Raw genomic sequence first — 57,306 nt, 5'->3', positions numbered from 1 at the left:
CGTCCGCGCACCATGCGCGGTGATCAGACCCCGGAACCAGTCATAACTGTCCTTCGGGGTACGGGCCAGAGTGTCGTAGTCGACGCGGACCAGACCGAAACGCTGCTCGTAGCCGCGCGCCCACTCGAAGTTGTCCAGCAGGGACCACACGTAGTAGCCGCGCACGTCGACACCGGCCGCGACGGCGTCGGCGACGGCGGCGAGGTGGCCCGCCAGGTAGGCGATCCGTTCGGTGTCGTGGACGCGGCCGTCCGGGGTGAGGCTGTCGGCCTCGGCGGAGCCGTTCTCGGTGATCCAGAGCGGCGGGAGCTGCGGGTAGCGGGCGTCCAGGCCGACGAGCAGCTCGGTGAACGCGGACGGGACGACGGGCCAGCCCATGGTGGTGAGCCGGGTGCCGTACGGGTTCGACTCGGCGACGCCGATGTCCGTGGCGGTGCGCAGCCCGGGTTCGGCCTCGCGGTGCGGGGCGGCCTCGACGGTGATCGGCCGGTAGAAGTTGATGCCGACGAAGTCCAGTGGCGCGCCGATCAGTTGCAGGTCTCGCTGCTGCCGCCAGGGGCCGTCGGCCAGGCCTTCCCAGGTCTCGGCCTCGTGCGCGGGGTAGCGCCCGGCGAACAGCGGCTCGGTCCAGACCTCGTTGTGCAGGACTTCTGCCCGGCGCAGGGCGGCGAGGTCCTCGGGCCGGTCGGAGGCGGCGTGCAGGCGGTCGAGGTTGAGCGTGATGCCGACCTCCCTGGCACCGGCGGCCCGTAGCTCCCGGACGGCCAGTCCGTGACCGACCAGCAGGTGGTGGGCGGCCGCCAGGGCCCCACGGCCCTCCCGGGCGCCGGGCGCGTGCCGGCCCTCGGCGTAGCCGACGAAGGCCGAGCAGAACGGCTCGTTGAGGGTGATCCAGCGCTCGATCCGGTCCCCGAAGCGGTCGGCGGCGACGTTCGCGTACTCGGCGAAGGCCTCGGCCGTCTCGCGGACCCGCCAGCCGCCGCGGTCCTCCAGGGCCTGTGGCAGGTCCCAGTGGTAGAGCGTGGCGGCGGGTGCGATGCCGGCGGCCAGCAGTTCGTCGATCAGCCGGTCGTAGAAGTCCAGGCCCTTCGCGTTGACCGGCCCGCTGCCCTTCGGCAGCAGACGCGGCCAGGAGATCGAGAAGCGGTAGCCGTCGACGCCGAGCCCGCGGAGCAGGGCGACGTCCTCGGGGTAGCGGTGGTAGTGGTCGCAGGCGGTGTCGCCGGTGGCGCCGCCGAGGGTACGGCCCGGGGTGTGGCTGAAGGTGTCCCAGATGGACGGGCCCCGGCCGTCCTCGTCGTGGGCGCCCTCGATCTGGTAGGCGGCGGTGGCCGCGCCGAAGCGGAAGCCCGGGGGCAGTTCCGGGAAGTCCAGGGTACTCACGTCACCTCATGGGGTCTCGGGCAGTTCGGGTAGGGGTCGCGGTGGTGCGGTCACCACGTCGGCGCCAGCCCGCGCTCGCGCAGCCAGGCCAGCTGGACGGGCGGGTTCGAGCCGCAGCCACCGACCCACTGGGTGCCCTCGCCCACGCCCCGGTCCGGAGTGTCGTGGCCCTGTTGCGGACGCCGGCACGGAACTCGCTTGGGATCCCCATCGGGTGGGCTGGGCTCGGCGGTCACAAGTCGAAGCGCCTCGACGCTGACACGATCCGTACGGACCTGTCAACTACCCTGGAAAACAAAGGATTCTGCTTTTGTCCAGCCTCTTGCCCAACTGGTGACGCGTCGTTAGTCTCGCCAAAACATTCAAGCGCTTCGACGCTTCGGCGAGGAGGGGCCGCAGCACTATGCGATCCGGGTGGAACCGCAGGATCAGCGATCCCCGCGGCATCGCCGCAGGGACTGCGCGGCCGACGTCGGCGCGCTCTGCCGTCACCGCCGTCACCGCGCTCTCCCACACGGTCGGCCACCGGATGGCGGTGACGGTCCTCATCCTGGTACCACTGGTGACCGTGTACCCGTTCATACAGAAGCACCGGCGTCCGCACCGGCGCGATCAGGGGCTGAGCAGTCCGCACCGGGCCCCGCGGGCCCCACGCACCGGAGCAGTCCCTCCCCGGGCCTCCTCCACCGTACGAACGGGAACACACCTCACCCGAACCGACACGAAGGAACCACAACGATGGTGACACTCGCCGATGTGGCCAGGCACGCCGGCGTCTCGTCCAGCACGGTCAGCTACGCCCTCAGCGGCAAGCGCCGGATCTCCGACGAGACCAGGCTCCGCATCGAGCAGGCCGTCACCGACCTCGGCTACCACCCCAACGCGGGTGCCCGCGCCCTCGCCGGCAAACGCTCCCACATCATCGCCCTGGTCGTGCCGCTCAACCCCGAAGTACACGTGCCCACGATGATGGAGATCGCCATCGCCGCCACGGTCGCCGCCCGCGAACACGGCTACGACGTCCTGCTGCTCACCAACGACGAAGGCACCCAAGGCGTCCGCCGGGTCGCCGCCACCGGACTCGCCGACGGCGTCATCCTCATGGACGTCCGCCTCGACGACGACCGCATCCCCGTCCTACGGGCCCAGGGCATCCCCGCCGCGCTCATCGGCCTGCCCGACGACCCCACCGGACTCTCCTGCGTCGACCACGACTTCGCCACCGCCGGCGCCCTGTGCGCCGACCACCTCGCCGACCTCGGCCACCACGACATCGCCTTCATCGGCTACAGCAACACCGTCTACCGACGCCACGCCGGCTACGCCCAGCGCACCCTCGACGGCTTCCGCACCCACGCCGAACGACGCGGCCTGCGCTTCCTCCACCGACCCTGCGAGGGCACCTACGAGAGCACCGCCGGCACCCTCGCCCGCATCCTCGCCGACCGCCCCGACACCACCGCCTTCGTCGTCCAGAACGAAACCGCGATCGGCCCCCTCCTCAGCCTCCTGCGCGCCAACGGACGGACCGTACCCGAAGACGCCTCCGTCATCGCCATCTGCCCCGATCCGATGGCCGAACAACACTCCCCCCGCCTCACCTCCGTCACCAGCCCCCGAAAAGACCTCGGACAGATCGCCGTCGACCAGGTCATGGCACGAATCACCGCCACCGCCACCGGCAACGAACCCGAAGACCAACTCCACCTCATGGCACCAGAACTGATCATCCGCGAAAGCACCGCACCGGCCCCACAACGCAGTTGACAGCCGCAATCTCCCCCGGCGCCCCGGGGGGGTACGGGGCCTCGTCACGCACTGAACACCGAGGGGGCGGTGGGCCCACCGGGCCCACCGCCCCCTCACCTGCCGTCCGCTGCTCGGTGGCTCGGCTACTCGGCTACTCCGCCGAGAAGCAGTACACCGTCATCGAACGGAACTCCTCCCCCGGGCGCAGGACGGTGGAGGGGTACTCGGGGCGGTTGGGCGAGTCCGGGAAGTGCTGGGTCTCCAGCGCCACGCCCGCGTACGCCTGGTACGGGCGGCCGGACGGGCCGCTCAGCGTGCCGTCGAAGTGGTTGCCGGTGTAGACCTGCAGCCCCGGTTCCGTCGTCAGGCACTCGACCCGCCGACCACTGGCCGGATGGCTCAGGGCGGCGACCCGCCGGAACCCGTTCCCGTCCAGCACCCAGTTGTGGTCGAAGCCGGCTCCGGCCCGGCGGATCTGGTGGTCCCCGTCGACGACGCGGTCCCCGATCCGGCGGGCCTCGCGCAGGTCGAAGGGCGTGCCCAGGACGCCCGCGACGGGCCCGATCGGGATCAGCTCGGCATCCACCGGGAGGTAGCCGCCGGCTTCGACGCGCAGCAGGTGGTCGAGCACCGTGCCGCTGCCCTCACCGGCCAGGTTGAAGTAGGTGTGGTTGGTGAGGTTGACCACCGTCGGCGCGTCCGTGGTCGCCCGGTAGCCGATCCACAGCCGGCCGGCCGGGTCGAGCAGGTACGTCACCTCGGCGGTGAGCGCCCCCGGGAACCCCTGGTCGCCGTCGGGGCTGCGCAGACGCAGTCGCACTCCGGCCCGTCGGCCCTCCCGGACGGGCACGCCGTCCCAGAGCCGGGTGGCGAAGCCGTCCCGTCCGCCGTGCAGGGTGTGGCCGGTCGACTGGGTGGTGAGCCGGTGCACCGTACCGTCCAGCGGCAGCGCTCCGTCGGCGATCCGGTTGGCGTAGCGGCCGACCGTCGCACCGAAGTACGCGCCCTCCCCGAGCAGGTCATCCACCCGCTCGCAGCCGAGGACGACGTTCGCCCGCCGACCGTCCCGGTCCGGCACGTGCAGGGCCTGGAGGCGGGCGCCCAGGTTGAGTACCTCCGCCCGCACGCCCGCCGGCGAGCCGATGGTCCAGCGGGTGACGGACCGCCCGTCCGGCAGGGTCGCGGCGACTCCCTGGGAGACCGTCAGGTCACCCGGGGACACGAGTGCGTCGTTCGGCACGGGATTGCTCCGTTTCTTCCCGGGACTGCGGGAAAGCGGCGACGCCCGCCCGTGCGGGCGGGCGTCGGACGTCCGGTGGTGCGGGTGTGGTGCGGATGGCGCTCGTCGTGGGGCTCAGAACCCCTGGGCCAGACGGTGGTAGGCCTGGTTCCAGCGCAGTTCCTTGGTGAACCGGCGGATGGTGGTGTCGTCGTCGATCACCAGCAGCTCCACGGCGAGCATCTCGGCGAGGTCCTCCAGTTCCTCGGCGCCGACCGCGCTGGAGAGCACGGTGTGGTGCGGTGCACCGGCAGTCAGCCAGGCTTCGGTGGAGGTGCGCAGGTCCGGGCGCGGCTTCCAGACCGCGCGGGCGACCGGCAGGTGGGGCAGCGGCTCCGGCGGCGCCACGACGTCCACCTCGTTGGCGACCAGCCGGAACCGGTCGCCGAGGTCCGCGAGGCCGACCACGACCGCCGGGCCGGGCTCGGCGTCGAAGACCAGGCGGACCGGGTCCTCACGCCCTCCGATGGACAGCGGGTGGATCTCGCAGGACGGGGTGCCGGCGGCGATGCTCGGGCAGACCTCCAGCATGTGCGCGCCGAGGATCAGCTCACGGCCGGACTCCAGGTGGTAGGTGTAGTCCTCCATGAAGGAGGTGCCGCCGGCGAGGCCCGCGGAGGTCACCTTGAGGGTGCGCAGCAGGGTGGAGGTCTTCCAGTCGCCCTCGCCGCCGAAGCCGTAGCCGTCGGCCATCAGCCGCTGCACCGCGAGGCCGGGGAGCTGGCGGAGCCCGCCGAGGTCCTCGAAGTTGGTGGTGAAGGCCTTGAAGCCGCCCTGCTCCAGGAAGCCGCGCAGACCGAGCTCGATCCGGGCCGCGTAGCGCAGCGACTCGTGCTGCTCCCCACCGGCCCGAAGCGCCTGGGCGAGACGGTAGCTGTCCTCGTACTCCTTGACCAACGCGGTGACGTCGTTCTCGTCCGCGGCGTCCACGGCCGCGACGAGGTCGTTGACGCCGTAGGTGTTGACGGAGACGCCGAAGCGGAGCTGGGCCTCGACCTTGTCGCCCTCGGTGACGGCGACATCGCGCATGTTGTCGCCGAAGCGGGCGAGCCTGAGGCTGCGCAGCTCGGCGCGGCCGGCGGCGGCGCGGGCCCAGGCGCCGACCCGGGCGGAGACGGCGGGGTCGGTGACGTGCCCGGCGACGGTCTTGCGCGGCACGCCGAGGCGGGACTGGATGAAGCCGAACTCGCGGTCGCCGTGGGCGGCCTGGTTCAGGTTCATGAAGTCCATGTCGATGGACTGCCAGGGCAGGTCGACGTTGGCCTGGGTGTGCAGGTGGAGCAGCGGCTTCTGCAGGGCGTCGAGCCCCGCGATCCACATCTTCGCCGGGGAGAAGGTGTGCATCCAGGCGATCAGGCCGATGCAGTCGTCCGCGGAGTTGGCCTCCAGGCAGATCCGGCGGATGGCGCCCGCGTCCGTCAGGACGGGCTTCCAGACCACCTCGACCGGCACTGCCGACGCGCGGTTCAGGGCTTCGGCGATCTGCTGGGACTGCTCCGCGACCTGGCGCAGCGTGTCCTCGCCGTAGAGCCCTTGGCTGCCGGTCAGGAACCAGACCTGGCGGCCTTCGAGTGGCTTGGTCATGGGTGGGCTCCTTACCGGGCCTGAGGCTGGCCGTAGACGTTCTGGTAGCGGAAGTTGAGGCTGTCGATGTCCGCCTGGGCGATCGGCAGGGGCTCGCCGAGCTGGCGGGAGAGGTGGACGGTGCGGGCCACGTCCTCGCACATCACGGCGGCCTTCACGGCGGCCTTGGCGTCCTTGCCGATGGTGAAGACGCCGTGGTTCTGCATCAGCACGGCGGGCGAGCGGTGGCCCTTGAGGGTGTCCACGATGCCGCGGCCGATCGAGTCGTCGCCGATCAGGGCGAACGGACCGACCGGGATCTCCGCGCCGAACTCGTCGGCCATCGCGGTGAGGACGCAGGGCACGGCCTCGCCGCGCGCCGCCCAGGCGCAGGCGAAGGTGGAGTGGGTGTGGACCACTCCACCGACCTCGGGCAGGTGGCGGTAGACGTAGGCGTGCGCGGCGGTGTCGGAGGACGGGGCGTGCTCGCCCTCGACCACGTTGCCGTCCAGGTCGCAGAGGATCATGTTCTCCGGCGACAGGTCGTCGTAGGAGACGCCGCTGGGCTTGATGACCAGCAGGTCCTCGCCGGGGACGCGGGCGGACACGTTTCCGGCGGTCCAGACCACCAGGTTGTAGCGGACCAGTTCGCCGTGGAGGTCGCTGACCTGGCGGCGGATGAGGTCGATGGTCGCGTTCACAGGTCCTCGCTCGGTGTGGTGAGGGCGGCGTTGCGGATGTCGCGCAGGCGGTGCAGCAGCTTGTCGGCGCCCAGGCCGAAGTGGTCGTGCAGGGCCCGGTATTCGGCGAAGAGGCGGTCGTAGGCGTCGGCGTCTGCCGGATCGGGCCGGTAGGCGTCCTTCTGCACCCGGCCCATCGCGGCGGACGCGGTCCGGACGTCCGGGTAGGCCCCGGCGGCGACGGCGGCGTGGATCGCCGAGCCGAGCGCCGGGCCCTGCTCCGAGTCGGCGACCGAGACCGGGCGGCGCAGTACGTCGGCGTAGATCTGCATCAGCAGGGCGTTCTTCTTGAGGCCGCCGGTGACGATGAACTCGGTGACCGGGACGCCGCCCTGCTCCAGGGCCTCGACGATGACCCGGGTGCCGAAGGCGGTGGCCTCCAGCAGCGCCCGGTAGACCTCCTCGGGGCGGGTGGCCAGGGTGAGCCCGACGATCACTCCGGAGAGGTGGTGGTCGACCAGGGTGGAGCGGTTGCCGTTCATCCAGTCGAGCGCCACCAGGCCGTGTCCGCCGACGGGCTGGGCGGCGGCCTTGCGGGTGAGCAGCCGGTGCAGGTCCTCACCGTTCGCCTCCGCCTCGGCCAGGTAGTCGGCGGGCACGCCCTGGCGCAGCCACCAGGCGAAGATGTCGCCGACGGCACTCTGGCCGGCCTCGTAGCCGTAGGAGCCGGTGACGATGCCGTCCTGGACCACGCCGCAGATGCCGGGGACGTCGGCGAGGGTCGCGCCGTTGACCACGTGGCAGGTGGAGGTGCCCATGATGGCGAGGAGTTGGCCGTCGTCGACGGCCCGGGCGGCCGGGGCTGCCACGTGGGCGTCGACGTTGCCGGCCGCGACGGCGGTGCCCTCCGGCAGGCCGGTCCACTCCGCGGCCTGCGCGGTGAGCGTGCCGACCCGGGTGCCCAGCGGGGAGAGCGGGTGCTCCAGGCGGGTGCGGGCGAAGTCGGCGAAGTCCGGGTGGAGCGCGGCGAGGTAGTCCTCGGTCGGGTAACTCCCGTCCTGGTGGATGCCCTTGTAACCGGCGGTGCAGGTGTTGCGGCTCTCGGTGCCGGTCAGCTGCCAGACGATCCAGTCGGCGGCCTCGATCCAGCGCTCGCAGGCGCCGTAGACGGCGGGGTCCTCCTCCAGCACCTGCAGCGCCTTGGCGTACTGCCACTCGGCGGAGATCCGGCCGCCGTAACGGGAGATCCACTTCTCACCGCGGGCGTGGGCCAGTCCGTTGATGCGGTCGGCCTGGGGCTGCGCGGCGTGGTGCTTCCAGAGCTTGGGCCAGGCGTGCGGGCGGGCGGCCCACTGCGGCGTCTCGGCCAGCGGGGTGCCGTCGGCGAGCGCTGGAAGGACGGTGCAGGCGGTGAAGTCGGTCGCGATGCCGACGACCCGGGCGGGGTCGACGCCGGCGTCGGCGAGCGCGGCCGGGACGGCGATGCGCAGCACCTCGCGCCAGTCCGCCGGGTGCTGCAGCGCCCAGTCGGGCGGGAGCGGGCGGCCGGTGCCGGGCAGTTCGTGCTCGATGACGGCGTGCGGGTAGTCGTGGACGACGGTGCCCATCTCCTCACCATCCCGGACCCGGACCACCACCGCGCGGCCGGACAGGGTGCCGAAGTCGACGCCGACGACGTACTGGTCGGAGTCGTGGGCGGCAGGGGTCACTGTCACGTGGTCATCCTTCGTACGGGAAGCCTGGGTTGTGGGCTGTCGCCGGTGCGGTCCTCGACCGGGGCAGGGCGAGCCGCACCGACGACAGTCTCCGTTCCGCCGCCCCACCCTCGAGAGGCAGCGGAACGCGAAGCCGTCGGCCGGGCTCACGGAAGCGGGATGCAGTGGCCCGGCCGACGGAGTGGAAGGAGCGCTGTTGTTAACGCTCACAGAGATTGTTAGCGCTAACAAACTGCATGTCAAGGGAGGTGGACAGGACGGAGCCGAAGAGCCGGACAGGCACTGGCCGGCCGGTACCCGCCTGGTGCACGCGGCTACCGGCCACCGGCGCACCGGGCTCAACGACGGGCGGACGGCCCCACGCTGCGCCGCAGCACCAGTTCCGGGGAGACCTGCACCTGGGCCGGAGGGGATGCGGCACCCTCCAGCTCTCCGACGAGCAGCTCCAAGGCCCGTCTGCCGAGCTCGCCGAAGTCCTGCCGCACCGTGGTCAGCGGCGGGGTGAAGTAGGCGGCCTCCGGAATGTCGTCGAAGCCGATCACGCTGATCTCCTGCGGGACGTGCCGACCTGCCTCGTGGAAGGCCCGCAGCAGGCCGAGAGCCATGTGGTCGTTGGCACAGAAGACGGCAGTGACGTCGCGCAGCCGGGCGATCCGAAGCCCCGCCTGGTAGCCCGAGCGGGCGCTCCAGTCGCCCCGCTCCACCTCCGGCACGGGGGCCCCGGCCGCCTGCAGCGCGAGGCGCCAGCCCTCCTCCCGGTCCTGGCTCTCCAGCCAGTTGGCCGGCCCCGCCAGGTGGTGCACGGTGCGGTGGCCCAGGTCCAGCAGGTACCCGGTCGCCTCTCCCGCACCGTAGCGATTGCCCACCGAGACCATGGGCACCCGGGTCTGGTCGCCCGAACCGACCGCGACCAGCGGCACCGAGCTGGAGAGCCGGGACACCGCGCTGACCGCGGAGGTCTGCGGCGCGATCACCACGACGCCCTCCACCCCTTGGTCACGCAGCCGGTCGACGGCTTCCTGGACCGAACGGCCGTCCAGGGAGCGCAGACTGGTCACGCTCACGAAGTACCCGGCGCTGCGCGCGGCCCGCTCGATGCCGTCCAGCATCGAGGCAGGGCCGTAGAGGGTCGAGTCGAAGCTGACCACCCCGAGGGTCTGCGACCGACGGGTCACCAGGGCCCGGGCGGCGGAGTTGGGCCGGTAGTCCAGTTCCCGTATCGCGGCCAGCACCCGGTCCCGGGTGTCGGGCCGCACGTGCGGAGCCCCGTTGAGCACCCGGGACACCGTCTGGTGGGAGACACCCGCCAGTTTCGCCACGTCCGCCATCACGGGCTGGCGCTGTTCCGCCCCGGTGCTGTCGGTTCCCACTCGTCGTCCCCTCCTAGGCTGTGGACCACAGTACGCGACCAGGTCCAGGCCAATCCGTCACCCTCGGTTCAACCGTGGTTTCTCTTCATACCAGTCCCTCAGGGCGCTGACATGTGCCAATACCGCCAAGTTAACGCTCACGCCTCATCCGCGGGGGTACTTGCCCGCTTCGTCCTCCCGCTCCCGGTCGGCGACCGCATCCGGCGAGCGGTCCGGTACGCAGCGCATCCGGATCACCGGCGCGGTTCGAGGAGGACCGGGTTGGTGAGGGCCGCCACGGCGCCTTCGGCGTCACGGACCTCGGCACGGGCGAAGAGCGCCTGCGCCGCTTCCGCCGCCCCGACCCGCCACTCGACGGTGTCCGCGCCGGTGCGGGGCGGTGCGGCCCCGCGCACCCGGCCCTTCGCGGCGTGCAGGCTCACCGTGCCGACGGGCACGCCCTGCGGCTCGGCCCGTACGACGGCGCCCGACTCGTCGCCGACCGTCAGCGCTTCACCGATCCCGAACGGATGCTCCGCCACGCACAGCCCACCGCCCCCGCGGACCTCCGCCGGCCGCCGGTCGATCGCGCCGTCCGCGGCGCCGTAGCGCCAGTCGACCACCTGCCCCGGCCGGAGCCCGAGGGCGAGCCAGCGCCCGTCCCGACTGGTCACCTCCTGACCCGGTACCACCAGCAGGTCGCGATCCGCTCCCTGCTTCCGACCAGCCTGCAGACAGCGGGAGTTGTGCTCGGGTGACGACGATGGAGTCGAGCCCCGCCCCGCGTGCGGCGGCCAGCAGCTGTTGCGGCGTCAGCTCCCCTCCGTTCGAGGCGGCGGAGTGCGCGTGGCAGTCACCCTGGTACCAGCCCGTTCCCTCGTTCATGGCCGTCCCGGCAGCCTAAGGGCGTGTCGTTCGGATCACGCCTGGCGAACGTGATCCGAAAGACACGCCCTGGGCCCCGGCTCCGCGTGCTCGCGGAACCGGGGCCGGACCCGGGGCCGACCCGGGTGAGCGCTACCCGAGGGCCCACTTCTGGTTGTCGCCGCCCCAGCAGCTCCACAGCTGGACGGGTGTGGCGTCGGCGGTGAGCGCCCCCGCGACGTCCAGGCAGCGGCCGGACTGGACGCCGGTGACGCTGCCGTCGGAGTCGACCTGCCACTGCTGGTTGGCCCCGCCGTTGCACGGCCAGGTCACCACCTTGGTGCCGTCGGCCGTCCCGCCGCCGTACGCGTCCAGGCACAGCGTGCTGCCGGAGATGTCCACGGTGAGCTGTCCACCGGCGGTGCGGGTCCAGGTCTGGTTCGCCGCGCCGGAGCAGCTGTAGATCTGCGCCTGCACCCCCGGCGTGGTGGAGGCGCCCGGGACGTCCAGGCACTTGCCCGAACCGGTGCCCCGCAGCGCCCCCGTGCCGACCGCCGGGGAGTTGGCGTACCCGGCGGCGACGACGTTGGCCTGGACGGCGTTCTCGGTGGCCTCCGAGGGGTAGCCGGAGGTCATCACGCCTTCGTAGAAGGTGCCGCGGGCGCCCTTGCTGTTGTCACCGCCGATGCCGAGGATGATCGCTCCCTCCTTGTGCATCGGGTTGTAGCCCGAGGCGTTCGGGCGCGGCCCGGAATAGAAGGTCGACAGCCCGCCGGACTGGGCGTCGCCGGCGCGGATCGCCCACTGGTTCGGCGCGCCCTTGACCATGGCCGTCAGGTAACGGTGGTTCACCGTCGGGTCGTTGGCGTTGTAGCGGGTGTCGGCCCCGGAGAACAGGCCGTTCTCCAGGTCGGCCATCACCCAGGGGCCCGGCCCGGAGCCGTAGCCCCAGACCTTGATGTTGCCGAAGTAGATCGCCTCCATGTGGCCGTTGCCGGTGTCGTTGCTGCTGGTCTCGGCGTTGCCGTAGTCGAAGCAGCAGCCGCCGTTGTAGTGGGTGCCGTCGAGGATCGCGTACATCCCCTCGGGCTGGTCCCCGGTGGCGACGCCCGAGGTGTGGTTGTTGCGGTAGCCGGTGCCCGGTGCGACGTACACGCCGTAGGCCCGGTGGCCGTTCAGCGTGGTGGGCGCCAGGGTCGCGTTCGCGAGGTTGTCCGGGCCGGGCGCGGCCCCGCCCCCGGGTGCCTGGGTGAGGTGGTTGTCCCGCCCGCTCTGGTCGTAGATCACGGTGATCACGCAGGTGGTGCCCGCGCAGAAGGCGTCCTGTGCGGCGGCGTCGGCATAGCCGCCGGCGCTCAGCGGTTTGATGTCCCGGAGCGCCTGGTCCGACGCGCGCCGGACTTGGTACAGCGCCCCGCTGTAACTGCCGTAGAGCGCACGGGTGGTGCTGTGCGCGGCCACGCAGGGCGTGCCGCCGGCCGCGTAGAGGTCGCACGGCCCCTGGGTGGCGGCCTGGGCCGCACCGCTCGTCGCGGTGGCGCCGGCGAGGGCGCCGACGAGGACGGCCAGCGCCGCCCCGGCCCGGGCGAGGCTGCGCAGCGCGCCGCGCCTCCGGGTCGTCCCGCTGTTTTCACTCATGGTGTCTCCCTGCTCATGGTCGAGCGCGGCCAAGGGGAATGTGAGCGCTAACAATCCGCCCCGCGACAGCTTCCGACCGGGGCGGGTGGTCGAGGTTCCTGGCCGGTGACAGTGCCCGCCCCGACCGTGTCCCGTCAAGACCTTCGACACACCACGCCCGACATCGAACCCGGGGAGGCGCCGATCCGGAACGGAAACCTCGATCCTCCGCCACTTCTCCACCGCTGCAAGGAGGTTGGCGATGATCAAGGCGAGCTCTCACACTCCGACACCGGTCGCGACCGCACTCGGATGACGGTCCGTCACGGTCTTCGTCCGCCTCCGCGGGTACCGCGGAGCCCCGCCGCACCCGCAGCTGCGGGACCAGGGGGAACCGGGCTCGCGACAGTGGGGGCACGACGGGCAGCCGCCGTCCGGCGAACGCTCGCGCCGGGCCCCGACCCGCGAGCCCCCACCCGGCGAACACCCCGCGCGACGGACCGACCACCGGCTCCCCCATCGGGCACCCGTCCGGTCCGCGCCGCCGATGCTGGGGGTGCTTGACATGCGCCCGCGCCGTCATCGCGCCGTCCACGGGTCCGGCCGCCCCCACGAGAGGGAGACCCGATGCGCTCCGGCGCCACGCGGCACTCGCCGCCCGCCCCCGGCCGTCGCCGGGCCGGCCGCCACCGTCGCACCGGTCGGCGCGAGCACCGGCAAGGCCGCCGCCCGGACCGCAGCCGCCGAGTACAGCCCGGCCGAGTCCGACGGCTCCGGCGGCTCGTCCATCGCGGGCAGCCCGGTGCAGGACGTCACCCCCGACGGCTCCGGCGGCTGTGCCTCCGATCGAGCCGCGTGCCTCCAGCCCGTCGGCCCGACCCTCGACGCCTACGGGCCCGACTCCGGCCGGCGGCGCCCCCGGACCGACAGGTGCCCGCTCCCCGATCGCCGACGGGGGACGACGCCGCGCATTCCCATCCATGATGACCACTCGATGTGCACCTCACGTTCACTCAGCACCTCCCTGGGCACCTCCCGGCCGAGGGGGCGCGCACCTGCGGAGCGGTCGTTGACGGATCGCGATCCAACGGTGATCTAACCCCCCTTGACGCCATCGTTGTTAGCGTTAACACTTCATGTCACGCCAGGCCAGAGCTACCACCACCCCGACGCACCACAGCGTGAAGGACCGCTCCGGTCGGCGCCGCTCGACCGCTCCCAGTCGCCCAGTCAGGGGTGCGCTGCTCCGGTCGCGGACCATCACCATGGAGGAAACACGTGCGGAAGCTTTCAGCGGGTCTCGTCGCGGCCGGCCTGACGCTCTCGTTGGCGGCCTGCGGCCAGAGCTCCAACGGAGTCGGCGACGGGGCCGCCAAGGGTGACGCCAAGGGCGGACTCATCGGCATCGCGATGCCGACCAAGTCGTCGGCACGCTGGATCGACGACGGCAACAACATGGTCAAGCAGTTCCAGGCCAAGGGCTACAAGACCGACCTGCAGTACGGCGACAACGTGGTGGAGAACCAGGTCTCCCAGGTGGAGAACATGATCACCAAGGGCGCCAAGCTGCTGGTGATCGCCGCCATCGACGGCTCCTCCCTCACCAACGTGCTGCAGAAGGCCGCCGACGCGCACATTCCGGTGATCTCGTACGACCGGCTGATCCGGGGCACCCAGAACGTCGACTACTACGCGACCTTCGACAACTACAAGGTCGGTGTCCTCCAGGGCGGGTACATCGCCGACAAGCTCGGTCTCAAGGACGGCAAGGGCCCGTTCAACATCGAGCTCTTCGCCGGCTCGCCGGACGACAACAACGCGACCTTCTTCTTCAACGGTGCGATGAGCGTCCTCAAGCCGTACATCGACCAGAAGAAGCTGGTCGTGCAGAGCGGCCAGACCGACTTCAACCAGGTCGCCACGCTGCGCTGGGACGGCGGCCTCGCCCAGTCCCGGATGGACAACCTGCTCAGCAAGGCCTACACCGGAGCCCACGTCGACGCCGTGCTCTCGCCGTACGACGGCATCTCGATCGGCATCCTCTCCTCGCTCAAGGGCGTCGGCTACGGCACCGCCAAGTCCCTGCCCGTCGTCACGGGCCAGGACGCCGAGCTGGCCTCGGTGAAGTCGATCATCGCGGGCGAGCAGACCCAGACCGTCTACAAGGACACCCGCCAGCTCGCCAAGGTCGCCGTGCAGATGGGCGACGCGCTGCTGACCGGCGGGAAGCCCGAGGTCAACGACACCACCCAGTACAACAACGGCGCGAAGGTCGTTCCGGCCGAGCTGCTCCAGCCGGTCAGCGTCGACAAGGACAACTACCAGAAGGTCCTGGTCGACAGCGGCCAGTACACCGCGGACCAGCTCAAGTAGCCGGTGGGGCCCGTTCGACGGGCCCCACGCCGAACCGGCGGTGCGGCGGCGCCCGGGCAGAACCCCCAGGCGCCCCATGGATCCCCACCGCACCGCCCCGAACGATACGGACGCACAAGCATGGCTGGACCCGTTCTCGAAATGCGGTCGATCAGCAAATCGTTCCCCGGTGTCAAGGCACTCTCCGAGGTCAACCTGACCGTGGCCGCCGGCGAGGTGCACGCCATCTGCGGTGAGAACGGCGCCGGCAAGTCCACCCTGATGAAGGTGCTCAGCGGGGTCTACCCGCACGGCGGGTACGAGGGCGAGATCCTCTTCGAGGGCGAGCCCTGCCGCTTCAAGGACATCCGCGCCAGTGAGCAGCGCGGCATCGTCATCATCCACCAGGAACTGGCCCTGGTGCCGTACCTGTCCATCGCCGAGAACGTCTTCCTGGGCAACGAGCACGCCACCCGGGGCATCATCAGCTGGCATCGGACGCTCACCCACGCCGCCGAGCTCCTGCGGCAGGTCGGTCTGGCGGAGAGCCCGCACACCCGGATCGCCGACCTCGGCGTGGGCAAGCAGCAACTGGTCGAGATCGCCAAGGCCTTGGCCAAGAAGGTCAAGCTGCTCATCCTGGACGAGCCGACCGCCGCGCTGAACGACGAGGACAGCCGCAAGCTCCTCGACCTGATCCTGGAGCTCAAGGCGCAGGGCATCTCCTGCATCATCATCTCGCACAAGCTGAACGAGATCGCCCGGGTCGCCGACGCCGTCACCATCCTGCGCGACGGGCAGACCATCGAGACCATCGCGATCGGCCCGGAGGGCATCTCCGAGGACCGGATCATCCGCGGCATGGTCGGCCGGGACCTGGAGCACCGCTACCCCGAGCGCACCCCGGACATCGGCGAGGTCGCCTTCGAGGTCGAGGACTGGACCGTCCGGCACCCGATCGACCAGCAGCGCACCGTGGTGGACGGCGCCTCCCTGAACGTGCGGCGCGGCGAGATCGTCGGCGTCGCCGGCCTGATGGGCGCCGGCCGCACGGAGCTCGCGATGAGCGTCTTCGGCCGCTCGTACGGGCGTTGGGGCGGCGGGCGGGTGCTGCTGCACGGCGAGGAGATCCGCACCCGGACGGTGCCGGAGGCGATCGGGCACGGCATCGCGTACGTCACCGAGGACCGCAAGCACTTCGGCCTCAACCTGATCGACGACATCAGCCGGAACATCTCGCTGAGCGCGCTCGGCAAGGTCGCCCGGTACGGCCGGGTCGACCGGCACGAGGAGAGCAAGGTCGCCGAATCGTTCCGGCAGACCATGAACATCAAGGCCCCGACGGTGTTCACCCGGACCGGCACGCTCAGCGGCGGCAACCAGCAGAAGGTCGTCCTCAGCAAGTGGATCTTCGCCGAGCCGGAGGTGCTGATCCTCGACGAGCCCACCCGGGGCATCGACATCGGCGCCAAGGCGGAGATCTACACCGTCATCGCCGAACTGGCCGCCCAGGGCAAGGCCGTGCTCGTCATCTCGTCCGAACTCCCCGAACTCCTGGGCCTGTGCGACCGGATCTACACCATGGCCGAAGGCCGGATCACCGGCGAGGTCGCCCGTGCCGACGCCACCCAGGAATCCCTCATGCGGCTCATGACCATGAGCGCCGCATCCAGCAACGAGCAGGTGTGAGGCATGGCCCAGACCGAGATCATCCCGGACTCCGCCCCGAACGGGCCCGAGCCCGCCCCGAGCCCGTCCATCGGTGCCGCCCTGGCCAGCGCGCTGCGCGGCAACGTACGCCAGTACGGCATGCTGGTCGCCCTCGCGCTGATCGTGCTGCTGTTCCAGGTCTGGACCGACGGCATCCTGCTCCAGCCGCTCAACATCACCAACCTGATCCAGCAGAACGGTTACATCCTCATCCTGGCGATCGGGATGATGATCGTCATCATCGCCGGGCACATCGACCTGTCGGTCGGCTCACTGGCCGCCTTCGTCGGAGCCGCCGCCGCGGTGATGATGGTCGAGCACCACATATCGTGGCCCGTGGCGATGCTCATCGCGCTGGTGATCGGCGCGCTCGCCGGCGCCTGGCAGGGCTTCTGGATCGCCTACCTCGGCATCCCGTCGTTCATCGTCACCCTGGCAGGCATGCTGCTGTTCCGCGGCGGCACCCAGATCGTGCTGCAGGGCCAGTCGGTGGCGCCGTTCCCCAAGGGCTTCCAGAGCATCAGCAGCGGCTTCCTCCCCGAGGTCGGCCCGCACACCAACTACCACAACCTCACCCTGCTGCTCGGTCTCGCGGTGCTGGCCGTGGCGGTCGTCCAGGAGCTGCGCGGCCGGCGGCAGACCGCCTCGTACGGGCTGGAGGTGCTCCCGCTCGGGCTGTTCCTGGCCAAGCTCGCCGTGATCACGGCGGCCGTGCTGGTGTTCACCCTGCTGCTGGCCAGCTACCACGGCGTGCCGATCGTCCTGCTGATCCTCGGCGCCCTGCTGGTCGGCTTCGGCTACCTGATGCGCAACTCGATCATCGGCCGGCACACCTACGCCATCGGTGGCAACGAGGCCGCGGCCAAGCTGTCCGGGGTGAAGAGCAAGCGGGTCGTCTTCCTCGCCTTCGTCAACATGGGCGTGCTCGCGGCGCTCGCCGGGCTGGTCTTCGCGGCGCGGCTCAACGCCGGCACCCCGCAGGCCGGCATCAACTTCGAGTTGGAGGCGATCGCCGCCGCCTTCATCGGCGGTGCCTCCGCCAGCGGCGGTGTCGGCACCGTCATGGGCGCGATCATCGGCGGCCTGGTGCTCGGCGTGCTGAACAACGGCATGTCGCTGGTCGGTGTCGGCACCGACTACCAGCAGGTGATCAAGGGACTGGTGCTGCTCGCAGCCGTCGGGTTCGACGTCTACAACAAGCGCAAGGCCGGTTCCTGACCCTGGCCGGGGGCTCGTAGGCCGCAGGGCGGGCGCGGTGTTCTCCACACCGCGCCCGCCCTGCCACGTGTCCGTGACCTGGCAGGAATTCGGCAGGAAACTGCGAGCACCTCATCGACTCCTGCGCCGGGCCGGCCACCCCGCTGTCGGCCGCCGCTCCCGGACTGCGCATCCCCGCCACCAGCCGCCACACCCGACGGCCTGCCGCGCCACCGGCTGCCGATGGCCGTCCGGGCGCACGACCGGGAGAGGGGTGCCCCTCGGGAGAGAGGCACCCCTCAGCGGGCGATTCCGGGGTCAGTGAGCCAGCAGCACCAGGACGAGCACGACCAGGGCCGGCACGGTCTGCACGAAGAGGATCTTCCGGGAGGAGGTCACGGCGCCGAAGATGCCGGCGACGGCCACGCAGGAGGCGAAGAAGACCCGCACCTGGAAGCCGACCGGGTCGGAGGCGAACGCGCCCCAGAGCAGACCGGCCGCCAGGAAGCCGTTGTACAGGCCCTGGTTGGCGGCCATCGCCTTGGTCGAGACCGCGAACTGCTCGGTGGTCCCGAAGGAGGCCCGGGCCCGGGGAGTGGTCCAGAGGAACATCTCCAGGACCAGGATGTAGACGTGCAGGAGGGCCAGCGCGACAACCGCAATCACGGCAACTGTGGACATAGCGGGCATAGTACGCGTAGGAGTGGGCGCGATCAGGTGCATGTGATGCGTGGACCGGCATTTTGTTCAGGCCCCTGCGCAACCGTCAAGCCCGGACGCGGTCCGAAGAATTCCCGACCGCGCGGCAACCTCTTCCGCACCGGCGGCAACTGACGGGTGACACCGAGGGTGGAACGCCCACGGCGCCCCGAAAAAAACCTGCACCGGAACGGCAACCTTTCCGTCTCCGGCGACCACTGGTCAGCGCAACGTCGAACCGACCCACCGAAACGGACCGGAATGAAGGCAACGAGGCACGCCGCCCCACAGTGGAACCGCGGGCGTCGGCTGATCCTGGGCATACCCTTGGCGCTGGTGGCGATCGGCGTGCTGGCCCTCCTGGCCTTCGCACTGCTGCCGGGCAGCGGGGGCGGCGGCGCCTCCGCCGAGCCGGCCGCCGCTTCCGGGACCGCCACCCGGCCCAGCACCCAGCCCGACGCCCCGGCCGGGGATCCCACGCCCGCGACGGCACCGCCGTCGGCCGCCACCCCTCCGCCCTCGGCCACCGCGACCCCCTCACCGTCGGCCACCACCTCCACGCCGAAGCCGTCGGGCCCCCCCGCCTCCCCGCCCCCCTCGGCCGCCACCGGCAGTGCCCGCAGCGCCCCGGCCCCGGCGTCCCCGGCCACGGCGTCCCTGGCCGGGCGGATCAAGCCCGGGACGGGCTACCAGGGCGTCGCGACCTCCTACGACGCCGCCGACGGCAACGGCGCCTGCTCGTTCGGGCCCTCCGACGACATGATGGTCGCGGCGATGAACTTCACCGACTACGAGAGGTCCAGGGCGTGCGGGGCGTCCGTGCTGGTCCGCGCCGCCAACGGGGCGAGCGTCACGGTGCGGATCGTCAACGAGTGCCCGCTGCCCTGCGCACCCGGGCAGCTCGACCTGAGCCACCAGGCCTTCGGCAAGCTCGCGGACCTCTCGGTGGGCCGCCTTCCGATCACCTGGAGCCTGCTGAGCCCGGGCACGGCGCCCGGCACGATGTCGATCCGGTACAAGCCCGGGTCCTCGCAGTGGTGGTGCGGGATCCAGGTGATCGGGCACCGGAACCCGGTGGCGGCTCTGGAGGTCCAGGCCGGAGGCAGCTGGCGGCAGCTGACCCGCACCGACTACAACTACTTCCTCTCCCCCGACGGCAGCGGATGCGGCGGATCGCTCAGGGTCACCGACATCTACGGGGAGCAACTGACCGTTGACGGGATCGCGGTGAAACCGGACGTCGTCCAGCCGACCCGCGTCCAGTTCGCCCGGCATTGACCACGCTGCTCGCCCGGCGGCGGGTGGTCGCCGGCCGGGGCGACCACCAGCCCGCCCCGGAGGAGGGCGCTGCTAGGCTCATGCCGCTTGTTAACGATCACATTGCAGGGAGAGGGCGATCAGGGGGCATGCTCCTCGATGATGCGTTCAATGATGCGTCCGTGGAGTTCCACGACTTCTTCGAACGCCACTACGCCGAACTCGCCCGTCTCGCCCACCTCTTGACCGGCGAGACGGACGCGGCCGACGACATCGCCGCAGACGCGCTGATCGCGCTGTGGCAACGCTGGGACCGGCTCCGCGCTGCCGAACACCCGCTGGCCTACGCCCGCGGGGTGGTCGCCAACATGGCCCGGGCCCGGATCCGCAGCGCGATCCGCGAGCGGCGGCGCGTCCTGCTGTTCTGGTCCCGCAGCCCGGAGAAGACCTCAGGACCCGATGTCGCGGCCGTGCTCGACGTCCGCGAAGCGCTCGACCGGCTACCGTTCCGCAAACGGGCCTGTGTGGTGCTGCGCCACGCCTTCGACCTGTCGGAGAAGGACACCGCGGCGGCGCTCGGCATATCGGTCGGTACGGTGAAGAGTCAGACCTCGAAGGGAATGGCCGAGTTGCAACGCGCCCTCGGTGCAGAAGCCGTCGGCGAACTGGTGGCAGGAAGGAGGAACCGGTGAACGAGCACATCACCCAGCAGCTGCGCGAAGCCGCCGAGGCTTACCGACCCGACCGTGCGAGGATGCTGGCCCGCGTCCAGCGCGGCGCGGCCGGTCCAGCACCCCGTCACCGCACGCGCTCGGGCCTGAGGTCATGGCCCAAGGCCGCGATCGCCGGCCTGGCCGCCGCCGGCATCCTGGCCACCGGCGGTCTCGCCGTGGCGGGAATCGCCCAGGCTCCGCCGCCGTCGGAACCCACCACCGCTCCGGCCGCCCCCTCCCCCACGGCCACACCGACGCCGACCCGGTCGGCGCCCCCGGTCACCACCGCCCCGGCACCGGTCCCCGCCCCTGCCACCGCCGCCCCGACCAGCCCGCATCCGACCCCGTCGGCCGGCAGCCGGGCCCAGAACGGGTCGCTCTGGTCGGAGGGATCGATCGACCCGCACAGCACTGTCTACTGGGGCCAGGACAACCTCCTCCTCAGGACCACCCAGCCGCTCACCTCGCTCACCGTGGAACTGCGCGTCGCCCAGACCGGCGGCGTCCGGGACACCGGCAACTGGCGGACCCTGCCGGTCGACGACTTCACCGTCACCGTCCAGGAGTCCGGCGGCGCCCTGGTCTACCGCTGGGTCCTCAAGCCGGGCCGCACGGTACCGGCGGGAGAGCACGAGTTCGCGAGCCAGTACAACCACGCCACCGGCGTGCGCGCGGCCGGCGGCGACGGCTACCGCGTCGAGGCCCAGTCGACGGGCGGCACCGCGTCCGTCTGGGGAGGCTTCACCCCGGCCCGGTGAGGGGCCGGCCCGGAGAGGCCGGCCCGCCATCACGGGCCCGTCCTCGAACTCCCTCTTGCGGGGCTGGAGTTCGAAGACGGGCCCGCACGGCAACCCGCCACCCCGGACACGACCAGGGCGCCCGCTCGTCGGAGCGGGCGCCCTGAACCTTTGCGGGCCGTCGGATCAGGCGCCGACCAGCGCCTTCTCGTCGACCGGGGATCCCGGAGCCGCCGGGGCGGCCTCCCTCCGCATCCCCTTGAGCAGGACCACCACCGCCGTGGTGACCACCGTGCCCGCCACGACCGCGAGCAGGTAGAGGAACGGACTGCCGATCAGCGGCAGCACCCAGATCCCGCCGTGCGGGGCGCGCAGGGTGGAGCCGAAGGCCATCACCAGGCCACCGGCCGTCATGCTGCCGACGATGTTCGCCGGGATGACCCGCAGCGGGTCCGCCGCCGCGAACGGGATCGCGCCCTCGGTGATGAACGAGGCGCCGAGCACCCAGGCCGCCTTGCCGTTCTCCCGCTCCTCAGGGGTGAACAGCCTGCGCCGGACGACGGTGGCCAGGGCCATGCCCAGCGGCGGGGTCATGCCGGCGGCCATCACCGCGGCCATCACCTTGAGGCTGCCGGCGTCCGGGGTGGCGCCCGCGGTGGTGAGCGCACCGGCCGCGAAGGTGTAGGCGACCTTGTTGAGCGGACCGCCCATGTCGAAGGCCATCATCGCGCCGAGCAGCACGCCGAGCAGGATCGCGTTGGAGCCGGAGAGGCCGTTCAGCCAGTCCGTCAGGCCGCTCATCGCCGAGGCGATCGGCGAGCCGACCAGCACGAACATCAGGAAGCCGACCGCCGCCACCGACAGCAGCGGGATCACAACCACCGGCATGATGCCGCGGACCGCCTTCGGCACGTTCCAGCGGATCATCCACAGCACCAGGAAGCCCGCGGCCAGGCCCGAGACGATGCCGCCGAGGAAGCCCGCACCGACCGCCACCGAGATGGCACCGCCCGCGATGCCGGCCGCCAGTGCCGCCCGGTCCGCGATCGCCCAGGCGATGTACCCGGAGAGGATCGGGACCAGGAAGCCGAAGGAGGCCTTGCCGGTCTGGAACAGCATCGCCGCCCAGCTGTGCGAGGAGGTCCAGTCGAAGTGGCCCAGCACGGACGGCGCGGAGGCGATCCGGTACCCGCCGATGGCGAAGGCGAGGGCGATCAGCAGACCGCCCGCCGCGACGAACGGGATCATGTAACTGACGCCCGTCATCAGGTACTTGCGCAGTCGCTGGGCCCAGTGCTCGCCCGTCGGCGCGCTCGCCGCGGTGACCGGGGCGGCACTCGATCCGGTGCCGGCCTCGGCGACCAACCCGGCCGCCTGCGCGATCAGGTCGTCGGCGCGGTTGACGCCGGCCTTCACGCCCACATCGACGGTCGGCTTGCCGACGAACCGGGCACGGTCCCGGACCTCGACGTCATGGGCGAAGATCACCGCGTCGGCGGCCGCGATCACCTCGGGGGCCAGCACCGTCACCCCGGCCGACCCCTGGGTCTCGACCTGGATGTGGACGCCCGCCCGGGCGGCGGCCAGTTCGAGGGCCTTGGCGGCCATGTAGGTGTGGGCGATGCCGGTCGGGCAGGAGGTCACCGCGACCAGCCGCAGCCCGCCTTCGGCGACGTCCGCCTCCGAAGCGGTGGCCGTCTCCGAAGCAGCGGCCGGGTCCGGCTCAGGAGCGGCAGCCGCCACGGGAGCGGCCGCCGGTGCCTCCTCCCCGTTGACCAGGGCCGCGACCGCGGCCGGGCTCTCGGCCTCGCGCAGCGCGCCGGTGAACGCGGGGTCCATCAGCCGTCCGGCCAGCGCGGCGAGGATCTGCAGGTGGGTGTCGTCCGCACCGGCCGGTGCCGCGATCATGAAGATCAGGTCGGCGGGCCGGCCGTCCGGGGCGTCGAAGTCCACGCCCCTGGTCCTGCGGCCGAAGGCCAGGCTCGGCCGGGTCACGTGGGGTGATCTGCAGTGCGGGATGCCGATCCCGTCCCCCATCCCGGTCGGCGCCTGGGCCTCGCGGGCGGCCACGTCGGCGAGGAAGCCGTCGAGGTCGGTCACCCGGCCCTCGGCGACCAGCCGTTGGGCGAGGGAGCGCAGAGCCTCGCTCTTGTCCGCGGGGGCGAGGTGGAGATCAACGAGTGCGGGTGTGATCAGTCCGCTGGTGTCGCTCATCGTGTCGATCCTTCGACTGGTGCCTGACAGTGTTCCCTTGCCCCCGGGATTGGTCGCCGTTCCGTCCCACACGGTCGGGCGGGGTGCCTCCGGCAGGAGGCCGTTCTCAACCGCGCAGCGGTCGTTCGAGCGGGATGTCCGCCGTCACGACCACGGCGGCCGGGTCCAGATCGGCCGGGGTCGGCATGACGCTCCCCGGCAGTTGTACGGCGGCGGCGCCGTGCGCCAGGGCCGCCGCCAGTGCCTCGGGGCCGGTGCCACCGGCTCCGAGGAAGCCCGCGAGCGAGGCGTCGCCCGCTCCCACGTCGCTGCGGACGGCGGCGACCGGTGCGCTGCCGTACCAGCTGCCCTCCTCGGCGATCAGCAGCATCCCGTCCGCACCGAGGCTGGCCAGGACCTGCTGGGCGCCGCGCTCGCGCAGTTCCCCGGCCGCGTACACGGCGTCGCCGACGGTGGCGACCGGGCGGCCCACGGCCTCGGCGAGTTCCTCCCGGTTGGGCTTGACCACGTCGGGGCGGGCCGAGAGCGCGGCGAGCAGGGCGGGGCCGGAGGTGTCCAGGGCGATCCGGGCGCCGCCCGAGTGCACCTGGGCGACCAACTCCGCGTACCAGCCGGGCCGGAGGCCGCGCGGCAGGCTGCCGCAGCAGGCCAGCCAGTCGACGCCGCCGCTGGTGCCCCGGCCGGTCTGCTGGGTGTCGCGGACCAGGGCCAGCAGCGCGGCCGACTCGGCGGCGCTGAGCTCGGGGCCCACCGCGTTGATCTTGGTGAGGCCGCCGCCGTCCTCGGCGATCGAGACGTTGATCCGGGTGTCGCCGGCGATGGTGACCGCCGCGACGTCGATGCCCTGGCGGCGCAGCAGGTCGGAGAGCAGTCCGCCGGAGAGGCCGCCCAGCGGCAGCACGGCGGTGGTGCGGTGGCCCGCGGCGGTGAGCGCGCGGGAGACGTTGACGCCCTTGCCGCCGGGGTCGAGCCGGTCGTGCTCGGCTCGGTTGACCTCGCCCGGTGTGAGCGTTGCCAGCTCGTAGGTGCGGTCGAGGCTGGGGTTGGGGGTGATGGTGACGATCATGCGCGGATGACTTCCGGTCCGTGGTTCTCGATCTGGGCGGCCTCCTCGTCGGTCAGTCCGGTGTCCGTGACCAGGACGTCGACCTGGTCCAGCGAGCCGAACCGGGCGAAGTGGCGGGCGCCGTACTTGGAGGAGTCGGCCACCAGGACGACGCGTCGCGCACCGGCGAGCATGGCCCGCTTGACGGCGGCCTCGGCGAGGTCCGGTGTCGACAGCCCGCCCTCCGGGGAGAAGCCGTTGGTGGCGACCACCGCGACGTCCGCGTGGATGTCGGCCAGGTCGCGCAGCGCCCAGGCGTCGACGGCCGCCTGGGTGCGGTGGCGCAGCCGGCCGCCGACGAGGTGGAGGGCGAGCGAGGGGTGGTCGGCCAGCCGGGCCGCGACCGGGAGGGCGTTGGTGACGACGGTGAGGGCGCAGTCCAGGGGCAGCAGTCCGGCCAGTCGGGAGACGGTCGTCCCGGCGTCCAGGATCACGCTGCCCTCGTCGGGCAGCAGGGCCAGCGCCGCCTTGGCGATGCGCTCCTTCTCGGCCGCGGCCCGGGAGTCCCGTTCGGCCAGGCCGGGTTCCAGGTGCAGGGCGCCGACGGGCAGTGCGCCGCCGTGCACCCGGTGCAGCAGGCCGGCCTTGTCCAAGGCGCTCAGGTCACGCCGGATGGTCTCCTGGGTGACGCCGAAGTCCTCGGCCAGCGTCGGCACGTCCACCCGGCCCTGTTCCTGGGCGAGGTGGAGGATCTGTTGCTGCCGTTCGGGTGCGTACATGTGGGAATGGGTCCGTTTCATGTCCGTTTACGCCTGGTGAAGCCCGACCATACGCGCTTCGGACGGAAATGCAAGAGGCTGCTCCGCCTCCCGTCCAGTCCTCGCCCACTGCTCGCCCAGTTCTCGTCCACTCCGTGGGCAGATGCCCGAATGTGTTGACATCCCCGCACGATCGGGCGTAGAACCAACCGAAACAACGCCTTAACGGGCGTGAAACCACAGACTGCCTGGTCCCCGCGACCGCCCCCGTACCGCGCGGGCCAGGCACCCACCACGGTGGCCCGCGCCGCACCCTCCGCGCGGGCCACCGTGCCCCACCCTCCCGCCGACCCGGCTCCCACCGGGGTCGGCGCTCGACTCGACTCCCCCTCCGATCCCTCTCCCTCAAGGACTCCCATGCACTCGACCCAGGTCACCGTCGGCTCCAGCAGCGGTCTGCACGCCCGCCCCGCCTCGCTGTTCGTCCAGGCCGCCGCCGCCCGACAGCCGGTCAAGGTCACCGTCGGCCGCCCGGGCCAGGCCCCGGTCGACGCCCGGAGCCTGCTGTCCGTCCTCGCCCTGGCCGCCCGCTCCGGCGAGGTCCTGGAGCTCACCGCCTCCGGCGACGGCGCCGAGGACGCGCTCCAGGCACTCGCCCAGCTGCTCGCCTCCGACCTCGACGCAGCGGCATGACCGTCCCGATCCGCGGGATCGGTGTCGGCACCGGCTGCGCGGCGGGCCCGGTCGCCCGGATGGCTCCCGCGGCCCCGCTGCCCGCACCGAGGGCGGTCCTCGACCCGGCGGCCGAGGCCACCGCGGTCCGAGCCGCCCTCGGCGCGGTCGTCACCGACCTGGAGGAGCGCGCCGCCCGGGCGAGCGGCACCGGCGCCGAGGTGCTCGCGGCCCAGGCCATGATGGCCGCCGACCCGGTCCTCGCCGACCGGGCCGCCGAACTCGCCGAACAGGGCACCGACGGCGCCCACGCGCTCGGCGCCGCCTTCGACGGCTTCCGCGCCGTCCTGGCCGCCGCCGGCGGCTACTTCGCGGAACGCGCCCCCGACCTGGACGACCTGCGCGACCGCGCGGTGGCCCGCCTGCTCGGCCTGCCCGCGCCCGGCCTGCCCGACCCCGGGCACCCGTACGTCCTGGTCGCCGACGACCTGGCACCGGCCGACACCGCGCTGCTCGACCCCGAACGGGTGCTGGCCCTGGTCACCGTCCGCGGCGGACCGACCAGCCACACGGCCATCCTCGCCAAGGCGCTCGGCGTGCCCGCCGTGGTCGGCTGTGCCGACGCCGTGGGGTTGGCGGACGGCCGTCATGTCCTGGTGCACGGCGCGGACGGCGTGGTCGAGCCCGACCCGAGTCCGGAAGCCGTCGAGCGGGCCGCCACGCGCGAGCGCCGGCACCGCGAGCGGCTGGCCGGATTCCGGGGGCCGGGCCGGACGGCGGACGGCCACCCGGTCGCGCTGCTGGTCAACCTCGGCGCGCCGCACGAGCTGGCCGGCGCGGCCGCCGTCGACGCCGAGGGGGTGGGCCTGTTCCGTACCGAGTTCCTCTTCCTGGACCGCGCCGAGGCGCCGGGCCGCGCCGAGCAGGCCGCCGCCTACCGGCAGGTCTTCGCGGCCTTCGCCGGCCGCCGGGTGGTCGTCCGCACCCTGGACGCGGGTGCGGACAAACCGCTGCCCTTCGCCACCTCCGCCGACGAGGAGAACCCCGCCCTGGGCGTCCGCGGTCTGCGGACGGCCGCCCGCGATCCGCACCTGCTGGAGACCCAGCTCGCCGCGATCGCCGAGGCCGCGCGGGACAGCAGCGCGCAGGTCTGGGTGATGGCCCCGATGGTGTCGATCCCGCGCGAGGCCGCCGAGTTCGCCGCCCGGGTCCGCGCGCACGGCCTGCCGACGGCCGGCGCGATGATCGAGGTCCCGGCGGCCGCCCTGCGGACCGACCGGCTGGCCGGGTCCTGCGACTTCTTCAGCGTGGGCACCAACGACCTGGCCCAGTACGCCTTCGCGGCCGACCGGACGCTCGGCGCCCTCGCCGAGCTGCTCGACCCGTGGCAGCCCGCGCTGCTCGAACTGGTCGCCACCGCCGCCGCCTCGGCGGCCGAGCACGGCCGTCCGATCGGCGTCTGCGGCGAGGCCGCCGCCGACCCGGCACTCGCCCTGGTCCTGGTCGGCCTCGGGATCACCAGCCTGTCCGCCGCGCCCGCCGCGCTCCCCGAGCTGCGGGCGGCGTTGGCCGCCCACTCCCTCGCGCAGTGCCGTGAACTCGCCGAGCTGGCGCTGCTCGCGGACGATGCCGACACCGCGCGTGGCAGGGTCCGGTCGGCGATGTCCGGACGCTGAACCGCTGCTGCTCGGCGCCGGGTGGGAGCGCACCCGGCGCCGAGTGGAGAGCGGAGGACCTGCGGATTCGCACTTGTTAACGCTCACACCGCAAACGGTTCACCGGTCGCCCGCATTCCGCCCCGCCAGTTCATGGACCGTCACCAGTCGGCCGAACTGATTCACGGACCGTTCACGACAAACCGGAACTCGACCCCGCCCGCAGCCGTCAGAATTGACAACGGTTCAACAAATCCCCCAGACAGTCCCATGGGCGGGGAAAGGAACGGCAATGTCCTTGGTCAGGAGGGTGATCGGCGCCGCGGCCGTGGCCCTCGTGGCCGCGCTGGGCCTGCTGGTGCTGTCCCAGTCCGCCTCCGCCCTCACCCGCGAGGAGCGCTGCCCCCGGGTGGCCGCGGAGGCGAAGCTCGTCGAGGAGGTGGTGGCCCCCAAGTGCCCGACCGGCCTCGGCTGGACGCGCCACCGGAACATCGAAGCACCGCCGCACCAGAGGGAGTTGCACCCGGCCCTGACCGACGAGGCCGCCGACGACGGCGACCCGTCGCCGACCCGCGCCCCCGCCCCTCGGCACGGGGCGCGCAGACAGCCCGGAGCGGCCGTCCTCCAGGTGTTCCGCTGCTGATCGTTGCCGACCGCGCACGCACGCTCAGCAACGGTGGCGACACCCCCGACGGGTGACCCACCGCCCCCACATCCCGGCAGCCCACGACGGCCCACGGCAGTGCTCCCGCCTGCCGCCACCGCCGTCGCGCTCCGCGCTGCCCCCGTACCGAGCGAGCGTGCACGGTCCCCGAAGTCACCGTTCCCGTACGACTTCCGAAGGGCCCGAGGCACCGACATGCAAGGATTCATCGACCACGCCCGCACCTTCCGCAGCCGAGCCGCGCAGGACGCCGACGCCTACGGGCGGCTGGCGGCGGGCCAGAACCCGCAGGCACTGTTCATCACCTGCTCCGACTCCCGCATCATCCCCTCCGCCGTCACCGGCGCCCGGCCCGGGGACCTCTTCGAGATGCGGACCGCCGGCAACATCGTCCCGCCGCACCGCCCGTCCGCCCCCTCGGCCGAGGCCGCGACCATCGAGTACGCGGTCGAGGTCCTCGGGGTCGCCGACATCGTGGTCTGCGGCCACTCCCACTGCGGCGCCGTGGGCGCCGTCGTACGGGGCGAGGACCTCACCGGTGTGCCCTCGGTGCGCGACTGGCTCGCCGACGGCACCGCGCTGACGCCCGTCGGGGAGTCGAGCCACGACCTGGCCGCCCCGGTACAGCGCCACGTGCTGGACCAGTTGGCGAAGCTGCGCACCCACCCGAGCGTCGCGCGCCGGGTCGAGAGCGGCCGGCTCGGCCTGCACGGCTGGTTCTACGAGGTGCACACCGGCGCCGTCCTCACCCACCGCCCCGGCAACGACGTCTTCCTGCCGCTGTGACCCAGCGGCCGACCACCCCCGAGCCGACCACCCCCGAACTCCCCCGGATGAGGGCTCCCATGCGCTTTCCCGCACTCAAGTACGACCTGACCGCCTCGCTCGTCGTGTTCCTGGTCGCCCTCCCGCTGTGCGTCGGCGTCGCCGTCGCCTCGGGCGTACCGGCGGAACTCGGCCTGATCACCGGCATCGTCGGCGGCCTGGTCACCGGCCTGCTCCCCGGCAGCAGCCTCCAGGTCAGCGGCCCGGCAGCCGGGCTGACCGTCCTGGTCGCCGAGACCGTGCAACGCTTCGGCCTGCCCGCGCTCGGCCTGGTGGTCGCCGCCACCGGCCTGCTCCAGCTGCTGCTGGGCGCACTGCGCTGGGGCCGCTGGTTCCGCGCGATCTCCGTCGCCGTGGTCGAGGGCATGCTGGCCGGCATCGGCCTGGTCATCATCGCCGGCCAGCTCTACGCGATGGCCGACCGGCCGGCGCCCGCGAGCGGGATCGACAAGCTCCTCGGCCTTCCCGGCCTGCTCGCCCGGCTCGTCTCCTCGCCCGCCGCCGGCTACTCCTTCGTGATCGGCGCCGGCACCATCGCGGTGATCGTGCTGTGGCAGCGGCTGCCCGCCAGGGTGCGGGTCGTCCCGGGCGCGCTGGTGGCCGTGCTGCTCGCCACCACCGCCACCTGGCTGCCCCACCGCCCGCTGAAGAAGGTCGAGGTCAAGGGCCTGCTGGACGCCGTCCAGCCGCCCGGCAGCGGGGTGTTCGACCAGCTCACCCCGGCCCTGCTCGTGACCGTCGTGGCCTTCACCCTGGTCGCCTCGGCCGAGAGCCTGTTCAGCGCGGCGGCCGTCGACCGGCTGCACGACGGACCGCGCACCGACTACGACAAGGAGCTGATGGCGCAGGGCGCGGGCAACGCGCTCTGTGGCGCGCTCGGCGCCCTGCCGATGACCGCGGTCATCGTCCGCAGCGCCGCCAACGTCCAGGCCGGCGCCCGGACCAAGGCGTCCCGCGTGCTGCACGGCGTGTGGCTGCTGCTCTTCGCCGCACTGCTCCCGGCGGCGCTCGGCGTCATCCCCGTCGCCGCGCTCGCCGGGGTGCTGGTGCACGCCGGGTTCAAGCTCCTGCCGTTCAAGCAGTTCGGGCCGCTGTGGCGCGAGCACCGGGCGGAGGCGCTCGTGCTCGCGGCCACCGCCGTGGCCATCGTCACGGTCAACATGTTCGAGGGCGTGCTGATCGGCCTGGGCCTGTCGGTCGTCAAGTCGGCCTGGGAGACGTCCCGTCTGCACGTGGCCACCGAGGAGCAGCCCGACGGCCACGTCCGGGTCCGGCTGACGGGCAACGCCACCTTCCTCCGGCTGCCCAAGCTCCTGGACACCCTCGAAGCGCTGCCGGCCGACCGCGTCGTGGAGCTGGACCTCTCCGGGCTCCGCCACCTCGACCACGCCTGCCAGTCCGCACTGACCACCTGGACCGAGCGCCACAACGCCCGGGCGCCCGAGGCCGTACGGCTGATCCCGGCGCTGGCCGGTCAGGCCTGACCCGGCCCCACGAGACGCGTCGCCGCACCGGAACCCCGGTTCGGCGACGCGTCGTCGGGCTCGTTCCCGGGCCGTCCGTCAGACCGCGGGAGCGCCGCTTCCCGCGAGCACCTCGGGCCGCAGCAGGGCGGCGAGCCGCTCGGCCGGGAGCAGCCCCTTCTCCAGGACCAGCTCGGCCACGCCCCGACCGCTGGCGAGGGCCTCCTTGGCGATGTCGGTGGCGGCCGTGTACCCGATGTGCGGGTTGAGGGCGGTCACCAGGCCGATGGAGTTCTCGACGGTCGCGCGCAGCACCTCGGTGTTGGCGGTGATGCCGACCACGCACCGCTCGGCGAGGGTGAGGCAGGCGGCGCGCAGGTGGGTGATCGACTCCGACAGCGAGTGCAGGATGATCGGCTCGAAGGCGTTGAGCTGGAGCTGCCCGGCCTCGGCGGCCATGGTGACGGCGACGTCGTTGCCGATCACCTCGAAGGCGACCTGGTTGACGACCTCGGGGATCACCGGGTTCACCTTGCCGGGCATGATGCTCGAACCGGCCTGCACCGGCGGCAGGTTGATCTCGCCGAGGCCGGCGCGCGGCCCCGAGGAGAGCAGCCGCAGGTCGTTGCAGCTCTTCGAGAGCTTGACGGCGATCCGCTTGAGCACCCCGGACATCTGGACGAACGCCCCGCAGTCCTGGGTGGCCTCGACCAGGTTGGCCGCCGTGACGAGGGGCAGCCCGGTGAGCTCGGCGAGGTGGCGGCGGGCGGACTCGGCGTACCCGGCGGGGGCGTTGAGGCCGGTGCCGATCGCGGTGGCGCCGAGGTTGATCTCCAGGATCAGCTGGACGGCCTCCGCGAGCCGGCTGCGGTCCTCGTCGAGCATCACCGCGAAGGTCGAGAACTCCTGCCCGAGCGTCATCGGCACCGCGTCCTGCAGCTGGGTGCGGCCCATCTTCAGGACGTCGCGGAACTCGACGGCCTTGCGGGCGAAGGCGTCCTGGAGGACGGCCATCGCGTCCAGCAGGCCGCGCACGGCGAAGACGGTCGCGATCCGGACGGCCGTCGGGTAGACGTCGTTGGTGGACTGGCCCAGGTTGACGTGCTCGTTGGGGTGCAGGTGCCGGTACTCCCCCTTGGCGTGTCCCAGCAGCTCCAGCGCCCGGTTGGCGACGACCTCGTTGGCGTTCATGTTGGTCGAGGTTCCGGCGCCGCCCTGGATGACGTCCACGACGAACTGCTCGTGCAGCTTGCCATCCCGGATCTCGCGGCAGGCGGCGACGATCGCGGCGGCCTTCGCGGGCTCCAGCAGGCCGAGTTCCTCGTTGGCGAGGGCGGCGGCCTCCTTGACGGCGGCGAGGGCGTCGATCAGGTGGGGGTAGGTGGAGATGGGCGTGCCCGTGATCGGGAAGTTCTCGGTGGCGCGCAGCGTGTGGACGCCCCAGTAGGCGTCGGCGGGGACGTCGCGGTCTCCGAGCAGGTCGTGTTCGCTGCGGGTGGCGGCGGTCATGGGGTGGGTGGTCCTGTTCTTCCGGGGGTTCTTCCGGGGAGCTTCCGGACGTACGTGGGGCAGGTCAGACGGGGGCGGGCAGGACCGACGGGTCGAGCGCCGGCACCGGCCGGACGCCGCCGACGGGCCGGCCACCGCCGGTCGTCGGCTCGCCCTCGAAGCCGGTGAGCAGCCGCGGTTCGACTCCCGCCAGGGCCAGCGCGGCCGCCGTCACCGGGACGCGCGCCCGGTTCGCCCCGTCGGCGATCTTCACGGCCACGGCGCGGCCGTCCGGCAGCGCGGCGACCTGCACGCCCTCGAAGCCGTCCTTGGCCAGCAGCCCGGGCACCGCGCGCATCAGCGCGGCCGTGTCCCGTCCGGCGCCGGAGGCCATCTCCGGGTGGGCGCGCAGCGCGTCCGCCACCCGGAACTCGGGCGTCCCGGGCCCGCCGGTGGCGATGCGGGCGGCGGCGCGGGCGAGGCCGTGCAGCGAGACGGCGAACAACGGGGTGCCGCAGCCGTCGACGCTGACCCGCGCGATGCGTTGACCGGTGAGTTCCGCGACCACCCCGGCGATCACCCGCTGGAGCGGGTGGGTGGGATCGTCGTAGTCCGCCAGTGGCCAGCCGTTGAGCTTGCAGAGGTAGAGCATCGCCGCGTGCTTGCCCGAGCAGTTCTGGGCGAGCCGGGAGGGCGGGCGGCCCGCCCGGACCCAGGTGTCGCGGACCGCCGGGTCGTACGGCAGGTCCGGGACGTTGCGCAGGTCGTCCTCGGAGAGGCCGGCGAGCTCCAGGATCCGCCGGGCCCCGGCGAGGTGGCGCTCCTCGCCGGAGTGGCTGCCCATCGCGAGGGCGAGCAGTTCGCCGTCGAGCGGCAGCCCCGCTCGCACCATGGCGACGGCCTGGACCGGTTTGAGGGCCGAGCGCGGGTAGCAGGCGGCCTCGATGTCGCCGAGCCGGAACCGGACCTCGCCGCCACCATTGCCATCGCCGTCGCGGCCGTCGCTGCCGTCGCTGCCGCCGCCGAGGACGACGACGGAACCGTAGTGGATGCCCTCGACCACGTCGCCGCGGATCACGTGGGCGACGGGCTCGTGGCGGGGCTCGTGGATCGCGGGCGCGTCCGCGAGGGGACTGCTGAACATGAGACTGCCTCGATCAGTGGTGGGTGTGCCGACGGCCTGCGGGGGGAGGGAGCCGGGGCGGGTGGGTGGAATCCCTCCCCGGGCCGCCGGCGGATTCAGCGGGTTCAGTCCTCGGCCCCGGCGGCGACGCGCGCGACCCGGCCGCGGATCGCGAACCAGCCCGCGACCAGCACCCCGGCGATCAGCGGCAGGCACAGCACGGTGGTGCGCCCGGCGCCGCCGTCGGCGTACATGAGGACCAGGACGGAGAGCAGGAAGGCCAGCGTCACGAGCTCGGTCCACGGCGAGCCGGGCAGGCGGTAGCCGGGCCGGGTCAGCTCGCCGGACCGGGTCTTCCGCCAGAAGAGGAGGTGGCAGACCATGATCATGCCCCAGGTGGCGAGGATGCCGATCGCCGCGAAGTTCAGCACGATCTCGAACGCGTCGGCGGGGACGACGTAGTTGAGGCCGACACCGAGCACGCACATGCCGCTGGTGAGCAGGATGCCGCCGTACGGCACCTGGGTACGGCTCATCCGGGCGGTGAACCGGGGGGCCGAGCCGCTCACGGCCATGGAGCGCAGGATGCGGCCGGTGGAGTAGAGGCCGGAGTTGAGCGAGGACATGGCCGCAGTCAGGACGACCAGGTTCATCACGCTGCCGGCCGCCGGGACGCCGATGTGGGACAGCACGGTCACGAACGGGCTCTGGCCGGAGCTGTACCTGTTCCAGGGCAACAGCATCGACAGCAGGACGACCGAGCCGACGTAGAACAGGCCCACCCGCCACATGATCGAGTTGATCGCCTTCGGCATGATCTTCTCGGGGTTCTCGGTCTCCCCGGCCGTGACGCCGACGAGCTCCACCGAGGCGTAGGCGAAGACGACGCCCTGGATGATCAGCAGCATCGGCATCAGGCCGTTGGGGAAGATCCCGCCGTTGTCGGTGATCAGGGACGGACCGGGGACAGCGCCGTCGACGGGGTGCTGGGTGACCAGCAGGAAGATCGCGATGGCCATGAAGACCAGCAGCGCGCCGACCTTGACGATGGCGAACCAGAACTCCAGTTCACCGAAGATCCGCACCGAGATGAGGTTCACCGTCAGCACCACAGCCAGGGCTATGAGCGCGATCACCCACTGCGGGATGTCGGAGAACAGGTGCCAGTAGTGGGTGTAGGTGGCGACGGCGGTGATGTCGGCGATGCCGGTGGTCGCCCAGTTGAGGAAGTACATCCAGCCCGCGGTGTACGCGCCCTTCTCCCCCAGGAACTCCCGGGCGTAGGAGACGAAGGCGCCCGAGGACGGGCGGTACAGGACGAGCTCGCCGAGCGCGCGCACGACGAGGAAGGCGAAGACGCCGCAGACGGCGTACGCGACGAACAGGGAGGGCCCGGCGTCGGCGAGCCGCCCGCCCGCGCCGAGGAACAGGCCGGTGCCGATGGCACCGCCGATGGCGATCATGTTGACGTGCCGGGGCTGCAAGGACTTGCTGTAGCCGGCGTCACCGGCGTCGACGTGCCGGGTCGTGGGGGTGGTGGGGGTCGTGGGGCGCTTCTCGTCTTCGAGGAACTGCTCGCTCACGCCTCGGCTCTGCCTTCCGTGGGGGTGTGCGTGCGCCCGGGGCGCACGATGTCGGTGAGGGTCGCCTCGACGCGCTGGAGGTGGTGCGACATCGCCGCGACCGCGTCGGACTCGGAACCGTCGACCAGCGCCTCGACGATCGCCCGGTGCTCGCAGTTGGACTGCTCGCGTCGATCGCCCAGCTCGTTGAGGAACGCCGACTGACGCGCCAGTGCGTCACGGATCTCCTCGATGACCCGGCGGAAGACGGGGTTTCGGGAGGCCTCGGCCACCGCCAGGTGGAAGACGGTGTCCAGCGCGACCCACGCGGTGGTGTCGGCCTCCCGCTCCATCCGGTCGAGCAGGTGGGCCAGATGGTCGAGGTCCTCCGGGGTGCGGCGCAGCGCCGCGTACCCGGCGACCGGGATCTCGACGTGCCGGCGCACCTCCAGGAGGTCGCTGGCCGCATAGTCGCCGAACGTGGGGTCCTCGACCGTGTTCGCCACGACGAAGGTTCCCTTGCCGGTCTTCGAGACCGTCAGGCCCATCGCCTGAAGGGCCCGGAGCGCCTCTCGCAGCACGGGCCGGCTGACTTCCAACGTGCGGCACAGCTCCGCTTCGGAGGGGAGCTTGTCCCCCACCACGTACTCGCCGCGCTCGATGGCGCTGCGCAGGTGGCCGAACACTGCTTCCATCGCGCTCACGCGCCGGGGGGCCGACCCTGCTGTCTGGCTGTCTGACAGGTTCACGGGCTGATCCTGGGGGCTGCAACCGAGCGGTGTCAAGGGGTCAGCGCCGACGGGACGGCAAGCGCTGTCTCCCGGACGGCATGTGCCCCCCGTTCGCCCACCCGGCCCGGACGAGCGCCGGCACCGGACCGCGCGGCGGCCACCAGGGCGTACACCACCGCCGAATCGAAGGCCATCTCCGGGTGCCACTGCACGCCGACGGCGAAGCGGTGCCGGGTGCTCTCCACCGCCTCCACCGTGCCGTCCGCGGCGTGGGCGGCCACGACCAGACCTGCCCCGAGCTGCCCCACCGCCTGGTGGTGGTGGGTGGCGACCTGCCTCGTTCCCGGCAGGAGCGCCCCGACCCGGGTGCGCGGGACGGTGGTGACGGCATGCGAGCCGAAGTGGCCGAGGTGCACGTTGTGACCGTCGTGCCCCACCCTGTCGGGCAGGTGCTGGACCAATGTCCCGCCCGCGTGCACGTTCATCAACTGCATTCCCCTGCAGACCCCGAGCACCGGGATGTCCCGCGCGAGACCGGCGGCCAGGACGGCCAGCTCCCACCGGTCGCGTTCCCGGACCGGGGCACCCGAGCACGGGTGCGGTTCCGCTCCGTAGAGCGCGGGATCGAGGTCCTCGCCACCGGCGAGGACGAGCGCGTCCAGCCGCGCGACGACGTCGGCCGCGGCTTCGGGAGCATCCGGCGCCAGCAGGACCGCACGGGCGCCTGCGGCCTGCACGGCGCTGGCGTACGCCGCAGGCAGGAGCACCGCGGGCAACTCCCACTCCGCCCACTGGGCGTCGGTGAGGTAGGTGGTGAGTCCGACGAGCGGCTTGGGCATACCACTTCCTTTCAGGGCCTGGGAGCAGATCGTCGACGGCCGTCTCCTCGGCAGACCGCCCGACCGACGCGCGGACGGACGAACTGCGGAGGAGGGGGTGCACGGCACTACGGGCGCACGGACGCGCCCGGCGACGGGGGAACGGGTTCGCTGCGGACCCGGGAGCGGACACTCAGGCATCCGGCACTTGCGTACCGGGCCGCGAGCAAGAATCCTGCTGCCATTCACCCTTAAGTACAAGAAAAGACGTCTTCGCGACAGATAAGTGAGCGTTAACTCCGTGCAGAGCCTCGACCCCCGCCTGCTCGCCACCCTCGAAGCCGTCGTCCGCCACGGCTCCTTCAACGCCGCCGCACGCGAGCTCGGCTACAGCGCGCCCGCCGTCTCGCAACAGGTCGCCGAACTCGAACGCCGCACGGGCCTCAGAGTGCTGGAGCGCCGACCCGTGCGCGCCACACCGGCCGGCGAGGTCCTCCTCGACGCCGAACAGCGCGTCCGGAGCGCGCTGGCGGCGGCGTCCGTGGAACTCGACGCCATACGCGCGGGCACGGCCGGAAGGATCCGGCTCGGTGCCTTCGCCTCCGCCGCCACCGGCATCGTCCCGCAGGCGCTCGCACAGCTCCACACGACGTACCCCGACGTGCAGGTCAGCCTCTCCCAGCTGGAACCCGACGCGAGCTACAACCGGCTCAAGCGCGGGGACATGGACCTGGCCCTCAGCTACGACTACGACTTCATCCCCCTGCCGGCGCCGCGGACACTGCGCCGGACACTGGTCGCACGGGACCCGGTCGTGGCGGTGGTCCCGGCCGACCACCACCTCGCCGACCGGGACGTCATCGACCTGGCGACCCTCGCCTCCGAGACGTGGATAGCAGCCCCGGAGGCGGCGCTGCGCCTGGAACTGCTCGCCCAGATGGCCAAGACACCGGGCTTCCAGGCCCGCCTGGACTACGAAGGCGACGACTTCAACACCGTGCTCGGCTTCGTGGCCGCCGGCCTGTGCGTCGCCGTCATGCCCCAGCTGGCCCTCCCCCGCGGTAGCACCCGGGTCGTGGCGCGCCCCCTGGCCGACCCGGAGCTGACGCGCTTCATCTACGCCGTCCGCATCGACACCCGGCACTCCCCGCGCGCCCTGTTGGCCTTGGAGCAGATGCTCGCCGCACAGGCGCTGGCCGCCCTGTCCTGAGGCGCACCCCACGTCCCACCCCTGCGAGCGGACCCGCGCCCTGCGGGTCCGCTCACCGCTCCGATTGGACGCTCTGGTCGGCCGTGAGCCGCTCCCGCCACTCGGCCACTGCGCCGGGGGACATCGCCGCCAGCAGGGCGATCGCCTCGTCGTCCCGTCCGTCGGTCCAGCTGAGGACCCGGGTCAGGATGGTGTTCCGGACCAGTCGGAGCTCCTTGAGCAGCTCCTCCAGGCGTTTCAACTCCTCTCCGGTGGCGGCGAGCGTCTCGTCCACCGCCGCCCGCTCCTCGGCCCGCAGCTGCCGCAGGTGGGCCGGCAGGCCGGTGAGGACCACGCCCTCGTCCGCCGCAGCGCCGCGGAACTTCTCGGCGAGGTGGTCCAACACGCAGTCGGTGGCGTCGGCGAGACTCGCACCTGCGACCTTGGCGGCTTCCCAGCTGCTCCGCCCGGCGTCGCTGCTCCCGAGCCAGAGCCGGGCCTCGACCGGGGTGCGGTCCCCGCAGGCGGCCGCCCGATAGGCGTACAGGGCCGCGCGGTGGCCGTAGAAGGTGTATCCCTCCTCGATCCCGACACCCCCCGGAGCACACATCCGTCCCGGCACGCCGGCGTAGCCGGAGTCGGGCTCGTAGGCGGCGTACGCGTCCAGCTCGGCGTCGGTGGCCGTCGCCCAAGCCGGGTCGCACAGCTCCGGATTCCGGGCGAGGAAGTCCGCCACCTCGACCCGCCATCCGGGAACCCGGCTCATGCGAGGTCCGGCCCAGGCCACCGCTCCCGTCCCGTCCAGCGCGTAACGGCAGGCCTCTTCGAGATCGGTCCAGGCCGTCGCAGCCTCGGCGGACCATTCCAGGTCCGCGGTCGGGCCCACGCGGTGCAGCGAGCCGATCACCCGCTGGACCACGGGCAGGATCCGCCGAGCCAGTCCGTAGAGCTCCTGCGCGGTGAAGAACCGCCAGGTGCAAGCGCCCTGCTCGTCGACGGCCCGGTGGGCGAGCGGGAGCGAGAAGACCGCCGGGGACGGCAGGGCGCCGTCGCCCAGTTCTGCTCGGCGGAGGCCCGGGAACCGGGGGACGGCATCCCCGTCCTTCGTTCGCCAGTCGGTGTCTCCGAACCACACGGCACCCGTGCCGGCGTCGACAGCCAGCCACTGCTGATAGCCGTTGCCCGGCCCGAACCGCTCCTGGTAGTGCTCGGCCTGCCGGTCGTGCCACACGTATTCCGCCGGGGGCGGGCTGAGTTGGACGGCGACAAAGCCTTCCTGAGGGGTGTAACCGACCACGACGTGCGCGGTCGGCTTGCTGTACTCGGTCCCGGACATGCGGCTCCCTCCCGTGCCGGACCGTGACTGATCCGCCACTTTACGACACTGAGCCTGCCCTGCCAGGGCCATCCCGATCAAATCCGATCACATGCGGTCTTGTCGCCCACGCAAGTCCGCACACGACCGGACTCGACGAGACCGCAGCGATCACAGCAGCCCGACCTCCTCGCCAACGAGCAGGTGGCGGACTGGGCTTGACACCGCGTCGCCGCACCCCGCAGGATCGCCCCGTCGACCTGTCAGACAGCAAGACGGGCAGCCCGGGCGACGGCTCGTCAGCACGTCGGCGCCCGACACCCTCGTGCCGGACGCCTCCCCTCTTCTCCGCTCAGCCTCCGCTCAGCCTCCGATCGGCAGGACGGACGTGGGCTCGGCGATCGCCAGGGGCTCCCCCGCCGGACTCAGGTGGCCGGTGGACGGGTCGCGGTGGAAGGCCGTGACGCTGTCGGAGCGCTGATTGGCGCAGAAGAGCAGCCGACCGTCCGGGGTGAGCGCGATGTCGCGCGGCCAAGTCCCGCCGCAGGGAACGGTGGTGAGCAGTTCCACGGACGCGCCGTCATCGCGGACGGCGTGGATCGAGATCGCGTCGTCACCGCGGTTGGTCGTGTAGAGGAAGCGGCCGTCCCCGGACAGCCGGACCGCGGCGGCGGAGTTGGCGCTCGACGCGCCCGGGTCCTGTCGGGTCTCCACCTCGGCGACCGGTTCGAGGTGACCGGAGAGCGCGTCCCAGGCGCAGACGGTGAGGGTGGAGGAGAGTTCGTTCAGGACGTGGGCGTACCTGACCGACGGGTGGAACACGAGGTGCCGGGGGCCCCTGCCCGGCGGCAGTTGCACCGTCCGGTGGGCGCTGAGCGGGCCGTTGTCCGGATCGAAGGCGTAGACGTACACCCGGTCGGTGCCGAGATCGGTGCACAGCAGGAACCGCCCGTCCGGCGAGGGGGCCGCCATGTGGGCGTGCGGGTCGGTGAGCAGGTCCCCGGAGGCCTCCCGGCCCGGGTGCCGGATGATCTGCACCGGCTCGGCGGCCGCGACCGTGCCGTCGGCGCCGACAGGGAGGACCGAGAGGACACCGTCGCCGTAGTGGGCCGCGAAGACGTGCGACCCGCTGGGGTGGACCGCGATGTGGCAGGGGCCCGCACCACCACTGGCAGCGGCGGCAGCGGCGCGCGGCCCCTGGACCCCGGCCCCGGAGTCCACCCGCAGGGAGACGACCCGTCCGACCGCTTGCTCCAGGACGGCGTGGACGACCGCGCGCGTCGGATCGACGGCCGCGTAGGAGGGGTGGTCCAGCGGCAGCGTGCGCAGGAGGCTCATGGCGCCGGTGCCGTCGTAGCCGACCGTGCACAGCCCCGCGCCGGGAGCGTCGGCCGGGGCGGCGCTGCCGATGACCAGCAGTCCGTCTGGCGACGGGATCGGAGGATGGTTCACGAAGATGCCTACTCTCTGCTCTCCGGGCGGCGCACGGTCCACGACATCGCCCGCATGCGGCGCGGACCGCACGGAATCCCGCCGAACCGGTGATGTGGTCACCCCACGGGCGGGCGGACCCGTCGATCGTCTCGGTGGCCCCGGGCTGTGGGATGGGACGGGAGATCTCGAAGTCTATCCGGCGGCCGAACGCACGAGCGCAGGCGTCGAGCGGACGGTACGGCGCGGCAACAGCGCCTCCCGATCGGCCATTTGACGGCCACCTGGGAAGGGTGGGCAGCCGCCCGGCTCCCGCTTCGAAACCGCGCGCCGCCCGAACCGGCGGAAGCCGGCCGGACGGTGGTGCTGCTACCGGGCCGGCGGCAGCCGGTCGGTGCCGACCCACTGGGCGGCCGCGCCCAGCATGGCCCGTACACCGCGGTCGATCGTGGGCCCCGGCACCGGCGCGTAGTACGGCGAGTGGTTGGTCGGCAGGCCGGCCGGCAGCTCGCCGGACATCAGCGCCGCGATCCCGTCCTCGCCGAACAGCTCCGGGTCCGCACCGCCGAAGTGCCAGAACACCGACGGAACCCCGAACGCGGTGCCGAAGTTGCCGAAGTCCTCGCTGCCCGCGAGCGGCCACGGCAGGGGCAGCACCGCCGCGTCGCCGAGCGCAGAGCGGAGGCCGGCGACCGCCCGCTCGGTGGCCTGCGCGTCGTTGACGGTCAGCGGCAGCGCGGTGAGCGGGGTGATCTCCGGGTCCTTCGGCGCGCCGGAGGCGGCTGCCTCGGCCCGGATGATCCGCTCGACGGCGGACAGCACCCGCCCACGGACCCGGGCGTCGGTGGTCCGGATGTTGACCTTCAGCTCCGCCTCGTCCGGGATGACGTTCTGCCTGGTTCCGGCGTGGATCGAACCGACCGTCACCACCGCCGACTGGTTGGCGCCGATCTCGCGGGACACCACCGTCTGCAGCCGCATGACGACCGCGGCGGCCAGCACCACCGGGTCCACCGTGTGCTCGGGCGAGGAGCCGTGGCCGCCCCGGCCGAACAGTCGCACCCGGAAGCTGTCCGACGCCGACATCACCGGGCCCGGCCGGGTCACCGCCACGCCCACCGGCAGCGGCCCGACGTGCTGGCCCAGGCACACTTCGGGGCGCGGGAACCGGTCGAGGAAGCCGTCGGCGGCCATCGCCGCCGCGCCCTCGCCGTTCTCCTCCGCCGGCTGGAACAACGCCACCACCGTGCCCCGCCAGGCGTCCCGGTGCGCGGCCAGTTGGCCGGTCGCGCCGAGCAGGCAGGTCACGTGCATGTCGTGCCCGCAGGCGTGCATCACTGGCACCTCCTCACCGTCCGGGTCGACGGCGGTGTCGGTCGAGGCGTACGGCAGTCCGGTCGCCTCGCGGACCGGCAGACCGTCCATGTCGGCGCGCAGCAGCACCACCGGCCCGTCGCCCGAGCGGAGCACGCCCACCACGCCGGTGCCACCGACGTGTTCGGTGGTGTCCCAGCCCTGCGCCCGCAGTTCCGCGGCGATCACGGCGGCCGTGCGCCGTTCCTGGAAGGCCAGCTCCGGGTGGCGGTGCAGGTCCCGGTACAGCGCCTCCAGCTCGGGCAGGCGGGCCTCCAGGCCGTCGGTGAGCGGGAGCCGGGTGGTGGTGTTCGTCATGACAGTTCCTTGTCGTTGGGGTGGGTGGCAGCCGCGAAGGCGGGCCGTCGGTGGTGGAGGGCGGCGAGAAAGGCCTCGGTGTGCTGCGGGGTGGTCAGCGAGAGGACGGCGGCCAGGGTCGCGCCGAGCACCAGGAAGGCGAAGGCGGCGTGGAAGGAGACGGCGTCGGCGAGCGTGCCCATCACCACCGGGGCCACCACACCGGCGAGCTGGCCGCCGAAGATGATCATCCCGGAGCCGGCCCCGGCCAGTTCGGCCGGCAAGCTGCGCATCGGCACCGCGAAGACCGGCATGAAGCTCAGCCCCGCACCCGCCGCGGCCAGCGTCAGCCAGCCGACGAACGCCGCTGTCGAGTGCGCCGAGGTCATCAGCAGTACACCGACCGAGGTCACCGCCATCGCGGGTGCCACCACCAGGCCGTGCCGCCCGCCGAGGCGGTCCGCGAGCCTTCCGCCCGCGACGGCGGCCAGCGCCGACACCACCGCGGGCGCCAGCGCCGCCGCGCCCGCCGCGGCCAGCGACAGGCCGCGCTCGTCGTTGAGGTACGTGGGCACCCAGGTGTTCAGGCCCCAGACGACCAGGTCGTAGCCGAAGAACATCGCGGCGAACCGCCACATCACCCCGGAACCGAGCAGGAGCCGCACACCGCCCGGGCCGGGCCGGGTGCGCGGCGCGCCCTGGGTGGGGCCGGGCAGCCACAGCCGCAGCGCCGCGTACACCAGCACACCGACCACGGCGATGGAGAAGAACGTCGACCGCCAGCCGAACGCGACGATCAGCGGTGCGCCCAGCACCGGGGCGACCACCGCCGCCAGGGCGTTCGAGCTGGACACCAGGCCGTTCGCACCCATCCGCTGACCGGGCGTGGTGCGCTCGCTGACCGCCTTCATCGCCGCCGCGGGGAAGATCCCCTCGGCCGCGCCGAACAGGAACCTCACCAGCAGCAGCACCGCGAACGAGCCCGCCAGCCCGGTCAGCGCCGTGAACACCGACCAGACGAGCAGCGCCCATCCCGCCGTCCGCTTGGCGCCGAACCGGTCGGCCAGCAGCCCACCCGGGATCTGGCCCAGCGCGTACGCCAGGAAGAACACCGACACCGCCAAGCCCTGCTCGGTGCGATCCAGGCCGAACTCCCGGCCGATCGAGGGCAGGGCCAGGTTGATCACCAGCCGGTCCACGTAGTCGACCAGCCAGGCGCTGAACAGCAGCGCCACCGTGATCCGGGCGGTCCGGTCGAGTCTCTCCCGTCTCTCCGGGCGTAGTGGGGCCTGCGTGGCGGCAGTGGGGGATGTGGCCACGGGCGTTCCTCTCTAGAGTGGGCCGTCGCGGCGCGCCGAGGGTGGACCCAGAATCCGGCCCGTCGACGGAGAGGAGCCCGAAATGCAGGAAACCGGCACCGGGACCGGCGCTGCGCCGGAATCCGGCAACGCCTTCTCCGAGCTCGACCTCGCCCTGATCGACGCACTCCAGGCGGACCCGCGTTCCCCTTGGACCCGGATCGGCCCCGCCCTCGGCGTGGACGCCACCACCGCCGCCCGGCGCTGGGAACGGCTGACCGCCCTCGGCCTGGCCTGGGTCACCGCCTACGCCGCCCCCGGCACCGCACCGGTCGCCTACGTCGAGGTCGAGTGCCGGGCCGGGACGGCGCAACAGCTCGCCGAAACGCTCGCCGAACTGCCCTGGGTGTTCAGCATCGACCACGTGGCGGGCGACTTCGACCTGCTGCTGTCCGTCTGCGCCCACGACCTGCCGGGGCTCGGGCAACTGGTCCAGGAAATCGGCGCCCGTCCGGAGGTCCGCGCCACCCGCACCCGCCTCGCCCTGCGCACCTATCTGGAAGGCAGCGCCTGGCAGATCCGGGCCCTGGCACCGGATCTGCGCGCCGGGCTGGCGGGCCCGGCCCAGGCGGCCCCCGGCGCACGACCGGTCGGAATGCCGTCCTACAGCCCGACCGATCTCGCGCTGCTGATGGCCCTCGGCGAGGACGGCCGCGCCGGTTACACCGAACTCGCCGCCCGCACCGGCATCGGAGAGTCCACCGTCCGCCGCCACCTCAACCAGCGACTGCGCCAGCGTGGACTGCTGCTGCGCTGCGACCTCGCCCAACGGCTGGCCGGTTGGCCGGTGATCGTCAGCTACCGTGCGGCCGTTCCCCACGCAGCACTCGACCAGGTCGGCTCGATGCTGGCCCGCCAGCCGCAGACCCGGCTGTGCGCATCGGTCACCGGCTCGCACAACCTGCTGTTCTCACTGTGGCTGCGCACGATCGACGACATCGCCGGAGTCGAGGCGATGCTGGCCGAGCGGGCCCCCGAAGCGCAGCTCCGCGGGCGCACCGTCACCCTGCACACCGTCAAGCGGATGGGCCGCCGGCTCGACCGGCACGGCCGCGCGGTGCGCCACATTCCGATGATCACCCCGCCCGCCACCACGGGGGAGGCCTCCACGGGCCTGGCGTGACCACCGCCGACCGGCATCCTCTGAATGGCATGCGAACATGCGGAACCCTCCGGTGGTCGGACGTCGGGCGATGCGCGCGACCGTACTGTCGAAGGCGTGTTGCGGGAAGCACTGCCATCACGCAAGGGATGGAGCTGCCACATGTCGGACAGCGAGAACACGTCCGCCTGGCCGCGGGGCCGTGCACGCCGATGCCCACGGATCGGCCGTCACGGATGGGGGAACCAGCCGTATTGACGCGCTGACCATGAACGCCGACACTCGGGCTTTCCCCAAGCCGACTTCGCCGGCCTCGAAGCAGGAACGGTCAACTTGACCCGGCCCCGAGTCCCTCGATCACGACAGGCCGATCGCGGCGACACGTGGAAAGCCCCCGATCCGCTCCACCGATCTCCCGGCGGGCACCGGCCCGGGCCCCACCGAAGCCGCACGGGTCCGGTTCCGCCCGGGCCGGCCGTCAGCCGACCCGGCTCAGTCGAGGACCGGCGGGGGCGGGAACGGCGGGGGCGGGAACGGCGGGGGCGGGAACGGCGGGGGCGGGAACGGCGGCCGTGCCCGGCAGGTCCGGCTCGGGGCGCTCGGGGCCGGCCAGCAGGATGGAGCGCTGGAGGCGGCGCAGTCCGGCGGACGGCTCCATGCCCAACTCCCGCACCAGGGTGTTGCGCAGGCGCTGGTAGGCCTCCAGTGCCTCACCCCGGCGTCCGGAGCGGTGCAGGGCGACCATGTACTGGCCGTGCAGGCTCTCATGGGTACGGTAGCGGTCGACCAGCACCGTCAGTTCCGCGAGCAGCACCCGGTGCCGGCCCAGCCGCAGGTCCGCCTCGATCCGCTGGTCCAGCGCGCACAGCCGAGTCTCCTCCAACCGCTTGGCCTCCACCGCGAGTTGACCGCCGAGCGGGACGTCGGCGAGCGCCGGTCCGCGCCACAGGGCGAGCGCTTCGCCCAACTGGCGGGCGGCGAGCGGGAAGTCACCGCCGTCCATGGCCCGGTAGCCCAGGCCCGCGAGCCGCTCGAAGTCCCGCAGGTCGACCAGGCCGTCGCCGATGTTCAACTGGTAGCCGCCGGCCGAGGTGACCAGGACGTCCTTCGCGCCGGGGCAGTCCTTCCCGGGTACGGGCCTCCGGGCTTCGCCGGGACCGACACCGGCACCGGCCGCACCGTCTTCGGCTTCTCCCCCGGCCTGCCCCTCCGCCCTCCGGGCCAGCGCCCGGTCGATCAGGTCGCGCAGCTGCAGCACGTACGTCTGCACGGTGGTGCGCGCGCTGCGCGGCGGGCGGCCGGACCACAGCTCCTCGGCGAGAACGCCCGCCGGGACCACCTGGTCCGCGCGTAAGGCCAGCAGGGCCAGCACCTGCCGCGGTTTCGGGGCGGTCGGCACCACCGACACCCCGCAGATCTGGACCCCCAAGGCCCCCAGTACCCGGATCTCCATGACGTCCACCCCAATCCAGACGGGATCGGCGACCCCGACGGCCGCCGGCCTGGCGGGTGCTCCGCTGCTCGCGGTCGGCAGGACCGCGGTGGGACCCGCCGGGCACCCGACACCCATCCAAAAACAGGACAGACGGTTTGTCAATACAAAACCGAACGCGCTGTTTGTTTTTGAACGGAGCAATCGGCCACGGGCCGACGCACCGGACTGGACTGGCGGAGAAGGGAGTTGGGCCCCCTCAGACCGAGGCCACCCGACGCTCCGCCAGCTCGGCGACCACCCGGCCACCCCGGTCCGCACCCAGGTCCAGAGCGGCCAGAACGCCAGGGACGGCGATGCTCGGCATCAGATGCTGGTAGAGCACGGCGACCCGGCGCTCCAGGTCCGCCCGGCCGGACAGCTTCTGGGACTGGATCTGCACCCCGGTCCAGGCGCCCGTCACCAGCCAGGCGGTCTCGGCCGGCACCACGTGCGGCAGCAGCTCGCCGCGCCCGCCGGCCGCCGTCAGCACGGCCTCCGCCCGCTGGATCCAGCCGGGGGCCGCGCCGCCGCTGAGGTCGCCGAACACGTCCTGCCCCAGGGAGAGCCGCGCGCCCGCGCTCAGCAGCGGGTCGCGCGGCATCTGATGGGCGACCACCATCCCCATGTCCACGAACTCCTGGAGCTTGCAGTGCCGTTCGGGCAGCTCGTCCCGGCCGAACTGCTCTTCCACGACGCCCTGGGCCAGCTCCCGCTTGGACGCGAAGTGGAAGTACACCGCGCCGCGGGTCACCCCCGCGCGCGCGACCACCTCACCGATCGTCGCACCCTCGTACCCGTACTCGTCGAAGACCGAGGCCGCCGCCTCCAGGATCAGCCGCCGCGTCCGGACCGCCCGCTCCTGCCGTGCCATGTGCAACCACCCCACCCGAAACGCTCGGCAAACAAAACCAAACACCCTGTATCTTACCCGCCCCGCGGTCGAACGACCCCGGCCTCCCAGGCCTCATGGAGCCACCTTCGAGCGCGGAAAAACCGCGTGGACGGTACGGGGCCGTCCGGTTACCGCAGCCCGCACCGGACCCGTCGGATGCGGAGCAACCCCTGCCACTTGCCCCGGTGCCACCCATCGGCCCCCTGCTTGTGATAATGGACGCGTCAACCCGGGCTGTCGAAGTCACCGCAGGTGAAAGGCCATGCACTGGCTGAGGAGGTCAATCGGTCGGGCACGGTCGGACGCCCCGGACGTTGACACGGCTGCGCTCGGCCGCCGACGAACCTTCGTCCTGGCTCCTTGAAAACCAAACCGGTAGGTACGTATCTTACGAGCCCTGAGCAGCCCACCCCGCCCGCACCGGCCCTTTGGAGCGCTCCCCATGACTCTGCTTGCCTACCGCACCCCTGCCCTCACCCCGGTCACCACGGCCTTCGGCACACCCCCCGAGCCGATCCGCCCGGTCGCCCCGGCACCCCGGTTGACCAGCACCGTTGCCAAGGAATACGTCCACCGGGCCTGTCACGCCGAGGTCTTCATCACCGGCAGCGAGCCGCTCGGCGACACCGCGTTCACCGTCACCGCCCAGTGGCCGCGGGCGCACACCTTCTTCAGCACCCCGGACGGGACCCGGCACGACCCGATGATCGCCGCCGAGACGATCCGCCAAGCCGGGCTCTACCTCGCCCACACCCGGTTCGGCATCCCGCTCGACCACAAGTTCATGATGTGGAACCTCGACTACGCCACCCGCGCCCGGCAGCTGTTCATCGGGGCGACACCCACGGACCTCACCATCGAGGCCAGACTCCTCCCCCAGCCACGGCGCACCCGCAGCACGATCGACTTCACCTTCAGCGCGACCGTCCGCCGCGGCCCCCACCTGGCCGCGACCGGCGAAGCCCGCTTCACCACCGTTCCGGACTCGACCTACCGCCGCCTGCGCGGCGCCCGCCCCGCGGGCGCCCCGGCACCGGACATAGCCACGGCCGGCGAAGCGCTGCCGCCGGCCCGGGTCGGCCGGCTCCGCCCCTGCGACGTCGTCCTGACCGCGACCGACGCCCCCGGCAGCTGGCACCTCACACCCGACCTCCGGCACCCGATCCTCTTCGACCACGCAGGCGACCACATCCCCGGCATGGTGCTGCTGGAGGCCGCCCGCCAGGCCGGCAACGCCCTCGCCGCCCCGGTCACCGTCACCCCGACCGCCGCGGCCACCACCTTCCACCGCTACGCCGAGCACGACGCACCCACCACCATCACCGCCCGGCACACCCCCGGCGAGGACCCGGACGCGCTGACCACCACCGTGACCGGGCACCAGCACGGCGAGCCGATCTTCACCACGGTCCTCACCGGCCACCCCGACCAGCGCTGACCCCGGCACCCGTACCGATCAACCCCCGCCCCGTAGACCCCGCTCCCGGCCGTTGACCCCGCCGGCCCGCACCCCACGCGCCCGGCACGGCCCACCCGCCCCGCACGGCCCGTCCGACCACCCGGTCGGACGGGCCGTCGACTTTACCTCCCCATAACCCGTTACCTCCCTGGGGCTGACACCGGGCGAACACCTGCGCGAGGATGACAGCCCTTGAATCCGCTGTTACCGGGAGTAAGAAGTGAGTGAAGTCGCTTCGCACCAGCATGAGTTGATCAGACTGACCGACCGTCCGGGCACCGACGACGCCCCCGGCTGCGACGGGCGCAACGGCGGCCGCAGCGTACGGGTACGGGTGCTCGGGCGGCACGCGCCGGGCTCACTGCTCGGGCACGACTGGCTCGACTGCGAGATCACCGTCACCGCCGACTCGGTGCGCGGGCAGTTCGTCACCCTGGTCACCGAGCGCCAACTCCGGCAATGGGAACAGGCGTTGGACCGACTCTCACTCGGCTGCGCGGTGCGCTGGCTGGACGAGGAGCACGGCCCGGAGCTACGGATCGAGCCCGGACGGCCGGGCGGGGTCTGGGCGACCGTCTCCGACGCCGAGGAGTCCGGGGTCACCCTCCGGGTCGTACTCTCCCCCGCGGCCGGGTGGCTGGACGAGCAGCGCGACCTGCTCGCACGCGTCCGGGCCGACTTCCCGGCCGAGGTGGTCGAGCTCACCCCCGGCGTGCACGCCTGGCGCGGACAGCCCACCGCCGACGACCTGCCGGGCTGATCACTCGTCAATTCCCTTTCATGCCAGTGGATCCGATCCGGCCGAGCGAGCGGTCGGGGAGGACGACGAGGAAGAGCAGGGCCGCCCCGCCGAACATGAACAGCGCGAGGTGGTGCAGCCCCGCAGTGGTGGCGCCGTGCGGGAAGAAGGCCGCGTTCGCGGCCGAGGCGGCCATCGCCCCGAGGTACATGAAGGTCCGCAACAGCCCGGCCGCGGAGGCGATGGCGGCCGGGTCGGCCTGGTGGTAGAGCGCGGTCTGGTTGCCGAGGCCGATCAGCCCCTGCGGACTGCCCGCCAGCACCCCGACCGCGATCAGCAGCACCGGCGAACTGGTCGGCCCCACCGCCAACAGGGTTGCGCAGGCCGCCATTTGGAGGACCGCACCGACCACCAGCTTGCCGCGCACCGCCGGGCGGCGACCGGTCACCCCGGAGACCGTGAGGGCGGTGAGCGAGAGCGGGAGCAGCACCAGCCCGGCGGACGCGGCGCTCAATCCCCGCCCCTCCTCCAACCACTGGGTGTAGCCGTAGAGGAAGGCGTAGACGGCCGTGTAGCCGAGCACCTGGCGCAGATAGGTGGCGACCAGCGGACGGTTGCCGGCCAGTGCCCGCAGGTCGATGAACGGACTGGGGACCCTGGTCTCCCGGAGCACGAAGCCGACACCGGCCAGTAGCGCGAGCACCGGCAGGTACCAGCGCGCGGTCCCGGGCCTCATCACGAACAGCATCGACGCCAGCAGGAGGACCGCGAACAGTGCGATCCCGGCCCGGTCCAGCCGCTCCCCGGCCGCCCGGCGCGGCGCGGCGGCGGGCAGCCGGGCGGCCCCGAGCACCAGACAGGCCAGCGACAGCGGCACGTTGACCGCGAAGATCGTCCGCCAGCCGCCCAGCCCGATCAGCAGGCCGCCGAGCGTCGGCCCGATCACGGCGATGGTCTGGTTGGCGACGGCCAGTGCCGTCAGCACCCCGGTGGGGCTGCTCCGCCCGGTCCGCTCGGCCTCACTGCGGGTCAGGTGCATCGCGGCCGGGTACGCGGCAGAGGTGCCGATTCCGAGCAGCACCCGGGCGACGATCAGCAGCCCGAGCGTGGGTGCGAGCGCACCGACCAGTCCCGCCAGGCCGACCAGCGCCGTCCCGGCCAGGTAGAGCCGGCGCGGGCCGTAGGTGTCCACCAGCCGCCCGATCACCGGCTGGCCGACGGCGGTCGCGAGGTAGAGCCCGCTCACCAGCCAGGCCGTCTCGGCGGGCGGCGCACCGAAGGCCGTGCCGACGGGCACCAGGGCCACCGCGATCATCGAGGAGTTGACCGGGTTGAGCACCGAGCCCAGCACCATCGGGGCGAGCAGCCGACGGTTGAACCCGCTGCCGGGGCCGCCCGCTTCGGGCGGGCCTGCCGATTCCTCGGCCGGGTTCGCGCCGTCCGTGCCCTGGCGCCGGGAGCGTAGCCGCGCCAGCAGCGTCGACGGGCCGGTCATCGCCGGTCCATCCGGTCCATCCGGTCCATCCGGTTCAAGCGATCCAGCAGGGGCAGTGCCGCCAGCACGGTGGCGCGTTCGGCCTCGGTGAGCTCCTCCTGCAGTGCCCGGGCCAGCCACTCCTCGCGGGCTCGACGGCTGTCCGCGATCCACTCCAGCCCGGTCGCGCTCAGGTCGACCACCTGACGGCGCCCGTCCTCGGGGTCGGGGCTCCGACCGACCAGCCCGTGCGCCTCCAGCGCGGCCAGCGTGGCGGCCATCGACTGCGGCCGGACCCGCTCCGCGGCGGCCAGCGCGGCCGCCGAGGCCGGCCCGTCGGTGATCAGGCGGTTGAGCACCGCGGTCTGGGAGGGGGTGAGGCCGGTGGTCCCCTGCCCCTTCTCCTTGAGGGTCCGGCGCAGCCGGCTGAACACGGCCCGGAGCTCCCGGGCGGCCAGCGCGGCGGAATCGGGGGCATCGGCGGGGGTGGCGGCGGGGGTTTCGGGGCTGCTTGGGGCGATCGGCTTCTCGGTCACCACTCCACGGTAATTTCATCAGTCCGAACTGTCCAGCCTTGCTGTATATCTACTCCGTACCGACAACCCGTATCCGCCGCTATCCCGCCCACCCGGATAATGGCGCCATGATCGACAGTCAGCTCCGCGTCGTCCTCGCCGAGGACTCGGTGATCCTCCGCGAGGGGATGGTCGAGCTCCTGACCGCCCGCGGGTGCGCGGTGGTCGCCACCGCCGGTACGGCCCCGGAACTGGTCGCCGCCGTCACCGAGCACCGACCCGACGTGGCCGTGGTGGACATCCGGATGCCGCCCACCCACACCGACGAGGGGATCCGGGCCGCGGTCGAGATCCGGGCCACCGCGCCCGGGGTCGGCATCCTGGTCTTCTCCCAGCACGTGGAGACGGCCTGGGCCGCCCGGCTGCTGGCCGACGGCGCCGCCGGCATCGGCTACCTGCTCAAGGAACGGGTGGCCCGCACCTCCGAGTTCGTGGACGCCCTGCACCGGGTCGCCGCAGGCGGCACGGCGCTCGACCCGGAGATCGTCAACGGGCTGATGCAGGGCGGACGGCGCAGCCGGGTGGACTCGCTCACCGCCCGCGAGCGCGAGGTGCTGGAGCTGATGGCCCAGGGCCACTCCAACCGCTCGATCGCCGGACGGCTGGTGGTCTCCGAACGCGCGGTGGAGAAGCACGTGGCCTCCGTGTTCACCAAGTTCGACCTGCCCGCCACGGACGCCGACAACCGCCGGGTCAAGGCCGTCCTGGCCTACCTCGCGGAGACCGGGGCCTGAGGGGCTGACGGTCGTGCAGGTACTGGGCAGGAGCAGTGAGGACGAAATGGTCGCCTGTTTCCTTCGCGGCGAGCTGTCCAGCCGGAGGTTCGGCCGGAACCTCCGGTCCCAGCTGGCGGCAGCCGGGCAGGCCGAGCAGTTGCTGACCCGCCCGGACCTCTCCGACGCCGGAGCGAACGCCGCGCGTCGCGCCCTGCTCGCCACGACGCGCGGGTACGGCGAGAACCGCGACCTGTTCGAGAACTTCCCCGCTCAGGTCGCCTGGACCAGGGCGCTGCTGTCCGCCGACGAGGCGGCCGAGGTGCGCTACCTCGAATGCTCCTACTGGGTCGATCTGTCGGGCGGCAGCCGCCGGCCGACCGACGCGGCCGCACGCATCAAGGCAGGGCTGCGGGCGTTCGACGTGTCCGATGAACCGTTCGTCGACGCCGCCCGGGCGCTGGTCGGCGGCGAGCGCTTTCCTCCGCTCATCCTCGTCGGCGAGAGGCAGGACGACCTGGTCTGCCTTGAGGGCCACCTGCGCCTGACCGCCTATGCCCTCGTCGGCTTCCCGAGCGACATCGAGTGCCTGATCGGCACCGCGCCGGCCATGGGACGCTGGGCGCGGTAGTCCTGTCCCCACTCAGACCGCCGTCGGCGATGGGCGGTCGGCCTGCCACGCCACGCTCACCGGCCCGATCGGCGCCCACCACCTGTCGGGCACTCGGACGGTCGGATCGTCGGACGGCCTGCCGGGGCGCCCCCTCCTCACAGCCTGCTCGGCAGCTCGGCGGTGACCGTCGTAGGACCGCCCGGCGGACTGTCCACCCGCAGCCTCCCGTCCACCGCCGCGAGGCGCTCGGCCAGCCCGGCCAACCCCGTCCCCGCGCCGATGCCGATGCCGGCGCCGCCGCGCCCGTCGTCGCGGACCGTCAGCCGGACCCGGCCGTCGACCGCGCTCGCCGTCAGCTCGGCCGTCCGTGCCCCGCTGTGCTTGGCCACGTTGGTGAGCAGTTCGGCCGCACAGAAGTAGACCGCCCGCTCGATCACCTCCGCCGGCCGCTCCCGGAGGTCCAGCCGGAGCGTCACCGGCACCGGCGAGGTGGCGGTCAGCCCGGGCAGTGCCTCGGCCAACCCGCCGTCCAGCGCGACCGGGTGGATGCCCCGGGTCAGGCGGCGCAGCCCGGTGATGGTGTCGTCGGTCTGCCCGCGCGCCCGGTCGACCAGGGTGCGCAGCCGCCCGAGGTCGACGCCGAGGCCGATACGGGCACCGGCACCGGCGCTGGTCCCCACCCCGACCCCGGCTGCCTCCGGATCGCCGAGGGCGTCGTCCGCCAACGAGAGGGTGATGGCGAGCGCGACCAACTGCGCCTGGGTGCCGTCGTGCAGGTCGCGTTCCAGCTGCCGTAGCCGGTCCGTGTTCTCGGCGAGCAGCGTGGCGCGGGCCTGCTCCAGTTCGCGCACCCGCTGTTGGGAACGCACTGGTCCGAGCAGCGCCCGGGCCAGCGCCCGGTTGGCCCGGCTCAGGGCCCGCAGCGCGGCGGGTACGGCCGCCAGCACCGCGAGGCCGACCGGGGGGCCGGCGGCGTCCAGCCAGTCGACCGCCCGCGGGCCCGGCTCCAACAGCCTTACCCAGAGCGGGAAACCCGCCAGCCACAGCGAGCTGAGCGGCAGCCCGACCACCGCCAGGAAGCCGAGCGCCCCGAGCGGCAGCCGGAGGAGCAGGTAGAGCAGCGCCCGCCAGGCGACCGGATCGGTCAGTACCGCCCGCACCCGGGCCAGCACGCCCGAGGGGCGCGCCAACGGCCTTGGCGCGGCGACCTGTTCGCCCAGCAGCCGCCCGACCAGTCGACGGTGCAGCCCGCCGATCCCCCGGGCCCCGATCAGGGCGGCCGCGACGAAGGGCAGCCCCAGGACGGTGAGCGAGAGCAGTGCCCCCGCGTAGAGGACCGCCACAGCGTAGACCCCGCCCAGCACTCCGAGCGGCAGCCCGAGGACGGCGAACGCCACCTCACCGCCCCGTACCGACAGTCCACGCCGCCACCGACTCGCCACTTGCCTCACCGACCACCAATCACCGATCACCGAAACCGAGAAACCGAGAAACCGAAACCGAGAACCGAACCGTTCACCGATCAACCGCCGCCCCAGCATCCCCCAGTCACCACCGGATCCGCCGCACGCCCGAACCGTCCGTCACCACAGCCCACCCACCTCCTCCCTTCTCAACCGCCCTCACCCCCGCTCCCCGCCCACCTCCTCCACCGCACGCCCGCCGATCGCCCAGAGCCCCGTGCCCACGATCCCCGGCACCGTCAGCACCGCCGCACCCGCCACCACCCAGCCGCAGGCCGCCCCCGGCACCACCGGCACCACCGAGCCGGTGACCGCCCGGCTGAACGCCCCTGCGGCCGCGGCCGCCACCGCCGCACCGAGCAGCACGCCCACCGCCGTGGTCAGGACGGCCTCCACGGAGAGCATCCGCAGCAGTTGCCGCCGCGTCGCCCCGACCAGCCGGAGCAGGGCGAACTCACGGCGCCGGTCGGCGGTCAGCGCGACCAGCGTGTTGACCGTGGACACCGCCGCGAAGCCGACCAGCAGGCCGAGCTCCGCCTGCCGCAGCCAGACGTCCGTGGCCTTGGTGACGCTGGTCGTGGCCCCGCTCGCCCGGGCCGCCTGCTCCGCCGTGCTGGTCATGATCAGCATCGTGCTCGCCAGCCCGACCAGCAGCGCGACCGGGACCACCGCCGAGGAGAGCCGGGCCGCGTAGCCGCGCAGATTGGCGTCCGCCAGCCAGCCGACCCGGGGCAGCAGCGCCCGCACCGGGGCGCCGAGCACCGCCACCGGCAGCCGGGCCGCCACCGGCCCCAGCAGGGCCACCGCGACCAGCAGCACCAGCGCACCGAGCATCGCCGCCTGCCCAGCCTTGTCCAGTTCCCCGGCCGGTCGCCCGGCGGCCAGCCCCAGTAGCAGGCCGCCGCCCGCCAGCACCGCCACACCGACCAGCAGCCGCAGCACGCCCGTACGGCGCTGCCCGGCCGCGCCGTCGGTCAGCGCGGCCGCCGGGGCCGGCCGGGTGATCCGCCGGACGGTGAGCGCGGTCGCCGCCAGGCCGACCAGCAGCGCCACCGCCAGCGCGATCAGCACCGGTACCGGCGTCCCGGGTATCCGCAGGGCGGGTGCGGCCATCCCGCGCCGCTGCAGCGCGGCGAGGAAGGCCCGCGCGGCGAGGTGGCCCGCCGCACCGCCGGGGACGGCCGCCACCAGCACCGTCGCCGTGACCTGGAGGCGCACCAACCGCCGTATCTGGCGGGGCGTCGCCGCGACCGTCCGCAGCAGGGCCAGGTCGCGGTGCTGCTGGCGCAGGGTGAAGCCGAGCGCGTTCACCACCACGAACAGCGCGACCAGGACGGCGATCTCACCGAACGCCCCCGCGACCACCAGCAGCCCCGGCCCGGCCACCGCCGCCCGCGCCACCGCGGCCGGAGCGGTGGCCTGGGCGGCGACCAGGGAGCCGAACAGCGTCACCGCCCCCACCGCCAGGAACAGCGCCGCCGCGAGCCCGGCGAAGGCCGCCGGTCGGCGCCGGATCTGACCGACCGCCAGGGTCGGCACGGAACCACCACGCATCGCCCTCACCCGCCCAACCTGCTCAGCCGCTCGCCGACCTGCGCCGCCGTCGGCCGGTCCAGTTCGTCGACCAGCAGGCCGTCCGCCAGCAGCAGCACCCGGTCCGCGTAGCCGGCGGCCACCGGATCGTGGGTGACCATCACGCACGTCCGGCCGTCCTCGTCCACGCCCGCGCGCAGCAGGTCGAGGACGTCGCGCCCGGTCGCCCGGTCCAGCGCGCCGGTGGGCTCGTCGGCGAACAGCACCTCCGGCCGGGCGGCCAGGGCGCGGGCGATCGCCACCCGCTGCTGCTGGCCGCCCGACAGCCGGCCCGGCCGGTCCCGCTCCCGCCCGGCCAGCCCGACGCGGGCCAGCGCCTCCCGTACCAGGGCCCGCTCCGGCGGGTGCCCGGCCAGCCGCCCGGGCAGTTCGACGTTCTGCGCGACCGTCATCGCGGGCATCAGGTTGAAGGCCTGGAAGACGAACCCCACCCGGGTGCGCCGCAGCTCCGCCAGCCGCCGTTCGGGCAGGCCGGACACCTCCGTGCCGCCCCAACGGACGGTGCCCCGGGTGGGGCGGTCCATCCCGGCCAGGCAGTGCAGCAGCGTGGTCTTGCCCGAGCCCGAGGGCCCCATCACCGCGGTGAAGGTGCCCGGCGCGAAGGCCACGGACACCCCGCGCAACGCCCGCACCGCGGCCGCGCCCCGCCCGTACTCGCGGTGCAGCCCCTCGCCGGTGAGCGCCGCCCCGACGGCGGCTGTAGTGATCCCGTTCATGCCCCCAATCCTGGACATCCGGGACGGCCGGGTCGATTGTGCTGGCACCCCAATCCGGGGTTCGGAAAACCGAACCCCCCAGGTGGTGCTACGCCCATCGACCTGACCCAGGGCGCCTTCGAGCGGGCCGAGGGCCATCCGGCCCCCGTGCGGCCCGGTCAGTCGAAGGACTGGGACGGGAAGACCCGCAGCGTCCGGATGTCCTCGGTCGCGATCAGGGGCAGGCAGGACAGGAGGCCGATCCCGGCGATCGTCCACAGGGTGGGGCGGGTGCCGAGGACGGATCCGAGGTAGCCGCCGGCCAGGGCCCCGACCGGGCGGGTGCCCCAGACGGCGAACCGGACGGAGGCGTTCATCCGGCCCTGCATGCCGGTGGGGGTGATGGTCTGGCGCAGGCTCACCTGGCCGATGTTGTAGACGGTGATGCCGCAGGCCATGATGCCGGTGGTGGCGATCAGGGTGGGGACGGCGTGTGCCGGGGCGGCCGTCGCCAGGATGATCACGGAGATTCCCGACATCGACTTGGCCGCGATCAGCACCGGGCCGAGCCCGGCGAGCCTGATCAGGCGGCCGCTGAGCGTGGCGCCCAGCAGCGCGCCGCAGTTGCCGACGGTCAGGGCCAGCCCGAGCTCTCCCGGCGAGAGCCTGAGGTCACGCAGGGCGTACGCGGTCAGGACCGCGCCCAGCGCGCCGCCCAGGCCGACCAGGTTGCTGATGCCCGTCGCCAGGGCCAGGGAGCGCAGGGTCCGGTGGCGGAAGACGAACCGCAGGCCCTCGGCGATCCTGGTGCGCATCCTGACTCCGGGCCCGGGCGGCGGCGCCGGCCGCCGGGGGGTCCGGATGAGCCCGAGCAGCAGCCCGGACACCAGGTAGCTCGCCGAGTTGACCACGAGGATCAGCGGCGCGGCGACCGCCTGCAGCAGGAGGCCGCCGAGGCTGGGGCCGGCCAGTTCGGCCGTCGAGCGGGCGAACTCCAGGCGGCTGTTTCCGTCCGGGGTCTGCTCCCGGGCGACGACGCTCGGCAGGAACGCCTGGTTCGCGATGTCGAAGAACACCGTGCACAGCCCGATGGCGAAGCCGACCGCGCAGAGCAGCGGCACGCTCAGCACCCCCGCGAGGTGGCCGACCGGCAGGAGGACGAGGGCCACGGCCCGGCCGATGTCGGCCGTGACCATCACCCGCCTGCGGTCCCACCGGTCGAGCAGGGCGCCCGCCGGCAGGCCGACCAGGAGGAAGGGCAGGGTCTCCATCGCCGAGACCAGGCCGAGCTGGCCGGTCGACGCGGAGAGGGTGGTCAGAGCCAGCACCGGGATGACGAAGAAGGTGACCTGGGTCCCGAACTCGCTGACGGTGTGCGCCGACCACAGGACCTGGAAGTTCCGCTGTCGCCACACGCTGACCGGCCTGGCGGCGGGGGCCGCCAGGCCGGGATCGGAGCAGACGCTCGCCATCTCCACCCTCCTTCGCTTCCGGTCGGTGATCGGCGCGCCGGCGCTTCCCGCGAGACGTTCCCGCGGCGATCCGGCGGACCGGTGCTGAAGCGGGCCCGTCGTCGGCATCAGTGCGCAGGCCGTGGATCGCGTTCCCGAGTCTCGGAGGGTAACAACGGCATCTCGGCAGTCGGCGCCGCCGGACCGTGGCGGTCGTCCGGGTACGGCCGTACGGGCG

At 72.8% G+C, this 57,306-nt stretch carries 47 protein-coding genes (1 of these 47 only partly in view); 18 read left to right on the top strand and 29 right to left on the bottom strand.

The features are described from left to right. Positions 1 to 1,383 carry the 5' portion of a GH1 family beta-glucosidase gene (locus ACFVXG_RS34205; protein WP_387933242.1) on the bottom strand. The gene continues 18 nt to the left of window position 1, outside the view, so the window shows 1,383 of its 1,401 coding nt (coding positions 1-1,383); the start codon lies at positions 1,381 to 1,383; its stop codon lies beyond the left edge, outside the window. 738 nt (positions 1,384 to 2,121) lie between these two features. Here ACFVXG_RS34205 and ACFVXG_RS34200 point away from each other — a divergent pair. After that, entirely contained in the window at positions 2,122 to 3,150 is a 1,029-nt protein-coding gene (locus ACFVXG_RS34200) for a LacI family DNA-binding transcriptional regulator (protein ID WP_387933240.1), read from the top strand. Positions 3,151 to 3,283: 133 nt separating this feature from the next. On the opposite strand, the gene ACFVXG_RS34195 is transcribed toward ACFVXG_RS34200, so the two are convergent. From ACFVXG_RS34195 to ACFVXG_RS34165, 7 genes are all read right to left on the bottom strand, one after another. Beyond that, positions 3,284 to 4,372, bottom strand: coding sequence for an aldose epimerase family protein (locus ACFVXG_RS34195; RefSeq protein WP_387933238.1), 1,089 nt, complete (start codon positions 4,370 to 4,372; stop codon positions 3,284 to 3,286). 114 nt (positions 4,373 to 4,486) lie between these two features. Continuing rightward, complete coding sequence (gene araA / locus ACFVXG_RS34190) at positions 4,487 to 5,995, bottom strand: L-arabinose isomerase (RefSeq protein WP_387933236.1); 1,509 nt, start codon at positions 5,993 to 5,995, stop codon at positions 4,487 to 4,489. Between the two features lie 11 nt (positions 5,996 to 6,006). Then, complete coding sequence (locus tag ACFVXG_RS34185) at positions 6,007 to 6,675, bottom strand: L-ribulose-5-phosphate 4-epimerase (RefSeq protein ID WP_387933234.1); 669 nt, start codon at positions 6,673 to 6,675, stop codon at positions 6,007 to 6,009. Then, on the bottom strand, positions 6,672 to 8,369 hold the full coding sequence (locus ACFVXG_RS34180; protein WP_387933232.1) for a ribulokinase: 1,698 nt from the start codon (positions 8,367 to 8,369) through the stop codon (positions 6,672 to 6,674). Before ACFVXG_RS34180 ends, ACFVXG_RS34185 begins: the two co-directional genes overlap by 4 nt. 338 nt (positions 8,370 to 8,707) lie before the next feature. Continuing rightward, complete coding sequence (locus ACFVXG_RS34175; RefSeq protein WP_387933312.1) at positions 8,708 to 9,697, bottom strand: LacI family DNA-binding transcriptional regulator; 990 nt, start codon at positions 9,695 to 9,697, stop codon at positions 8,708 to 8,710. 275 nt (positions 9,698 to 9,972) lie between these two features. Continuing rightward, positions 9,973 to 10,392: a hypothetical protein gene (locus ACFVXG_RS34170; RefSeq protein ID WP_387933230.1), complete on the bottom strand. Its 420-nt coding sequence runs from the start codon at positions 10,390 to 10,392 to the stop codon at positions 9,973 to 9,975. 343 nt (positions 10,393 to 10,735) lie between these two features. Continuing rightward, positions 10,736 to 12,220, bottom strand: a complete 1,485-nt coding sequence (locus ACFVXG_RS34165) for an arabinofuranosidase catalytic domain-containing protein (protein ID WP_387933228.1) — start codon at positions 12,218 to 12,220, stop codon at positions 10,736 to 10,738. Between the two features lie 1,257 nt (positions 12,221 to 13,477). Between ACFVXG_RS34165 and chvE the strand changes: the two genes are divergently transcribed. From chvE to mmsB, 3 genes are all read left to right on the top strand, one after another. Beyond that, positions 13,478 to 14,572: a multiple monosaccharide ABC transporter substrate-binding protein gene (gene chvE, locus ACFVXG_RS34160; RefSeq protein WP_387933227.1), complete on the top strand. Its 1,095-nt coding sequence runs from the start codon at positions 13,478 to 13,480 to the stop codon at positions 14,570 to 14,572. Between the two features lie 120 nt (positions 14,573 to 14,692). Continuing rightward, on the top strand, positions 14,693 to 16,240 hold the full coding sequence (gene mmsA, locus ACFVXG_RS34155) for a multiple monosaccharide ABC transporter ATP-binding protein (RefSeq protein ID WP_387933225.1): 1,548 nt from the start codon (positions 14,693 to 14,695) through the stop codon (positions 16,238 to 16,240). A gap of 3 nt (positions 16,241 to 16,243) precedes the next feature. After that, positions 16,244 to 17,479, top strand: coding sequence for a multiple monosaccharide ABC transporter permease (mmsB, locus tag ACFVXG_RS34150; protein WP_387933223.1), 1,236 nt, complete (start codon positions 16,244 to 16,246; stop codon positions 17,477 to 17,479). Between the two features lie 297 nt (positions 17,480 to 17,776). On the opposite strand, the gene ACFVXG_RS34145 is transcribed toward mmsB, so the two are convergent. Then, the gene (locus ACFVXG_RS34145) at positions 17,777 to 18,139 is read right to left on the bottom strand and encodes a DUF1304 domain-containing protein (protein WP_387933221.1); all 363 of its coding nucleotides are present in this window, start codon (positions 18,137 to 18,139) and stop codon (positions 17,777 to 17,779) included. A 279-nt stretch (positions 18,140 to 18,418) separates the two neighbouring features. Between ACFVXG_RS34145 and ACFVXG_RS34140 the strand changes: the two genes are divergently transcribed. The 3 genes from ACFVXG_RS34140 (at position 18,419) to ACFVXG_RS34130 (ending at position 20,885) form a co-directional block, all read left to right on the top strand. After that, positions 18,419 to 19,435: an expansin EXLX1 family cellulose-binding protein gene (locus ACFVXG_RS34140; RefSeq protein ID WP_387933219.1), complete on the top strand. Its 1,017-nt coding sequence runs from the start codon at positions 18,419 to 18,421 to the stop codon at positions 19,433 to 19,435. Between the two features lie 128 nt (positions 19,436 to 19,563). Continuing rightward, positions 19,564 to 20,106: a SigE family RNA polymerase sigma factor gene (locus ACFVXG_RS34135; protein ID WP_387933310.1), complete on the top strand. Its 543-nt coding sequence runs from the start codon at positions 19,564 to 19,566 to the stop codon at positions 20,104 to 20,106. Next, positions 20,103 to 20,885: a hypothetical protein gene (locus tag ACFVXG_RS34130; RefSeq protein ID WP_387933217.1), complete on the top strand. Its 783-nt coding sequence runs from the start codon at positions 20,103 to 20,105 to the stop codon at positions 20,883 to 20,885. Before ACFVXG_RS34135 ends, ACFVXG_RS34130 begins: the two co-directional genes overlap by 4 nt. A 165-nt stretch (positions 20,886 to 21,050) precedes the next feature. On the opposite strand, the gene ACFVXG_RS34125 is transcribed toward ACFVXG_RS34130, so the two are convergent. From ACFVXG_RS34125 to ACFVXG_RS34115, 3 genes are all read right to left on the bottom strand, one after another. Beyond that, positions 21,051 to 23,078, bottom strand: a complete 2,028-nt coding sequence (locus ACFVXG_RS34125) for a fructose-specific PTS transporter subunit EIIC (RefSeq protein ID WP_387933215.1) — start codon at positions 23,076 to 23,078, stop codon at positions 21,051 to 21,053. A gap of 106 nt (positions 23,079 to 23,184) precedes the next feature. Then, complete coding sequence (gene pfkB / locus ACFVXG_RS34120) at positions 23,185 to 24,144, bottom strand: 1-phosphofructokinase (RefSeq protein WP_387933214.1); 960 nt, start codon at positions 24,142 to 24,144, stop codon at positions 23,185 to 23,187. Then, positions 24,141 to 24,902: a DeoR/GlpR family DNA-binding transcription regulator gene (locus ACFVXG_RS34115; RefSeq protein WP_387933212.1), complete on the bottom strand. Its 762-nt coding sequence runs from the start codon at positions 24,900 to 24,902 to the stop codon at positions 24,141 to 24,143. Before ACFVXG_RS34115 ends, pfkB begins: the two co-directional genes overlap by 4 nt. Before the next feature lie 396 nt (positions 24,903 to 25,298). On the opposite strand from ACFVXG_RS34115, the gene ACFVXG_RS34110 reads away from it, so the two are divergent. The 5 genes from ACFVXG_RS34110 (at position 25,299) to ACFVXG_RS34090 (ending at position 30,181) form a co-directional block, all read left to right on the top strand. Next, entirely contained in the window at positions 25,299 to 25,574 is a 276-nt protein-coding gene (locus ACFVXG_RS34110; protein ID WP_350503014.1) for an HPr family phosphocarrier protein, read from the top strand. Further along, on the top strand, positions 25,571 to 27,229 hold the full coding sequence (locus tag ACFVXG_RS34105; protein WP_387933209.1) for a phosphoenolpyruvate--protein phosphotransferase: 1,659 nt from the start codon (positions 25,571 to 25,573) through the stop codon (positions 27,227 to 27,229). Before ACFVXG_RS34110 ends, ACFVXG_RS34105 begins: the two co-directional genes overlap by 4 nt. A 271-nt stretch (positions 27,230 to 27,500) precedes the next feature. Next, on the top strand, positions 27,501 to 27,851 hold the full coding sequence (locus tag ACFVXG_RS34100) for a hypothetical protein (RefSeq protein ID WP_387933207.1): 351 nt from the start codon (positions 27,501 to 27,503) through the stop codon (positions 27,849 to 27,851). 216 nt (positions 27,852 to 28,067) lie between these two features. Next, positions 28,068 to 28,658, top strand: coding sequence for a carbonic anhydrase (locus tag ACFVXG_RS34095; protein WP_387933205.1), 591 nt, complete (start codon positions 28,068 to 28,070; stop codon positions 28,656 to 28,658). 59 nt (positions 28,659 to 28,717) lie between these two features. After that, on the top strand, positions 28,718 to 30,181 hold the full coding sequence (locus ACFVXG_RS34090) for a SulP family inorganic anion transporter (RefSeq protein ID WP_387933203.1): 1,464 nt from the start codon (positions 28,718 to 28,720) through the stop codon (positions 30,179 to 30,181). Between the two features lie 78 nt (positions 30,182 to 30,259). Here the strand turns inward: ACFVXG_RS34090 and aspA are convergent, their stop codons facing one another. The 5 genes from aspA to ACFVXG_RS34065 form a co-directional block, all read right to left on the bottom strand. Beyond that, on the bottom strand, positions 30,260 to 31,669 hold the full coding sequence (aspA, locus tag ACFVXG_RS34085) for an aspartate ammonia-lyase (protein ID WP_387933201.1): 1,410 nt from the start codon (positions 31,667 to 31,669) through the stop codon (positions 30,260 to 30,262). A gap of 64 nt (positions 31,670 to 31,733) precedes the next feature. After that, positions 31,734 to 32,792 (bottom strand): asparaginase, encoded by a 1,059-nt coding sequence (locus ACFVXG_RS34080; protein ID WP_387933199.1) that lies wholly within the window; start codon positions 32,790 to 32,792, stop codon positions 31,734 to 31,736. Between the two features lie 104 nt (positions 32,793 to 32,896). Beyond that, positions 32,897 to 34,354 carry an amino acid permease gene (locus tag ACFVXG_RS34075; protein WP_387933197.1) on the bottom strand — a complete coding sequence of 486 codons (1,458 nt, stop codon included), beginning with the start codon at positions 34,352 to 34,354 and terminating at the stop codon, positions 32,897 to 32,899. Next, complete coding sequence (locus tag ACFVXG_RS34070) at positions 34,351 to 35,028, bottom strand: FadR/GntR family transcriptional regulator (RefSeq protein ID WP_387933308.1); 678 nt, start codon at positions 35,026 to 35,028, stop codon at positions 34,351 to 34,353. The genes ACFVXG_RS34075 and ACFVXG_RS34070 overlap by 4 nt, the downstream gene beginning before the upstream one ends. Before the next feature lie 86 nt (positions 35,029 to 35,114). Continuing rightward, positions 35,115 to 35,903, bottom strand: coding sequence for a gamma-glutamyl-gamma-aminobutyrate hydrolase family protein (locus tag ACFVXG_RS34065; protein WP_387933195.1), 789 nt, complete (start codon positions 35,901 to 35,903; stop codon positions 35,115 to 35,117). Between the two features lie 280 nt (positions 35,904 to 36,183). Here ACFVXG_RS34065 and ACFVXG_RS34060 point away from each other — a divergent pair, with 280 nt between their 5' ends. Then, positions 36,184 to 37,092, top strand: a complete 909-nt coding sequence (locus ACFVXG_RS34060; RefSeq protein WP_387933193.1) for a LysR substrate-binding domain-containing protein — start codon at positions 36,184 to 36,186, stop codon at positions 37,090 to 37,092. Positions 37,093 to 37,144: 52 nt separating this feature from the next. Here the strand turns inward: ACFVXG_RS34060 and ACFVXG_RS34055 are convergent, their stop codons facing one another. The 4 genes from ACFVXG_RS34055 to ACFVXG_RS34040 all read right to left on the bottom strand — a co-directional run bounded on the left by ACFVXG_RS34055 (position 37,145) and on the right by ACFVXG_RS34040 (position 42,786). Further along, complete coding sequence (locus tag ACFVXG_RS34055; RefSeq protein WP_387933191.1) at positions 37,145 to 38,407, bottom strand: hypothetical protein; 1,263 nt, start codon at positions 38,405 to 38,407, stop codon at positions 37,145 to 37,147. 342 nt (positions 38,408 to 38,749) lie between these two features. Then, positions 38,750 to 39,838 carry a lactonase family protein gene (locus ACFVXG_RS34050; RefSeq protein WP_387933189.1) on the bottom strand — a complete coding sequence of 363 codons (1,089 nt, stop codon included), beginning with the start codon at positions 39,836 to 39,838 and terminating at the stop codon, positions 38,750 to 38,752. A 348-nt stretch (positions 39,839 to 40,186) separates the two neighbouring features. Beyond that, positions 40,187 to 41,488: an amidohydrolase gene (locus tag ACFVXG_RS34045; protein WP_387933188.1), complete on the bottom strand. Its 1,302-nt coding sequence runs from the start codon at positions 41,486 to 41,488 to the stop codon at positions 40,187 to 40,189. Further along, entirely contained in the window at positions 41,485 to 42,786 is a 1,302-nt protein-coding gene (locus ACFVXG_RS34040; RefSeq protein ID WP_387933186.1) for an MFS transporter, read from the bottom strand. Before ACFVXG_RS34040 ends, ACFVXG_RS34045 begins: the two co-directional genes overlap by 4 nt. Positions 42,787 to 42,868: 82 nt before the next feature. Between ACFVXG_RS34040 and ACFVXG_RS34035 the strand changes: the two genes are divergently transcribed. Then, entirely contained in the window at positions 42,869 to 43,948 is a 1,080-nt protein-coding gene (locus ACFVXG_RS34035) for an Lrp/AsnC family transcriptional regulator (protein WP_387933184.1), read from the top strand. Positions 43,949 to 44,405: 457 nt separating this feature from the next. On the opposite strand, the gene ACFVXG_RS34030 is transcribed toward ACFVXG_RS34035, so the two are convergent. Next, the gene (locus tag ACFVXG_RS34030; protein ID WP_387933183.1) at positions 44,406 to 45,380 is read right to left on the bottom strand and encodes a BTAD domain-containing putative transcriptional regulator; all 975 of its coding nucleotides are present in this window, start codon (positions 45,378 to 45,380) and stop codon (positions 44,406 to 44,408) included. Positions 45,381 to 45,618: 238 nt separating this feature from the next. After that, on the bottom strand, positions 45,619 to 46,272 hold the full coding sequence (locus ACFVXG_RS34025; protein ID WP_387933181.1) for a ScbR family autoregulator-binding transcription factor: 654 nt from the start codon (positions 46,270 to 46,272) through the stop codon (positions 45,619 to 45,621). A gap of 463 nt (positions 46,273 to 46,735) precedes the next feature. Between ACFVXG_RS34025 and ACFVXG_RS34020 the strand changes: the two genes are divergently transcribed. Then, positions 46,736 to 47,731 (top strand): ScbA/BarX family gamma-butyrolactone biosynthesis protein, encoded by a 996-nt coding sequence (locus ACFVXG_RS34020; RefSeq protein WP_387933179.1) that lies wholly within the window; start codon positions 46,736 to 46,738, stop codon positions 47,729 to 47,731. 241 nt (positions 47,732 to 47,972) lie between these two features. Continuing rightward, positions 47,973 to 48,512: a DUF5959 family protein gene (locus tag ACFVXG_RS34015; protein WP_387933177.1), complete on the top strand. Its 540-nt coding sequence runs from the start codon at positions 47,973 to 47,975 to the stop codon at positions 48,510 to 48,512. A 7-nt stretch (positions 48,513 to 48,519) separates the two neighbouring features. Here ACFVXG_RS34015 and ACFVXG_RS34010 read toward each other — a convergent pair whose 3' ends face one another. Together ACFVXG_RS34010 and ACFVXG_RS34005 are read right to left on the bottom strand one after the other, a co-directional pair. Beyond that, on the bottom strand, positions 48,520 to 49,986 hold the full coding sequence (locus tag ACFVXG_RS34010; RefSeq protein WP_387933176.1) for an MFS transporter: 1,467 nt from the start codon (positions 49,984 to 49,986) through the stop codon (positions 48,520 to 48,522). Then, positions 49,983 to 50,501, bottom strand: a complete 519-nt coding sequence (locus ACFVXG_RS34005) for a MarR family winged helix-turn-helix transcriptional regulator (RefSeq protein ID WP_387933174.1) — start codon at positions 50,499 to 50,501, stop codon at positions 49,983 to 49,985. Before ACFVXG_RS34005 ends, ACFVXG_RS34010 begins: the two co-directional genes overlap by 4 nt. Positions 50,502 to 50,608: 107 nt before the next feature. Between ACFVXG_RS34005 and ACFVXG_RS34000 the strand changes: the two genes are divergently transcribed. Both ACFVXG_RS34000 and ACFVXG_RS33995 read left to right on the top strand, forming a co-directional pair. Then, a complete protein-coding gene (locus ACFVXG_RS34000) occupies positions 50,609 to 51,274 on the top strand; it encodes a response regulator (protein ID WP_387933172.1) in 666 nt (221 codons plus the stop codon). 13 nt (positions 51,275 to 51,287) lie between these two features. Then, a complete protein-coding gene (locus tag ACFVXG_RS33995; protein ID WP_387933170.1) occupies positions 51,288 to 51,884 on the top strand; it encodes a hypothetical protein in 597 nt (198 codons plus the stop codon). Between the two features lie 137 nt (positions 51,885 to 52,021). Here ACFVXG_RS33995 and ACFVXG_RS33990 read toward each other — a convergent pair whose 3' ends face one another. The 4 genes from ACFVXG_RS33990 to ACFVXG_RS33975 form a co-directional block, all read right to left on the bottom strand. After that, positions 52,022 to 53,263 (bottom strand): sensor histidine kinase, encoded by a 1,242-nt coding sequence (locus tag ACFVXG_RS33990; RefSeq protein ID WP_387933168.1) that lies wholly within the window; start codon positions 53,261 to 53,263, stop codon positions 52,022 to 52,024. Positions 53,264 to 53,488: 225 nt separating this feature from the next. Continuing rightward, a complete protein-coding gene (locus ACFVXG_RS33985; RefSeq protein WP_387933166.1) occupies positions 53,489 to 54,868 on the bottom strand; it encodes an FtsX-like permease family protein in 1,380 nt (459 codons plus the stop codon). Positions 54,869 to 54,888: 20 nt separating this feature from the next. Then, positions 54,889 to 55,638: an ABC transporter ATP-binding protein gene (locus tag ACFVXG_RS33980; RefSeq protein WP_350502991.1), complete on the bottom strand. Its 750-nt coding sequence runs from the start codon at positions 55,636 to 55,638 to the stop codon at positions 54,889 to 54,891. 158 nt (positions 55,639 to 55,796) lie between these two features. Further along, positions 55,797 to 57,089 carry an MFS transporter gene (locus ACFVXG_RS33975; protein ID WP_387933164.1) on the bottom strand — a complete coding sequence of 431 codons (1,293 nt, stop codon included), beginning with the start codon at positions 57,087 to 57,089 and terminating at the stop codon, positions 55,797 to 55,799. Between the last annotated feature and the right edge of the window lie 217 nt (positions 57,090 to 57,306).

It is taken from the genome of Kitasatospora sp. NPDC058162 (assembly GCF_042884005.1).
Classification (GTDB): Bacteria; Actinomycetota; Actinomycetes; order Streptomycetales; family Streptomycetaceae; genus Kitasatospora.
This window is presented reverse-complemented; position numbering and strand designations above follow the sequence as displayed.

Coding starts and splice junctions, on each gene's coding strand:
- ACFVXG_RS34145 (WP_387933221.1), bottom strand. CDS start 18,139: ATGTCCACAGTTGCCGTGATTGCGGTTGTCGCGCTGGCCCTCCTGCAC.
- ACFVXG_RS34065 (WP_387933195.1), bottom strand. CDS start 35,903: ATGCCCAAGCCGCTCGTCGGACTCACCACCTACCTCACCGACGCCCAG.
- ACFVXG_RS34035 (WP_387933184.1), top strand. CDS start 42,869: ATGCAGGAAACCGGCACCGGGACCGGCGCTGCGCCGGAATCCGGCAAC.
- pfkB (WP_387933214.1), bottom strand. CDS start 24,144: ATGATCGTCACCATCACCCCCAACCCCAGCCTCGACCGCACCTACGAG.
- ACFVXG_RS34020 (WP_387933179.1), top strand. CDS start 46,736: ATGACTCTGCTTGCCTACCGCACCCCTGCCCTCACCCCGGTCACCACG.
- ACFVXG_RS34000 (WP_387933172.1), top strand. CDS start 50,609: ATGATCGACAGTCAGCTCCGCGTCGTCCTCGCCGAGGACTCGGTGATC.
- ACFVXG_RS34125 (WP_387933215.1), bottom strand. CDS start 23,078: ATGAGCGACACCAGCGGACTGATCACACCCGCACTCGTTGATCTCCAC.
- ACFVXG_RS34090 (WP_387933203.1), top strand. CDS start 28,718: ATGCGCTTTCCCGCACTCAAGTACGACCTGACCGCCTCGCTCGTCGTG.
- ACFVXG_RS34010 (WP_387933176.1), bottom strand. CDS start 49,986: ATGACCGGCCCGTCGACGCTGCTGGCGCGGCTACGCTCCCGGCGCCAG.
- aspA (WP_387933201.1), bottom strand. CDS start 31,669: ATGACCGCCGCCACCCGCAGCGAACACGACCTGCTCGGAGACCGCGAC.
- ACFVXG_RS34100 (WP_387933207.1), top strand. CDS start 27,501: ATGTCCTTGGTCAGGAGGGTGATCGGCGCCGCGGCCGTGGCCCTCGTG.
- ACFVXG_RS34055 (WP_387933191.1), bottom strand. CDS start 38,407: ATGTCCGGGACCGAGTACAGCAAGCCGACCGCGCACGTCGTGGTCGGT.
- mmsA (WP_387933225.1), top strand. CDS start 14,693: ATGGCTGGACCCGTTCTCGAAATGCGGTCGATCAGCAAATCGTTCCCC.
- ACFVXG_RS34025 (WP_387933181.1), bottom strand. CDS start 46,272: ATGGCACGGCAGGAGCGGGCGGTCCGGACGCGGCGGCTGATCCTGGAG.
- ACFVXG_RS33975 (WP_387933164.1), bottom strand. CDS start 57,089: ATGGCGAGCGTCTGCTCCGATCCCGGCCTGGCGGCCCCCGCCGCCAGG.
- ACFVXG_RS34115 (WP_387933212.1), bottom strand. CDS start 24,902: ATGTACGCACCCGAACGGCAGCAACAGATCCTCCACCTCGCCCAGGAA.
- ACFVXG_RS33980 (WP_350502991.1), bottom strand. CDS start 55,638: ATGAACGGGATCACTACAGCCGCCGTCGGGGCGGCGCTCACCGGCGAG.
- ACFVXG_RS34070 (WP_387933308.1), bottom strand. CDS start 35,028: ATGGAAGCAGTGTTCGGCCACCTGCGCAGCGCCATCGAGCGCGGCGAG.
- ACFVXG_RS34105 (WP_387933209.1), top strand. CDS start 25,571: ATGACCGTCCCGATCCGCGGGATCGGTGTCGGCACCGGCTGCGCGGCG.
- ACFVXG_RS34140 (WP_387933219.1), top strand. CDS start 18,419: ATGAAGGCAACGAGGCACGCCGCCCCACAGTGGAACCGCGGGCGTCGG.
- ACFVXG_RS34080 (WP_387933199.1), bottom strand. CDS start 32,792: ATGTTCAGCAGTCCCCTCGCGGACGCGCCCGCGATCCACGAGCCCCGC.
- ACFVXG_RS34095 (WP_387933205.1), top strand. CDS start 28,068: ATGCAAGGATTCATCGACCACGCCCGCACCTTCCGCAGCCGAGCCGCG.
- mmsB (WP_387933223.1), top strand. CDS start 16,244: ATGGCCCAGACCGAGATCATCCCGGACTCCGCCCCGAACGGGCCCGAG.
- ACFVXG_RS34200 (WP_387933240.1), top strand. CDS start 2,122: ATGGTGACACTCGCCGATGTGGCCAGGCACGCCGGCGTCTCGTCCAGC.
- araA (WP_387933236.1), bottom strand. CDS start 5,995: ATGACCAAGCCACTCGAAGGCCGCCAGGTCTGGTTCCTGACCGGCAGC.
- ACFVXG_RS34110 (WP_350503014.1), top strand. CDS start 25,299: ATGCACTCGACCCAGGTCACCGTCGGCTCCAGCAGCGGTCTGCACGCC.
- ACFVXG_RS34030 (WP_387933183.1), bottom strand. CDS start 45,380: ATGGAGATCCGGGTACTGGGGGCCTTGGGGGTCCAGATCTGCGGGGTG.
- ACFVXG_RS34165 (WP_387933228.1), bottom strand. CDS start 12,220: ATGAGTGAAAACAGCGGGACGACCCGGAGGCGCGGCGCGCTGCGCAGC.
- ACFVXG_RS34135 (WP_387933310.1), top strand. CDS start 19,564: ATGCTCCTCGATGATGCGTTCAATGATGCGTCCGTGGAGTTCCACGAC.
- ACFVXG_RS34045 (WP_387933188.1), bottom strand. CDS start 41,488: ATGACGAACACCACCACCCGGCTCCCGCTCACCGACGGCCTGGAGGCC.
- ACFVXG_RS34175 (WP_387933312.1), bottom strand. CDS start 9,697: ATGGCGGACGTGGCGAAACTGGCGGGTGTCTCCCACCAGACGGTGTCC.